Raw genomic sequence first — 41,247 nt, 5'->3', positions numbered from 1 at the left:
CTACAGCTTCGCCAACTGCGCCAATGCCTCACCGCTATTCCCTTCAATCGTCCCCGCCACTTTCAGCGAAAACTCCCGCCCCTCCACCCGAAACGGCCAATCCGGCGCCGCTCTACGGAAGTTGAAGCGCAGGCAGTTGTGTTGCAGTAAATCCTGCGGCGTCACGGGGGTGCCATGCCGTGCCAGGTACTCCGGTGAAGCAACGATAACCTGCCCGGTAGAGCCGATAAGGCGAGCAGTCAGGGGGCTGTCGGCGAGGGGGCCGAAGCGGATGGCAACGTCGGCTTGGCCGCCGAGGATGTCCACGACTTCATCGCCGAGCATCAGGTCGACGACGATGGCGGGATAGCGGGCGCTGAAGGCGGCGATCAGGGGGACGATGGTCATGCGGCCGTGGGCCAGTGCGGCGCTGACGCGCAGGCGTCCGCGGGGCGCGCCCTGGTCGGTGATGGCATCTTCGACTTCGGCCATGTCTGCGAGGATGCGCCGGGCGCCGCGCAGGTAGGCTTCGCCTTCGGCGGTGAAGGTGATGGCGCGGGTGGTGCGCAGCAGCAGGCGGGTGCCTATGCGCTGTTCGGTGCGGGTGATGATGCGGCTGATGGCCGATGGGGTCAGCCCCAACGCCCTGGCCGCACCCGACAGGCTGCCGTGCTCGGCGACCATAGTGAAGACTTCCATCTCTCCCGACCGCCCGCCGATGTCCATTTGTGCCTCCTGCGCAAAGCTGTAGTTCCCAACCAAGGGCTACTGCTGCAAAAGGCAGGATTGTAGCATTTGGCTCACAGATGAGGAGTCACCCATGCGTATCAATCCCCCCCTTGTAGCATTGTCCGTCGGTGCCTTTGGCATCGGGGTCACAGAGTTTGCCCCTATGGGCATGTTGCCCGGTATCGCCGCTGATCTTGGCGTTTCCATCCCCGCTGCGGGGCTGTTGGTAAGCGCCTACGCCATGGGCGTGTTGATTGGCGCGCCGATCATGACCCTGGCGACGGCCAGGGTGCCCCGCCGTTATCTGCTGATTGGGCTGATGGCGATTTTTACCCTGGGTAATTTGCTGTCGGCGTTGGCCAGCAACTACCAGACATTGATGATCGCCAGGCTGGTGACGTCGCTCAATCACGGAGCGTTCTTTGGGATTGGCTCGATCGTGGCCGCAAGCCTGGTGGCGCCCGAGAAACGCGCGGGGGCTGTGGCGGCGATGTTCATGGGGCTGACCCTGGCAACCATTGGCGGCGTACCCCTGGCGACCTGGTTTGGCGAGAACTTTGGTTGGCGCACCGCGTTCTGGGGCATCAGTGGGCTTGGCGCAGTGGTGATGGCGGCGCTGTGGTGGGCATTGCCCAACGCTCCGGCGCCCAAGGGCGGCGGGCTGATGGCGGAAATTCGTGTGCTGGGCCGCGGGCCGGTGTTGGCCGCGTTGGCGCTGACTGTGGTGGGCTCCAGTGCGATGTTCACGGTGTTCACCTACATCGCGCCGATTCTGCGCGATGTCACTCACGCCTCCACCAACTTCGTCACCGGGATGCTGGTGCTGTTCGGCGTCGGGCTCACCCTGGGCAATGTGTGGGGTGGCAAGGCTGCGGACCGCTCGGTGGACCGTACTTTGATCATCTCGCTGGTGGTGTTGATTGCCGTGCTGTTGGCCTTCTCGGTCCTCATGCAATGGCCGCTGCCCGCTGCGTTGTCGATCCTGCTGTGGGGCGCTGCCAGTTTTGCCCTGGTGCCACCGTTGCAGATGCGGGTGATGGAGGCCGCCAAAGATGCGCCGAACCTGGCTTCGGCGATGAACATCGGTGCGTTCAATTTTGGTAATGCGATTGGTGCGGCGTTGGGGGGTGCGGTGATCAACGCCGGGCTGGGCTACCCGGCTATCTCCCTGGCAGGTGCGATCATGGCGGGCTTGGGCTTGCTGATGGTATTGGGGCTGAGCTGGCGTTCGCGGCGGGCCGATTCACGCTCTGGCCGTGAGGCGGTGCAAGCCTGAGTAGCGTTGCAGGTTGTTCGTCTAGACTTCATGCACCTTCCGCCCCAAGGAGCCTTGCGATGAACAACAAGAATACGATCTGCCTCTGGTACAACGGCGACGCCCATGAGGCGGCGACCTTCTACGCCAAAACCTTCCCTGACAGCGAAGTAAAGGCGGTGCACCGTGCGCCAGGCGACTTCCCGTCCGGCAAGCAGGGTGATGAGTTGACCGTGGAGTTCACCGTACTGGGTATCCCCTGCGTGGGCCTCAATGGCGGCCCCATGTTCAAGCACAGTGAGGCGTTTTCCTTTCAGGTGTCCACGGATAACCAGGAGGAAACCGACCGTTTGTGGCATGCCATCATCGACAACGGTGGGCAGGCGAGTGCTTGTGGTTGGTGCAAGGACAAGTGGGGGCTGTCGTGGCAGATCTCGCCGAGGGTGTTGGTCGATGCGATTACCAGTAAAGATCCTGCCGTCGCCAAGCGTGCGTTTGAAGCGATGATGACCATGACCAAAATCGACATCGCTGCCATCGAAGCCGCCATTGCCGGGAACTGAACTGTGGGAGCGCTCGAGCCTTAGCGAGGCCGCGATGGCGGTGGGTCAGGCAGCACAAATGCCAACAGCACCGCCGCCATCGCAGCGATGCGGCGACCCGACAAGCCAGCTCCCACACTTGGATCGCGCGCCCTCCCCCATGCGGCAAAAAAGTCATACAACGGACGCCCGGTTGCGACACCGTCAATACCGGCCTATGTTCCAAGCCATGCTTTTTTTTGCTGTCCCCCGCCCTGCGCCCATCCCGTAACCAGGAGACGACATGCCCACGCCTTCCCGTCCTGCTGTACTCGAACTGATCGGCAACACCCCGCTGGTCAAGGTCAGCCGCTTCGATACCGGCCCCTGCACGCTGTTTCTCAAGCTGGAATCGCAAAACCCCGGCGGTTCCATCAAGGACCGCATCGGCCTGGCGATGATCGACGCCGCTGAACGCGACGGTCGCTTGCGCCCTGGCGGTACCATCATTGAAGCCACCGCCGGCAATACCGGCCTGGGCCTGGCGCTGGTGGGCCGGGCCAAGGGGTACCGGGTGGTGTTGGTGGTGCCCGACAAGATGTCCACGGAAAAGGTGCTGCACCTCAAGGCCATGGGCGCCGAGGTGCATATCACCCGCTCCGATGTGGGCAAGGGCCATTCCGAGTATTACCAGGACGTGGCGGCACGTTTGGCCAAGGATATTCCAGGCTCGTTCTTCGCTGACCAGTTCAATAACCCGGCCAACCCCTTGGCCCACGAGACCAGCACCGCGCCGGAGATCTGGGCGCAAACCCAGCACGATGTAGACGCGATTGTGGTGGGCGTCGGCTCGGCGGGCACCCTCACCGGTTTGACGCGTTTCTTCAAGCGCGTGCAACCCGAGCTGGCCATGGTGCTGGCCGACCCGGTCGGTTCGGTGATGGCCGAATACAGCCGCAGCGGCACGCTGGAAACCCCCGGTTCCTGGGCGGTGGAAGGCATCGGCGAAGACTTCATTCCCTCGATCGCCGACCTGTCCAGCGTGCGCCACGCCTACTCCATCAGCGACGCCGACAGCTTCGACCACGCCCGCCAGTTGCTCAAGGCCGAAGGTATCCTCGGCGGCTCATCCACCGGCACCCTGCTCGCCGCTGCCTTGCGCTACTGCCGCGAGCAAACCGAGCCCAAGCGCGTGGTCACCTTCGTCTGCGACACCGGTACGCGCTACCTGTCCAAGGTTTACAACGACCAGTGGATGAACGACGCGGGCCTGTTGCAGTACAAGCACTACGGCGACCTGCGCGACCTGATCGCGCGCCGCTTCGAAGACGGCCGCGTGATCAGCGTGAGCCCAGGCGACACCCTGCTCACCGCCTTCCAGCGCATGCGCCTGGCGGATGTGTCGCAACTGCCGGTGCTGGTCGATGGCCAGACCCTGGTTGGCGTGATCGACGAGTCCGACATCCTGCTGGGCCTGCACCACGACGCCGCGGATTTTTCCATGACCGTCGCCAGCGCCATGACCGACACCTTGCACACCCTGGCCCCCAGCGCCAGCCTGGCCGAACTGCAGGCCGAGCTGGATCGCGGCCTGGTCGCGATCATTGCCGACGCCTCAGGCTTCCATGGCCTGATCACCCGCGTCGACCTGCTTAACCACCTACGGAGATCCCTTGCATGAGCCAGCCCGATAACAGCGCGTTTGCCACCCGTGTGATCCACGCCGGGCAGTCACCCGACCCGACCACGGGCGCGCTGATGCCGCCGATCTACGCCAACTCCACCTACCTGCAAGACAGCCCCGGCGTGCACAAGGGCTTTGACTATGGCCGCTCCCATAACCCCACGCGCTTTGCCCTGGAACGCTGCGTGGCCGACCTTGAAGGCGGCAGCCAGGCGTTTGCATTTGCCTCGGGGCTGGCGGCGATCTCCACCGTGCTGGAACTGCTGGATGCGGGCGCGCATATCGTCTCGGGCAATGACCTGTACGGCGGCACGTTCCGCCTGTTCGACAAGGTGCGCCAGCGCAGTGCCGGGCACCGCTTCAGCTATGTCGACCTCAGCGACTTGTCGGCGTTTGAAGCGTCATTGCAGGACGACACGCGCATGGTCTGGGTCGAAACCCCAAGCAACCCGCTGCTGAGCCTGACCGACCTGCGCGCCGTCGCCCGCATCTGCCGTGCCCGCGGGATTATCTGCGTGGCCGACAACACCTTTGCCAGCCCCTGGATCCAGCGTCCGCTGGAGTTGGGCTTCGACATCGTGGTGCACTCCACCACCAAATACCTCAATGGGCATTCTGATGTGATCGGTGGTATCGCTGTTGTTGGCGACAACGCTGAATTGGCCGAACGCCTGGGCTTTCTGCAAAACTCCATCGGCGCCATCGCCGGGCCGTTCGATGCCTTCCTGACCCTGCGTGGGGTAAAAACCCTGGCGCTGCGCATGGAGCGCCATTGCAGCAATGCCCTGGACCTGGCCACCTGGCTGGAACAACAGCCACAAGTGTCACGGGTTCACTACCCAGGCTTGCAATCCCACCCACAGCACGACCTGGCGAAACAGCAGATGCGCGGGTTCGGCGGGATGATTTCAGTGGACTTGAACAGCGACCTGGCCGGCGCGACGCGCTTTCTGGAAAACGTGAAGATCTTCGCCCTGGCCGAGAGCCTGGGGGGCGTGGAAAGCCTGATCGAGCATCCGGCGATCATGACCCATGCCAGCATCCCGGCGGCGACTCGGGCGCAATTGGGGATTGGCGATGGGCTGGTGCGCTTGTCGGTAGGGGTTGAGGATGTGGAGGATTTGCGCGCCGATCTGGCGCAAGCCTTGGCCCACATATAACGCCGACATACCTGTAGGAGCGAGCTTGCTCGCGAAGAACGCAAAGACAACACGGACATCCAGACAGCCCGCGTTATCGTTGACGTTTTTCGCGAGCAAGCTCGCTCCTACAGAGGTCAGCCTCAACCTCGGGTGATATTGGCCCGCGCCGCATGCAGCTTCTTGTAGCTGTCAATCAAGCGCAAATGCCGGTCCAGGCCTTCCAGCTTCATGCTGGTCGGCGTCAGCCCATAAAAGCGCACACTGCCGTCGACCGAACCGATCACCGCGTCCATGCGCTCATTGCCGAACATGCGCCGGAAGTTGGCCTCGTAGTCAGCCAGTGCCAGGTCGTCATCCAACTCCATCTCCAGCACCGCGTTCATCGCCTGGTAGAACAACCCACGCTCAACCGTGTTGTCGTTGTACTGCAGGAACATCTCCACGCACTCCTTGGCCTCTTCATACTGCTGCAAGGCCAGGAAGATCAGCAGCTTGAGTTCCAGGATGGTCAGTTGGCCCCACGCCGTGTTGTCGTCGAACTCAATGCCAATCAACGTAGTGATATCGGTGTAGTCGTCCAGCTCGCTTTCTATCAGGCGCTCTACCAACGCCTGCAGTTCCTCCTCGCTGAGGCGGTGCAGGTTGAGGATGTCTTCGCGGAAAAACAGCGCCTTGTTGGTGTTGTCCCAGATCAGGTCATCCACCGGGTAGATTTCCGAGTAGTCCGGCACCAGGATGCGGCAGGCGGTAGCGCCCAAGTGCTCATACACCGCCATGTACGACTCTTTGCCCATGCCTTCGAGGATGCCGAACAGCGTGGCGGCCTCCTGGGCGTTGGAATCTTCGCCCTGGCCGGAGAAGTCCCACTCGACGAATTCATAATCCGACTGGGCACTGAAGAAGCGCCACGACACTACGCCGCTGGAATCGATAAAGTGCTCGACGAAGTTGTTCGGCTCGGTGACTGCCTGGCCTTCGAAGGTCGGCTGCGGCAGGTCGTTCAAGCCTTCGAAACTACGGCCTTGCAGCAGCTCGGTGAGGCTGCGTTCCAGCGCCACTTCCAGGCTGGGGTGCGCGCCGAACGAAGCGAACACGCCGCCGGTGCGCGGGTTCATCAAGGTCACGCACATCACCGGGAACTCACCGCCCAGGGACGCGTCCTTGACCAGCACCGGAAAGCCCTGGGCTTCCAGGCCTTCGATGCCCGCCAGGATCCCGGGGTACTTGGCCAGCACTTCGGCGGGAACGTCCGGCAACGCAAATTCGCCTTCGATGATTTCGCGCTTCACCGCCCGCTCGAAAATCTCCGACAGGCACTGCACCTGGGCCTCGGCCAGGGTGTTGCCGGCGCTCATGCCGTTGCTCAGGTAGAGATTTTCGATCAGGTTGGACGGAAAATACACCACCTCGCCATCGGACTGACGCACGAACGGCAGCGAGACAATGCCGCGGGCTTCGTTGCCGGAGTTGGTGTCGAACAGGTGCGAGCCGCGCAGCTCGCCCTCGCGGTTGTAGACTTTCAGGCAATAGGCATCGAGGATTTCACTCGGCAGCTCATCGTTGGGGCCCGGCTGGAACCAACGCTCGTCCGGGTAATGCACGAACGGCGCGTTGGCCAGGTCCTCGCCCCAGAACTGGTCGTTGTAGAAGAAGTTGCAGTTCAGGCGCTCGATGAACTCACCCAGCGCCGACGCCAGCGCGCCTTCTTTCGTCGCGCCTTTGCCGTTGGTAAAGCACATCGGTGAATGGGCGTCGCGGATATGCAGCGACCACACGTTGGGCACGATATTGCGCCACGAGGCGATCTCGATCTTCATGCCCAGGCCCGCGAGAATCGCCGACATGTTGGCGATGGTCTGCTCCAGCGGCAGGTCCTTGCCGGCAATGTAGGTGCCCGCTGCGGACGTGGAGTTGGGCATCAACAGCGCCTGGGCATCGGCGTCGAGGTTGTCGACTTCCTCAATCACGAATTCCGGCCCGGCCTGCACCACTTTCTTCACGGTGCAGCGGTCGATGGAGCGCAGGATGCCTTGGCGGTCCTTGTCGGAAATGTCTGCGGGCAATTCGACCTGGATCTTGAAAATCTGGTTATAGCGGTTTTCCGGGTCGACGATGTTGTTCTGCGACAGGCGAATATTCTCGGTGGGAATATTGCGCGTCTGGCAGTACAACTTCACAAAGTACGCCGCACACAACGCCGACGAAGCCAGGAAGTAGTCGAATGGCCCCGGTGCCGACCCATCGCCCTTGTAGCGGATGGGCTGGTCGGCAATGACCGTGAAGTCATCGAACTTGGCTTCAAGCCGAAGGTTGTCGAGAAAGTTGACCTTAATTTCCATGCGGGCACACCAGAATAACGAGCTAAACAAATTGGCCGCCATTATGAAGCGTTTCGCCGGGAAGTCTCAGGGTTTTGCGTATGGGCTGCCGATCGGTGCTAACGTCCAACCTGTGGGAGCGGGCTTGCTCGCGAATGCATGCTGTCAGTTGATAAATGAGTCACTGATAGACCGCATTCGCGAGCAAGCCCGCTCCCACATTTTCACCGCATTGCGCCAGTTAGATAATGTTCACCTCTGCCAGGACAGGCCATGGAACCGATAGCGACGAACGCCGCATTGTTGATCATCGATATGCAAAAAGGCATGGCCGATCCCACACTAGGCCGCCGCAACAACCCGAACGCCGAGCTGCGCATACAGCAATTGCTCAATGCCTGGCGCCAGGCGCAACGCCCGATCATTCATGTGCGGCATATCTCCCGCTCTGCCGCTTCGGTGTTCCGGCCAGGCCAGCCCGGCTGTGAGTTCCAGGATGCGCTGCACCCCCTGGCCCACGAGCATGTGGTGGAAAAAAACGTACCGGATGCATTCAGCGCCACGGGCCTGGAGCGCTGGCTGCACCTGCGCTCGATCCAGCAGTTGGTGATCGTCGGGGTCATCACCAACAACTCAGTGGAATCCACCGCACGCTCGGGCGGCAACCTGGGGTTCGACGTGATCGTGGCGGCGGATGCGTGTTTTACCTTCGATCAAACCGACTTGTCGGGGCGCCTGTGGGTCGCAGAAGATGTGCATGCGTTGTCGCTCAGTAACTTGGCGATGGACTATGCAAGGGTGTTCCAGACGAGCGAAATCCTGGCCAGTCATCAATAAAAAAGGCAGACCTGCATCAGGCAAACGCACGGTGACGGCCGCTTGCAGGCCTGAACGGTTAAAACACCCCGGCATCCTGCAGCATTTGCGGCAACGCCTGCGGCCATACCGTATCGCTCGTCGCGCGCAGCGCCTGTGCCGACCACCAGCGATGATCCGCCATCACCTGGGTCTCCTGTACCGTCCACTCGGCCCTGGATAACGCATCGCTGGGCGCATGCACAACGAAGTACCGCTCAACCGCCAGCACCGTTTCGCCGCAGGGCAGCATCAAGGTCACGTTGCGCTCTGCTACACATTCCCCGACGCTGCTCACCGTGATCCCAGTCTCTTCGCGCAACTCACGAATCGCAGCGCTGTGAAAGGTCTCCCCTGCCTCCACGCCACCGCCGGGCGTGGCCCAGTAATCCTGGCCGGCCAGGGCGCCGTCGTTATGCACGAAGCGAAACAGCAACACTTGCTGTGCAGGGTTTATGACCAGTAATCGTGCGGCTTTGCGTTCACGCATCTGATTGATTCCTTTCTATAAGGGCCGAAACCATCCAGCTCAGAAACGCCCGTAGGCGTGTAGTGAATGCCTCGCCCTCGGCGCTCGGGTTGCGCGCTTCAAACAGGAAGTAGGCGATTTGCACGCGCATGTTCGGGTAAAGCTGACAAAACAGCCCGACGTAGTCTTCCAGGGTTTGCGGCCAGAGTTGCGCGTCTTCCGTCCGCAGGGTGTGGGTGGCGCGGATCAAGGCCCGCGACGCTTCCCGCTGTAGGCGATGGCGTGCGTGCTCAGTGCCGGCCTGTTCGATGCGCACCAGGTACGCCGCGAGCACCTGTTCAAAATCGCCATTGACGGCCAAGGTGATGGCACGGGACGGGCGAAACGCTTCGAAGTGCAGTGACAGGTCTTCGCCCCAGATACAGCGGCAATGATGTTTGAGCCAGAAGCCCCAACTGTTTCGGTTCTCGGGCGCCAACACCTGGGCGCGGTGGCCGATATCGAAGTCGATCTTGGTGACGTGCGGATGCCGGTGCTCCAAGGCGAGTCGGGTCGACTCCAACTGCTCAAGCACTAGCGTATCCGGTGGTTCGATCAATATGAGCGAAAGGTCAAGGTCAGAAATCCCGACCTCGCCCTCGCCCCTTGCAACGCTGCCATACAGATAAATACCCTCCAGACCGAACTGCGCCTGGGACAGAGTTGCGCAGACATCCGTCAGCACGGGCTGGAACTCGGGCTGTATAGGCGCATCGGCGACGGTGAGGATATAGCCGTCGGCATCGATGCCCGCGGGTTGTAGGGTGGGCATAAAGCATTTCCTAATGTCGAGCGCGGGAGGATGCGTCATGTCGCAACCGTCGTAAACACATCAACTGAATCCTGTTGGAAAAACATCTCGACACGCCCTTCCAGTGAACTTTCTTACAAGTGACAGGCTCCTTTCCTATGCGAAGTCAGCGCGCCCTGAGTCCAGGGTGCCCAACGATAAGGAGCCGCCACCGACATGACTACCCTCCCCACTTACCCCGTCGTCAGGCCTGGGCCGTTGCACGGGACTTTGCTTGCCGGCACCGTGCCGTTGTTTCTCGGGGCCTTGCTCAGTGATATCGCCTACGGCCAGACCTACCAGATTCAATGGGCCAATTTTGCCTCCTGGCTGATCGCCGGGGCGCTGGTGTTCTGTGGTTTTGCCCTGCTGTTTGCACTGGTCAACCTGGTGCGCGCCGAACACAAGGGCGGACGCCCGGTGGCGTACTTCCTGCTGGTGCTGGGCACTTGGGTGCTGGGGCTGGTGAACGCCTTTCAACATGCCAAGGATGCCTACGCCATGATGCCTGCTGGCCTGGTGCTGTCGGCGATCGTCACCGTGCTGGCGCTTGTCGCGACCTGGATCGGCTTGACCAACCTGCGCTCAGGAGCTGCCCGATGAAACCACTCAACACACTGACCCTGCTCAGCGCCGCCCTGTTGCTGAGTGCCTGTGGCGGCGAAGGTGACAAGACCCAGGCGCGCGGCCCTGACCCCAAGCTGCCCGAACAACAAAGCAGCCTGTTGCCGAGCATGAAGATTGCCGAGCCCACGCCGTGGGGCGATCAAAAGCCCAAGGTACCCGAAGGCTACAGCGTCACCGCCATCGCCACCGACCTTGCGATCCCGCGCCAGACCCTGGTGCTGCCCAACGGCGATATCCTGGTGGCCGAAGGCCGTGGCGGCAGTGCGGCCAAGCTCAAGCCCAAGGACGTGATCGCCAGTGTGATCAAGGCCCAGGGCAACACCAAGGTCAAGGGCGGCAACCGCATTACGCTGCTGCGTGACGCCGACGGTGACGGCACCTATGAACTCAAGACGGTATTCGCCGACAACCTCAACGCCCCCTACGGGCTGGCATTCGCCGACGGCAAACTGTATGTGGCCAACCAGGACGCACTGGTACGCTTTGACTACGCCGACGGCCAGACCAAGGCCAGCGCCCCGCCCGTCAAAGTCACCGACCTGCCGGCGCAGATCAACCATCACTGGACCAAGTCATTGGCTGTGAGTGAGGACGGGCGTCATCTGTATGTGGGCATCGGTTCCAACAGCAACGTCACCGAACGCGGCATGGAAGTGGAGATCGACCGCGCTATGGTCTGGCAGATCGATGCCGCCACCGGTGCACACAAACCCTACGCCACGGGCCTGCGCAACCCGACGGCGCTGACCATCCAACCGGGCTCCGGGCAACTGTGGACAGTGGTCAACGAGCGCGATGAACTCGGCCCCGACCTGGTGCCGGACTACCTGACGTCCGTGCGCGAAGGGGCCTTCTACGGCTGGCCCTACAGCTACTGGGGCCAGAACGTCGACCCCCGCGCACAACCGCAGAACCCGGCCAAGGTGGCTGCGGCGATCAAGCCCGATTACAGCCTGGGCTCCCATGTGGCCGCGTTGGGCGTGGATTTTTCCATCCCTGCCATGGGTGAAAAATTCGCTGACGGCGCGTTTGTCGGCGAGCACGGCAGTTGGAACCGTGACAACCCAGTGGGCTACAAAGTGATCTTCGTACCGTTCAGCAACGGCAAGCCGGCGGGCGAACCCATCGACTTTGCCACCGGCTTTCGCGACGACGACGGCAAGACCCGTGGGCGTCCGGTGGGGGTGACGGTAGACCCCAAGGGCGCGCTGATCATTGCCGACGACTTGGCCAATACTATTTGGCGCGTCACGCGTAACCAATAACCGCAGATGACAGGGGCAGCGACGCCCCTGTCAGCCGTCACTCTGCAATTGTGCGTCAAGCCAGGCCAACAACGCCGCGACCTCCTCCCGACTGCCCGCCCCTTGCTGCCTGTAGACCGAAATAGCCTCGGGCAAAAACACGCTTTCTGCGCAGGGCCGCACCAGCGCCCCACTCTCAATCAGCCGGCTTGCGGTACGACGCCACCCCATGGCGATACCGTATCCTTCCACGGCGGCCTGCAACATCAGCGGGTAGCTGTCGAAGGTGGCACTGCGTGCATCCCTGGCCAACGTGTGGCCGAACATCTGCAGCCACTCATCCCATTCCATCAAGTGCGGAGGCTCGGCGCTGTGGTGCAGAAATGTGCAGGGCTGTAATTCAGTCAGCGCTAACGGTTTTTCCGGGCAGAGGTAGCCGGGGCTGCACACCGGGAACACCTCGTCGGAGGCGGTGAACATCAGCGTATGGCTGCCACTGGCGCGCCGGGTACTTTGCAGGGCCACATCGAAATGCCCGTCGAATTGCGTAATCGGCCGCGTACAGGTCACCACCTGGATCTCGATCTGCGGGTATTGCTGGTGGAAGGTCGCCAGGCGCGGCATCAACCAATAGAACGCCTCGCATAGCTGGCACAGCAGTACCACGCGATTGCGCTGCGGCGATGTTCTCAGGCTGACCGCGCCTTCACTGATGCTGTGCAAGGCCTGGCTGACCACCCGCTCCAGCTCACGCCCTTCTTGCGTCAGGAACACCCCACGGTTGCGCCGACAAAACAGCTTGACCCCCAGGTTGTCTTCCAGCCCGCGGATCTGCCGACTGACCGCTGCCTGAGTGATGTGCAATTCATCGGCCGCCTTGGAGAAACTCTCCAGGCGCGCCGCCGCTTCAAACGGCAAGAGGCTGGCCAGAGGCGGTAAGGTTTTGCCAAGTGCATTCATAATCTGTGGTTATGCATCCAAGGCCGAAAACTCGTTTGTAGCATAGCCGCAGCGCTGGGCACCATGAATCCCTCACTTCATGGATCAGCCTGATGACCACCGCCCGCGCCTCACTCTTTACCGGTGTGATATTTGCCGTTGTCGCCACCCTGGGCTGGGCGCTGAACTTCATTGCGCCCTACGTCACGGGCGTCTACAGCCTCTACGACTTGATGGCCGTACGGTTTCTGATGGCCGGTGGGCTGGGTCTCGTCTGGATGATGGTGTGCAGGGCGCAATTGAGTGTACTCAGCACCGGCCAGTGCGTGCTCGCGGCAGCACTTGGCGCACTGGGTTGCCTGGGTTATGGCGTGTGCATTGCTGGCGGTGTGATGTTCGGCGGGCCGGTGCTGACGCCAGCGTTTGTCGGGATGGTTCCGGTGCTACTGGCGTTGATAGGCAACGCCAGTCACAAGATCCTGCAATGGCGCCAGTTGGTGATGCCGCTGTCCTGCCTCACGGTGGGGCTGTTGCTGGCCACGGTCAGCAGCCTCCACCTGCCCGCCTCCGGCACCGGGTCCTGGCTGGCGGGGTTGTGCTTCTCCCTGGGCGCAGTGGCTTTGTGGCTGGGGTTCAGCGTCATCAATCAAAAGCAACTGGGGCGCCTGCCAGCCAGCGCAACCGGCCTGTGGACTGCCCTGATGCTGGTAGGCGCAGGGGGCGCGGCTGTGTGTCTGCTGCCGTGGCTATACGCGCTGGGCTTGTTCCGGTTGCCGACCCTTGGCGCGGCTTGGAGCCAGGCATGGCCGCTGTATACCTGGAGCCTGGGCATCGCCGTAATGTCCACGGTGGTCGGCGCCTGGGCCTGGAACGCAGCAACGCGGCGCCTGCCCATGGTACTGAGCGGCCAATTGATTGCTCTGGAATCAATCTTCGCCAGCCTGCTCGGCCTAGGCTTTCACCAGCGCTGGCCGACACCACTGGAAGCCGTGGGCTTGGCTGCCGTGCTCGTAGGCGTGGTCATGGCGGTTCGTATCGTTACAGATCAGTGATTTCCTTGTGGCGCGGCACCAGCGTCTTCATCACGCTCCAGGCCACCAGGTAAGCCAGGGCGCAGATGGCAAACATGATCATGTAGCCGGTATGGATGTCGTTGATGGACTTGTAATAGTCGAACACCCAGCCACCGATCTTGGTCATGAGCACGCCACCCAGGCCACCGGCCATGCCGCCAATGCCGACCACCGAGGCCACGGTTTTCTGCGGGAACATATCGGACACGGTGGTGAAAATGTTGCATGACCACGCCTGGTGTGCCGAAGCGCCCACACCGATCAGCAACACCGGCACCCAGAAGCTGAGGTAACCCAACGGCTGCGCCAGCAACACCACCAGCGGGAACAGCGCAATCACCAGCATGGCTTTCATACGCCCGTCATAGGGGGCATCGCCGCGCGCCATGAAGTAGCTGGGGAACCAGCCGCCGCCAATACTGCCGACCATGGTCATGCTGTACAGCACCGCCAGCGGCATCACGATATCGGCGCCTTTCATGCCGTATTGGGCAGACAGGTAGGTGGGCAGCCAGAACAGGAAAAACCACCACACCCCGTCGGTCATGAACTTGCCGAAGGCAAACGCCCAGGTCTGGCGGTAGGTCAACAGCTTGAACCAGGAGACTTTCTTCGCAGCGGTGTCCGCTGGCACTGGGCCGAACGGTTGTACGGTCTGGTCGCTGCGGATGTAGGCCAGCTCTTCAGGTGACAGGCGTTTTTGCTGTTCCGGTTTTTCGTACACGGTAGCCCAGATGGCTACCCATACAAATCCCAGCATGCCGATGACTATAAAAGCGGCTTCCCACCCCCACAAGCCGGCAATCAAGGGGACGCAGATCGGCGCCAGGATCGCGCCGACATTGGCCCCGGAGTTGAAGATGCCGGTGGCCAGGGAGCGTTCTTTCTTGGGGAAATATTCGGCAGTGGCCTTGATCGCAATCGGGAAGTTACCCGCTTCGCCAATCGCCAACACCGCCCGTGAGAGCATGAAACCGGCAATCGACACCGGGATCACCGCCAGGCCAATGGCACCACTGACGGCTGCGATGCCCTCGCCCATCGGCACCGAAAACGCATGCATGATCGCGCCAGTGGACCAGATACCAATTGCTACCACATAGGCGGCCTTGGTGCCGATCCTGTCGACGAAGCGCCCGGCAAACAGCATGGAAATGGCGTAGACAAACTGGAACACCGCCGCGATGTTGGCGTAATCGCTGTTGCTCCAGCCAAACTGCGTTGACAGTTGCGGTGCCAACAGGCTGAGCACCTGGCGGTCGAGGTAATTGACCGTGGTCGCGAAAAACAACATCGCGCAGATCGTCCAGCGATAGCTGCCGACCGCCTGGCCGACACGAAGGGCACTGATGGGCTCGTTCAGATTCATGGCATCACTTTTTATTTTTGTTAGGTAGGACACATGTAACGTCATATGTCATCGTACAACTGCAAGTTTTATATCGGGACACCCACGGGGTGTCAATCGCAAAGATTGCCGTTTATCTACGTTATATCTGAAATATGAAAATATCAGGGCTGTGCGGTTATAGGATGACAAACCCTGAGAACCGCGCTGGGCGCTTGGCCGGGTACATCGTCGAGCAGGCCAAAGCGTTGCATGCCGAGTTTCTCAAGTACGCGGATCGACGCGGCGTGATCGGGCCGCACCAGGCCGAAGACTTCCGGTAAAGATAGGGTGTCGAACGCCAGCGCCAGGGCGTCACGACCCAGCTCAGTGGCATACCCCTGCCCCCACGCCTCGACGGCCAGGCGATAACCAAGGTTGATGCGCCGCTGCGTCAGGTAGTCAAGTGGCGCAATGCCGCCAAAGCCGATGATGTGTTCGGGGGTCTCTTTGCGGGCAATCGCCCACCAGCCGTAGCCCTGGGAGGCCCATTGTTGCAGCCAGTGATCCAATAGCCGTTGTGCCGCACCCAGGTTGGGCAGCGGCCCGGCAGGATTGAACAAGTTGGTCTGTGGATCGCCGAAGATCGCGAACAATCGCTGAACGTCTGCAGGCCGTGGTTGGCGGTAGGTGAGGCGTGAATAGCTGCTTGGCATATGAATGACTTCCCTGTTTGCCTGACTGACAATGACAACCCCTGTGGGAGCGCACGAGCTTTAGCGAGGCCGCGATGGCGGTGGGTCAGGCAACACAAAATGCCAACAGTACCGCCGCCTTCGCAGCCTCGCCGCAGCTCGACAACTCCCACATTTGATCTGTTTTGCCGCTAGTTATGCATAGGCCTCGAAAACCGAACGTTTCATCCCATGTGAGAAAAAATACACAAAGCGGTGAATTATTTCGTGTCCACTTGTATCTGAACTGACAGAGCGGTGCCATCGTTGCGATGGCACCTCCCCTGTTCAGCTTTTGAGTGGCCCGCATGAAACTACGTAAAAAACGCGTCAAACCCATCGGATTGAAAGACATCACCATTGTCGACGACAGCAAGATGCGCAAGGCGATCACCGCCGCCGCACTTGGCAATGCCATGGAATGGTTCGACTTTGGCGTCTATGGCTTTGTCGCCTATGTGCTGGGCAAGGTGTTCTTTCCCGGCGCCTCCCCCAGCGTCCAGATGATCGCAGCGCTGGCCACCTTCTCCGTACCTTTCCTGATTCGCCCGCTGGGCGGCCTGTTCTTCGGCGCACTGGGCGATAAGTACGGGCGGCAAAAAGTCCTGGCCGCCACCATCGTGATCATGTCCTTGAGCACCTTTGCCATCGGCTTGATCCCCGGCTATGCCTCCATTGGCATCTGGGCCCCGATCCTGTTGCTGCTGTGCAAAATGGCCCAGGGTTTCTCGGTGGGCGGCGAGTACACCGGCGCGTCGATTTTCGTGGCTGAATACGCCCCGGACCGCAAGCGCGGCTTCCTTGGCAGCTGGCTGGACTTCGGCTCCATCGCCGGCTTCGTGCTCGGCGCGGGTGTGGTGGTGTTGATCTCCACCGTGCTCGGTGAAGCAGAATTCGAGGCCTGGGGCTGGCGCCTGCCGTTCTTCCTCGCCCTGCCCCTGGGCATCATCGGCCTGTACCTGCGCCACGCACTGGAAGAGACTCCAGCCTTTCAACAGCATGTCGACAAACTCGAGCAGGGTGACCGCGAAGGCTTGAGCCACGGCCCTAAAGTCTCGTTCAAGGAAATCGCCACCAAGCACTGGCGCAGCCTGCTGACCTGCATCGGTATCGTCGCGGCCACCAACGTGACCTACTACATGCTGCTCACCTACATGCCGAGCTACCTGTCCCACAACCTGCACTATGCCGAAAACAGCGGCGTGCTGATCATCATCGCGATCATGGTCGGCATGTTGTTCGTGCAGCCGTTCATTGGCTTTGTCAGCGACAAGATCGGCCGCAGGCCGTTCATCATCGCCGGCAGCATCGGCCTGCTGTTCCTGTCGATCCCGGCCTTCATGCTGATCACCAGCGGCAAGACCGGCCTGATTTTCAGTGGCCTGTTGATCCTGGCGGTGGTGCTGAACTTCTTTATCGGCGTGATGGCTTCGACCTTGCCGGCGATGTTCCCGACCCACCTGCGCTACAGCGCCCTGGCCAGCGCCTTCAACGTGTCGGTACTGATCGCCGGTGTCACGCCCACCGCTGTGGCCTGGCTGGTGGAGAGCACCAACAACCTGTACATGCCCGCCTATTACCTGATGGTGTTCGCGGTAGTCGGCCTGATCACGGGCCTGACCATGAAGGAAACCGCCAACAAGCCTCTGCGTGGCGCGGCTCCGGCGGCTTCCGACATGGAAGAAGCCAAGGAGCTGCTGCAGGAGCATCACGACAATATCGAGCAGAGAATCGAAGACATCGACGCCGAGATTGCCGCGCTGCAGAGCAAGCGGGAAAACCTGGTGCAGCAACACCCGCGCATCAATTAATAACCTGACTGTGCGTGGTCGCGGCCTGTGCCCGCTCCTGGAAGGCGTGACCCGGTCGAGGTGTCCACGCTGTCGTTGATGGCGAGCGGCGCTACTTGAAAAAATGACTCGGCGTTTTGCCAAACTGTTTCTTGAACATGCTGGTAAAAGCGCTGGGGCTTTCATAGCCCAACTCAAACGCCACATCGATGATCTTCTCCCCCACCGCAATGCGTTCCAGCGCCAGCAGCAGCCGCGCCTGCTGGCGCCATTGGCCGAAGGTCATGCCGGTTTCCTTGCGGAACAGGCGCTGGATGGTGGTTTGATCCAACCCCAACCGCGCACTCCAGTCGGCGACGGTGGAGCCATCACTCGGTTCATCCTGTAACGCCAGGCAAATCGGGCGCAGGCGCGGGTCGGCAGGCTGGGGCAGCGACAGCGGCAAGGCCGGCAGGATGGCCAGTTCGTCAAGAATCAGGTGCATGATCCGCGCGTCGCGTGAATCCTCGGCATACGGCGGCTTCAAGCTCACCGAGGCCTTGATCAGCTCACTCAGCAACGGCGAAACCGTCACTGTCTTGGGCTCGCAGGGCACGTTGGGAAAGCTGCCCGGGCGCACAAATACGCTGCGCATCTGCAGCGTACCCACGCAGCGCAGTGAGTGAACTTGACCGCAAGGCATCCAGAAGCCACGATTGGGCGGCACCGTCCATTGCCTCAAGGCCGAGTACACCACCATCACACCGCCGATGGCGTACAGCAGTTGGTGCTTGTTGTGGCTGTGTTCGGGGATCACCCAGTTTTCGGGGTAATCGGTGGCCGAGCTGATGACGGCCCAGTCGCCCTCATCGATTTCTCGCAGAAATTTATCCAGTGATTTGATCATTTCGCCCTTTTTGCGATGGTTTCTGCCCGAATTGCGCGAGACAGGCATTGGCGCTGAATCTAGCATAAACGCCGAGTTCAGATGGAGTGGCGGTTCACATCACCGCCGCCCGCCTCCACGCCTGTCAGCTGCCTTGTACGGAATGCCCGCATGTCCACACTCACAGCGTCACCCGCCGCACCTTCGACCAGCCCGCAAGTAAGCCCCTTAGTCATGCGCGTCCTGGGCGCCTGTGCCCTGGCGCATCTGATCAATGACTTGATCCAGGCTGTGCTGCCGTCGATCTACCCGATGCTCAAGGCCAACTACGGCCTGAGCTTCACCCAGGTCGGCCTGATCACCCTGACCTTCCAGTTGACCGCGTCTCTGCTGCAACCGTGGATCGGCTACCACACCGACCGCTACCCCAAACCCTGGCTATTGCCGGCGGGCATGGTGTGCACCTTGATCGGCATCTTGATGCTGGCCTTTGTCGGCAACTTCCCGGCGATATTGCTCGCGGCGGCGCTGGTGGGTGTGGGCTCGTCGACCTTCCACCCGGAAACGTCCCGCGTGGCCCGCCTGGCCTCCGGTGGGCGCTACGGCCTGGCGCAATCCACCTTCCAGGTCGGCGGCAACACCGGCAGCGCCTTCGGCCCGTTGCTGGCGGCGGCGATCATCATTCCCTACGGTCAAAGTCACATCGCCTGGTTCGGGCTGTTTGCGGTGTTCGCCATCCTGGTGCTCTACGGCTTGAGCCGCTGGTACCGCCACCACCTGAACCTGTTCAAGCTCAAGCAAGGCAGCCAGGCGACCCATGGCTTGTCCAAAGGCCGCGTGACCTTCGCCCTGGTGGTATTGGCCGTGCTGGTGTTCTCCAAATACTGGTACATGACCAGCCTGACCAGCTACTTCACCTTCTACCTGATCGAAAAATTCCAGCTGTCAGTAGCCAGCTCGCAGATGTACCTGTTCCTGTTCCTCGGCGCGGTTGCCGTGGGCACCTTCGCCGGCGGCCCGATCGGCGACAAGATCGGCCGCAAGAAAGTCATCTGGTTCTCCATCCTCGGCGCCGCACCGTTCACCCTGGCCCTGCCCTACGTCGACCTGTTCTGGACCGCCGTACTCAGCGTGGTCATCGGCTTTATCATCGCCTCGGCGTTCTCGGCCATCGTGGTGTTTGCCCAGGAATTGGTACCGGGCAATGTCGGCATGATCGCCGGGATATTCTTCGGCCTGATGTTCGGCTTCAGCGGGATCGGCGCAGCACTGCTCGGGATGCTCGCTGATCACCACGGCATCGAGTACGTGTACAAACTGTGCTCGTTCCTGCCGCTGGTGGGCATCCTGACGGTACTGCTGCCGTCGACCAAAGGCGTTTGATCGTAAGCCGTCATCACCTTCTGTAGGAGCGAGCTTGCTCGCGAAAAACTAACAAGCGCCGCGTTTATCCAGGAAGCACGCGTTATCGTTGACGTTTTTCGCAAGCAAGAACTAGGCGTCCCCCTCGCTCCTACAGGTCATGACTGACCTTCACACTGCGCCCGGTCCTCACTGACTCCAGCGCACAATCAGCCAGATGCAACGCATACAAACCATCGCGCATACTGGTGGGCAACTCGCGCCCCTCGTTCAGCGCATCGATGAACTGCGTCAGCTCATTGCGATATGCATCCGCGTAACGCTCAAGGAAAAAGTGCTGCAGCGGCTCCAGCGCTTCGGTGTGATCAGCACTCCAATGGCGCAAGGTGCTGGGCCGGTGATTGTCGGTCAGCAACACGCCGCTGGCGCCGGAAACCTCTACGCGCTGGTCGTAGCCATACACCGCGTGGCGGCAGCAGTTGATATGGCATTGTTTGCCCGAAGCGGTGCGTAGCAAGACCATGACGCTGTCGTAGTCGTCGATCTGCTCCAGGGTCGGGTCCACCAGGCGGCTGGCGAAGGCGCTGACTTCCACGGGTTCCTCGCCGAGCAAATGGCGAGCAGTGTCAAAGTCATGGATGGTCATGTCGCGCAGGATCCCTCCGGAGTGTTCCAGGTAGTCACGCGGTGCCAGGCCAGGGTCGCGACTGGTGATGATTACCTGGCGCACGGCACCGATCTGGCCCGCATCCAGCGCCTGGCGCAGGCGCAGCATGTCGGGGTCGAAGCGCCGGTTGAAGCCAAGCATTACCTTGCCGCCCTGGCGCTCCACGGTTTGCGCCGCGCTGCGCGCCTTGGCGATATCCAGGTCGATGGGTTTTTCGCAGAGGACCGCCTTGCCCTGGGCCACCGCAGCCAGCAACAGATCGACATGGGTGTCGGTGGGCGTGCCGATCACCACCGCGTCGATGTCCTTGCGGCTCAGCACGGCGGCGCAGTCATACGCGGCCTCGCATCCCAACTGAGTGCTCAAGGCATCGACACCTGCGCGCCAGGGGTCGGCCACCAGCACCAGCGTGGCATTAGGATGGGCGGCAACGTTGGCGGCGTGGATCTTGGCGATGCGCCCGGCACCTAGAACGGCGATACGTAGCATGGTCGAACTCCTGGATTGTTATTGGATAGGGTGTTTCAGCACTTCAGTCCGGCAGGTTGAACGGCGTGACGATCTGCACCTGTGACGGCGCAATCGGCCCGGCCTTCCATAGCCGGTGGTATTGCAGGATGTGCAGGAATACGTGGCGGGCATCGATCTGCAGGTTGTGATCAATGATCGCCGCGACTTTTTCTTCGCGCAGCAGTTGGCGGTTTTCTTCGTCAAGGTCGTGGCCGATGAATACCTCCAATGAACGGTCTTGCGCGGCAAACGCGTCGACAATTGCACGGTTGCCACCGCCGACGCTGTACACCGCCTTCAGCCCGGGGTGCTGGTGCAAGGCTTGGGTCACTCGTTCAAAGGTGCGCTCATACACGCCGTAGCCGCCGCTGATATCCAGTACCCGCAGGTGCTCGGCGCGGCCACGCAGCCAGGCGCGAAAACCCATCTCGCGCTCTTCTTCGCCGCGGAACAATTCGCTGCCAATCACCACCGCCACGTCCTGAGGATCGGTCGGCAGCCAGCGCGACATCAGGTAGGCAGCGGTCTGGCCGGCTGTGCGATTGTCCATGCCCACATAGCCGATGCGCTCGCTTTGGGGCAGGTCGGTGACCAAGGTCACCACCGGAATGCCGGCCGCAATCAGTTGCTTGACGGCCAGGTTCACCGCCGGCTCATCCGCAGCCTTGAGCACCACACCCTGGCTGCCCGTGTCGAGGCAGCGCAGCAGTTGGTCGTGCATGGCCTGGGGCTCGATCTCCTCGAACAGGTGAAAACGTGGCGCGATGCGAAACGGGGCCAGGCTGGCCAATTGGCCAACGATCGCCGCCTGCACCGCCGCGCTGAAACGCTGGGGCGTGTGCATGATCACGTCCACATGGAAGGTGCGCCCCACGGCCAAGCCATTTTTCTCCTGGGATTCCAACTCCTCCAACGCCTGCTCGATACGCCGCCGGGTCTGGGCGTGCACGCTGCCACGCTGGTGCAGCACGCGGTCCACCGTGGCCTTGCTGACGCCAGCCTGGGTGGCGAGTTGCTTGATGGAAAAGTGTTTTGCACGTTCGAGCATGGGTTTCGCCTGAGGTTTTTTTGAGGTCTTTTTTGGGCGTTACTGAGGTTTTGCAATGCTAGTCTCAGTTGTGTCCGGCGTCGAGCCGGGCCAGCAAAACAACAAAAATTCCAGGAGAACCCTAATGCCCCACACCGATCTTGCGACCTCGTTCAGCGGCCAATACTTTGTCGTGACCGGCAGCACCCAGGGCCTCGGCGCGGCGGTGGCCCATACCTTGGCTCGCCGGGGTGCGGCCGGGCTGATTATTTGCGGGCGTCGCCGTGCCGAGGGCGAAGCGCAGGTGCGGCTGCTGGCACAGCTGGATTGCCAGGCATTTTTTGTCGAGGCCGACCTTGAAAAGGTCGAGGACTGCCGCGCAATCATCGAAGCGGCGCGCGTCCATTTCGGTACCTTGCACGGCTTGGTGAACTGCGCCGGCATGTCCGACCGTGGCACCATTCTCGACACCTCGCCGGAGCTGTTCGAGCGCTTGTTTGCGGTGAATGTGCGGGCGCCGTTTTTCCTGATGCAGGAAGCACTGAAGCTGATGATCAGCAACAGTGTGGAGGGTGCGGTAGTCAATATCCAGAGCGTTACCGGCCATGGTGGACAGTCGTTCTTGAGTGCCTATGCGGCGTCCAAGGGCGCGCTGGCGATCCTGACCAAGAACGTCGCATTCAGTGCCTTGCGCAACCGCATCCGCGTGAATGGCCTGAATATCGGCTGGATGGACACGCCCCACGAGGATCAGATCCAGCGCCAGTACCACGGTGCCCAGGACGGCTGGCTGGCCGACGCCGAGCGCGCCCAACCGTTTGGGCGCCTGCTCAAGCCCGAAGAGGTGGCGCGCAGCGTGGCATTTCTGCTGTCCGCTGAGTCGGGAATGATGAGCGGCGCAGTGATCGATCTGGAACAAGGTGTGGTCGGCTGCACCGACAGCAGCACTCCGCAACCTCACCAGGCCCTGAGCCTGCCAGGAGGTGCGTGATGTCGGCTTTCGTGACCGGCGAGGCGGTGCGCCTGGCCGACTTCAGCCGGATCTGTGCACAGCGCACCCACGCCAGCGACTACCCGCTGTGCCTTGAGGTACAAGGCAATGTACCGATCTATCAAGCCCACACCTTGCGCAACAGCGACCGCCTGGTCGTCATGAACGAACTGCATCACCTGTTCCGTGACGGGCCCGGCGTCATGGTGGTGCGCCAAGCCTATGAAGACCTGGAAGTGGTGGACCGCCACAGCCAGGTCTTCGACGCGATCTTTGCCCATGAAGCCGCCCAAGGCGTGGCCGCCGATCACTTTGCCAAGGCTGGCAGCAATGGCAGGATCTGGAACGCGCTGCAGAAGGCGGCCCTACAGTCCCCCGAGTCCTTTGCCGAGTACTACGCCAACCCGCTGCTGGGGTTGATCGCCGAAGCCTGGTTGGGGCCGGGCTTTCAAGTCACGGCGCAAGTCAATGTGGTGCATCCAGGTGGCCAGGCGCAGCAGCCGCACCGTGACTATCACCTGGGTTTCCAGACCAACGATGTGGTCGAACGTTTTCCGCTGCCGCTGCATGCGCTGTCCCAACATCTGACGTTGCAAGGTGCTATCGCACACTCGGATATGCCGCTGGAAACCGGCCCCACCCAACTGCTGCCCTTTTCCCAGCAGTACGCCTTGGGGTACCTGGCGTGGCGTCGTACGGAGTTTATCGATTACTTCCAGCACCACGCGGTGCAATTGCCGCTGAACAAGGGCGACTTGCTGTTCTTCAACCCGGCGCTGTTCCATGCCGCTGGCACCAACCGCACGGCCGACCGCCAGCGCATGGCCAACCTGCTGCAAATATCCTCGGCATTCGGCAAGCCAATGGAAGCCATCGACCGCGACCGCATGATGCTGGCGGTGTACCCGGTGCTGCTCGCCAACCCCAACCTGGATGCCCAAGCCGTGGTCGCCTGTACCGCAGACGGGTATTCCTTCCCCACCAACCTCGACACCGACCCACCCTTGCAGGGCCTGGCCCCGCAAACCGGGCAACAGCTGATGCTGCAAGCCCTCGACGAACGCTGGCCGTGCTCGGACTTCGCCGCCGCCGTGGCGCAGCTGCGGGCCAAACGCCAAGCGTGAAACGCCCTGCTTTGACAACAACAAAAACAACGGAGCACAACCATGAAGAAGCAACTCCTTGCAGCACTGTTAGTCCTGGCGTTCAGCCCTTGGGCGCTGGCCGATATTCGCATCGGCGTGAGCATCGCCCAGGTGGACGACGTATTCCTCGCACAAATGCGCGACTACATGGCCGCCCACGCCAGGGAACTGCCCGACGTCACCCTGCAATTCGAAGACGCCCAGGGCGATGTGGTGCGCCAACTCAACCAGGTGCAAAACTTCACCGCCCAAGGCATGGACGCGATTATCGTCAACGCGGTGGACACGGCCGCCACCCAGAAGATGACGCTCAATGCCCAGCAGGCCAAGATCCCGCTGGTGTACGTCAACCGCCGCCCCGAGTTCAATGAGGTGCCAGCGGGCGTGGGCTATGTCGGCTCGGACGAGATCAAGGCCGGCGAAATCCAGATGCGCTACCTGGCCGAGAAAATGGGCGGCAAGGGCAACCTGGCGATCATGCTCGGGCTGCTGTCCAACAACGCCACCCATAACCGCACGTTGGGGGTGAAGACCGTGCTCAAGGACTACCCCGACATCAAGATCGTCGAGGAGCAAAGCGCCGAATGGCAACGCGGCAAGGCGATTGACTTGATGAACAACTGGATCGTATCCGGGCGCAAAATCGATGCCGTGGCGGCGAATGCCGATGAAATGGCGATCGGCGCATCCATGGCTATCAGCCAGGCGGGCATGCAACCGGGCAAGGACATCCTGGTGGCCGGCAGCGACGGCGGCGCAGCCGGATTGGACGCGGTCAAAAAAGGCCAGTTGCTGGTCACGGTGTACCAGGACAACAAGGGCCAGGCAGTGGGCTCCATCGACCTGGCGGTGAAGATGGTCAAGCAGCAGCCGTACACGGCGGAGCTGACCATTCCTTATCAGCAGATCACCAAGGACAATTACCAGGCGTTCCTCAATCCCTGACAGGCCGCGCGCTACTCGTGGCAAGGGAGCTTGGGCCCTTGCCACACACACTTAATTGAGTGTTCGACGGAAAAATCCATTCACCACGATGTAAAGCAACGGCCCTACCGACACAAACACTGCGGTCAGTAAAAAATACGGCAACACAGAGGCCAGCGAGCGCCCTCGCCCACGGGCATCCCGGTACATCCACACACACGCCAGCACCGCCATCAGATACAGGTCAATCACCACCTGCGCCGTATCTGGCCTGGACATCAGTTCCCATCCAAATGCCAGCAGTGATTGTTCGGCCGTGAGCATGGTCGCCACGGTATAGACGGTAAATCCCAGCAAGGCAGCCAGGGCGATATAAGGTTTTTGCATGGTCTCTTCCTTGAAGTGCAACGTTAATCAGCGCGGCCACCTTAGCGACAAGAGGCTGCCGCTCGCAATCCTGCTGACGTCTTTCTCGAGATGTCCTGCGCGCCGCCTACGCGAAGTATGCCGCGCTGGTTTTGTGAAATATCTGTACGTAGACTGCCGCCATACCCCCACTTGAAGGCGGCGAAAAAAACGTGATGCAAGTTACTGAAGTCTCCATTGCCCAATTGCGCGCTGCGCTTGAAGCCGGCCAGACCACGGCGGTTGAACTGGTGCAGGCGTACCTGGCGCGGATCGATGCCTACGATGGCCCGCAGACGGCCACTGCGCTGAACGCCGTGGTGGTACGCAATCCCGAAGCGCTCAAAGAAGCCCAGGCGTCCGATGCACGCCGCGCCAAGGGGCAAACCCTGGGGCCGCTGGATGGCATTCCTTACACCGCCAAGGACAGTTACCTGGTCAAGGGGTTGACGGCTGCATCCGGCAGCCCGGCGTTTGCCAAGCTGGTGGCCCAGCGCGATGCCTTCACCATTGAGCGTCTGCGTGCCGGCGGCGCCATCTGCCTGGGCAAGACCAACATGCCGCCGATGGCCAATGGCGGTATGCAGCGTGGCGTGTACGGTCGCGCCGAAAGCCCCTACAACGCCCACTACCTCACCGCGCCGTTTGCGTCGGGTTCCTCCAACGGTGCCGGTACCGCCACCGCCGCCAGCTTTGCCGCGTTCGGGCTGGCTGAAGAAACCTGGTCCAGCGGTCGCGGCCCGGCCTCCAATAATGGCTTGTGTGCCTACACGCCGTCCCGTGGCGTGATTTCGGTGCGCGGCAACTGGCCGCTGACCCCGACCATGGACGTGGTGGTGCCCTATGCGCGCACCATGGCCGACCTGCTGGAAGTGCTCGACGTCGTGGTGGCCGAAGACCCGGACACACGTGGTGATCTGTGGCGCCTGCAACCCTGGGTGCCGATCCCCAGCGTCACCTCTGTGCGCCCGGCGTCCTACGCGGCCCTGGCAGTCAACAGCGAAAGCCTGGCCGGCAAGCGCTTTGGCGTGCCGCGCATGTACATCAACGCCGACCCGGATGCTGGCACCAGCGAAAAACCCGGTATCGGCGGCCCAACCGGGCAAAAGATCCACACCCGCGCTACGGTGATCGAACTGTGGCAAGCCGCACGCCAGGCACTGGAAACCGCCGGTGCCGAAGTGATCGAAGTGGATTTCCCGTTGGTGTCCAACTGCGAAGGCGATCGCCCCGGCGCGCCGACGGTGTTTACCCGTGGCCTGGTTTCCAAGGAGTTCCTCCACGACGAGCTGTGGGAACTGTCTGCATGGGCTTTCGATGACTTCCTGCGCGCCAACGGCGACCCGAACCTGAACCGTCTGACCGATGTGGACGGGCCGAAGATCTTCCCCCACGACCCCGGCACCCTGCCCAACCGTGAAGACGACCTGGCCGCTGGCATGGACGAATACGTACGCATGGCCCAACGCGGCATCACGCCATGGGACCAGATCGGCACCGTACCCGATGGCCTGCGCGGCCTGGAGCGAACCCGACGGCTGGACCTGGAAGACTGGATGGACACCCTTGGGCTCGACGCCGTGCTGTTCCCCACCGTGGCCGACGTAGGCCCGGCCGATGCCGATGTAAACGAAGCGTCTGCCGACATCGCCTGGAGCAACGGCGTGTGGGTCGCCAACGGCAACCTCGCCATCCGCCACCTGGGCGTGCCCACCGTCACCGTGCCAATGGGCGTGATGGCGGACATCGGCATGCCGGTGGGGCTGACCTTCGCCGGGCGTGCCTATGACGATTCGGCGCTGTTGCGCTTTGCCTCGGCGTTCGAAGCCACCGGCAGCAAACGGATGATCCCACCGCGTACGCCGCCGCTGGCAGCCAGCTGAACGCAGTCAACCTGTGGGAGCTGGCTTGCCTGCGATGGCGGCCGTTCAATCGACAGAGATGTCGAATGTGCCGCCCACAGGTAACCACGATGCGAAGCGAGCCGCTTTTGATCTTGCTCTTGATCTGCTTTTGATCTCAGGCGCCCCGTTAAACCACGCTGGCCGAACGCAGGCTTGAATTCGTGGGTAACCCGGCAGGACGCCGGGTTAGCCGCCCCGCGCCATGGATGGCGCGTGGCGGCGGCCCACGGATTCAAGCCTGCGTTCGGGCACACCGAGCCTAAGCGAGGTGCCGAGTGGTGGGGCAAGAGCCCTTTGGTTACTTTGGGGCTTTTCCAAAGTGACCCGCCGTCAGGGCGGAACCCTAAGAGGCCGTTACCGCAGGAATGGATATGTACTAGGTATAACTGTGTTGACTGTGAGGCCGTCTTCGCGAGCAAGCCCGCTCCCACAGTTGGTCGCGGGGCGTCAGGTAGATAGGGCATAGGCTGTCAGGCCGCTATCGCAGGCAAGCCAGCTCCCACAACATTTTGCCCGTATTTCAAATCAAGCCCTGGCTGGGTCTTCGCTCACCACGCCACCACCTTGCGCACCTTCACCAGCGCCTCGCGCAACGCCGCCATGGGCACCGAACCCAGGGCCAGGCGCAGCGCGTGGGGCACCTGGGCCGAGACCGCGAACGGTTCGGCGGTCGAAACCGAGATGCCTGCGCGCTGCAAAGTCATGGCGACTTGATCGGCGCGGGCGTCTTCCGCCAACGGCAGCCATAGAAAATAGGAGGACGGGTGGCTGATCGTCTTCACACCAGTCAGCACCTGTGCCGCCAACGCCTGGCGAGCCTGGGCATCCGCGCGCTTTTGCGCCTCCAGTTGCGCCACCGTACCGTCCTCGAGCCAGCCCACCGCAATCGCACTCATCACCCCCGGCACGTTCCAGGTGGTGGCCATGATCGTGCGTTCCAAGCCGCTTACCCAAGCCATAGGCGCAGCGATAAAGCCCACGCGCAAACCGGTGGCGACACTCTTGGACAGCCCGCCGATGTACACCGTGCGCTCCGGGGCGAGCGTCGCCAAGGGTGGCGGCGCTTCCTGGGCGAGAAACGCATAGGCGCCATCCTCGATGATCATCAGGTTGTGCTGCCGGGCGATTGCCACCAAGCGCTCGCGCTGCGCCAGGCTCATCACCCAGCCCAATGGGTTATGCAGGGTCGGCATGCTGTACACCGCTCGCACCGGGCGCTGACGACACAGGCTGTGCAGGTGGTCGAGGTCCGGGCCGCTGGCGGTGACTGGGATGGCGACCAGTTCCAGGTGCAGGGTTTCGGCCAGTACCTTGAAACCCGAATAGGTCAATGCATCCACCGCGACCACATCCCCAGGCTTGAGCAAGGTCATCATGCTCACCGCCAGGCCATGCTGGGCACCGCTGACCACCAGCACCTGCTCGGCTTGCACCGTCAGCCCTCGGTTCAACAAGTGCCGGGCCACGGCGGCGCGTTCGTGCACACGCCCGGCATGGGGCTGGTAACGCAGCAACGCCTCCAGGTCGCCAGACAGGGCGAGTTGGCGCAACGCCGTGCGCAGCAGCTCGGCCTGACCCGGCAAAGACGGGTAGTTGAAATTCAGGTCCAGCAACCCCGCCGCAACCGTCATCTGCCCACTGCCCTGCCCCGGTGGCAAGGCAATTTCACGCACGAAGGTGCCGCGCCCGGTTTCGCCACTGACCAGGCCCATGGCTTCCAGCTCGCTGTACACCCGGCTGGCGGTGACCAAGGCCAGGCCGTGCTCAGCGGCCAATTGCCGATGGGTAGGCAACCGCGTGCCGGGCTGCAATTGGCCGCTGCGGATGGCCTCGGCGAAGGTATCGACCAACGACTTGTAGCGAGCACGGGGCATAGGGATGTATCCATGACAATTTTTTGATTGTCTTAATCTTCAATCCTAGGATGCCCAGCACGCAACTGCCTTTTCAGGACGCCCTCCATGGAACGCACTTCTCCCCTCGGCACTCTGGACAGCAGCACCCAGGGTTGGATCAACGGTTTTATCGGCGTGGTGATTTTCAGCGGCTCGCTGCCAGCCACGCGCTTGGCAGTCATGGAATTCGACCCGGTGTTCCTGACCATGGTCCGCGCCACCCTCGCTGCGCTACTGGGGTTGTTCCTGCTGGGGTTATTCAAGGAAAAACGCCCCACGCGCCAGCAATGGGCACCGCTGGTAATCGTCGCGCTTGGCGTGGTGATCGGCTTTCCACTGCTGACGGCCCTGGCCCTGCAGCACGTGACCTCGGCCCACTCCATCGTCTTTATCGGCCTGCTGCCACTGGCTACGGCGGTGTTCGGCGTGCTGCGCGGCGGTGAGCGTCCGAGGCCGGTGTTCTGGTTGTTTTCGATCCTGGGCAGCCTGTTGGTGATGGGATATGCCGTTGCCCAAGGCTTGAGCGCCGCACCCGCCGGCGATGTGTTGATGCTGTTGGCGGTGCTGGTGTGCGGCCTGGGGTATGCCGAAGGCGCCAAGCTGTCGCGCAGCCTGGGCGGCTGGCAGGTGATCTGCTGGGCGCTGGTGATGTCGCTGCCGGTGGTGGCGCCCTTGAGCCTGTTGCTGGCACCTTCCACCCTCAGCGGTATCAGCCTGCCGGCGTGGTTGAGCCTGGGCTATGTGGCATTGTTCAGCATGTTGATCGGCTTTGTGTTCTGGTACCGCGGCCTGGCCCAGGGCGGTATTGCTGCGGTCGGCCAGTTGCAGTTGCTGCAACCGTTCTTCGGCCTGGCGCTGGCGGCGGGTTTGCTGCATGAGCAGGTCAGCCTGGGCATGGTACTGGTGACAGTTGCGGTGATTGCCTGCGTGGCCGGGGCGAAGAAGTTTGCTCGCTAACCCCTGGCCTGCTAAATAGAAGCGTCGCCCCCAAAAACAACAAGGACTCCGCATGCACAGCGCTTCTCTCCAGGACACCACGGCGCCGGAAGGCATCTGCTACGGCTGCGGCAGCAGCAACCCCCATGGCCTGCACATCAAGAGCCGCTGGGATGACGATGGTGTGCACGTCATTGCCGAACATCAACCCGAGGCTAAATACAGCGGCTGGCCAGACCTGGTCTACGGTGGCCTGATCGCCATGCTGGTAGACTGCCATTCCAACTGGACCGCCATGGCCTACCACTACCGCGCCGAACAGCGTGAGCCCGGCAGCCTGCCGCGCATCGATTGCGTCACCGGCAACCTGGGGATCAAATTCATCAAGCCCACGCCCATGGGTGTGCCCCTGGTGCTGCGGGCTCGGGTCGAAGGCGAAGTCGGACGTAAAAGCCGCGTGGTCTGCGAGGTGTATGCAGGTAGCGTGCTCACCGCCATCGGCGACTCGGTGTTCGTGCGCGTCGACACCGGGCAACTGGCCGCTGCCGCCCATGGCCGCGAGGTTTGATCCTGGTCTACAGTGACGGCAACCGCTAATCGAGGACTGCACCGATGACTCGTCTCACCGCGAAAGACTTTGCTCCCGAACTGCTGGAACTCTACGACGGCTATGCCCACGGCAAGATCAACCGCCGCGAATTTCTCGACCGCGCCGCGCTGTTCACCCTCGGTGGCCTCACCGCTTCAGCATTGCTCGCGGCCCTGAGCCCCAATTACGCCCTGGCCGAACAGGTGAAATTCACCGACCCGGACATCGTCGCCGACTACATCACCTACCCCTCGCCCAAAGGCAACGGCACCGTACGCGGCTACCTGGTACGCCCAGCCAAGGCCGCAGGCAAGCTGCCCGCCGTGGTGGTGGTGCATGAAAACCGGGGCCTGAACCCCTATATCGAAGACGTCGCCCGACGCCTGGCCAAGGCCGGCTTTATCGCCTTGGCCCCGGACGGCCTGACCTCGCTGGGCGGCTACCCTGGCAATGATGAAAAAGGCGTGGCGCTGCAGCAGACCGTCGACCCGACCAAACTGATGAACGACTTCTTCGCCGCCATCGAATGGCTGATGCACCACGACAGCAGCACGGGCAAAGTCGGCATCACCGGGTTCTGTTATGGCGGTGGCGTGACCAATGCAGCGGCGGTGGCCTACCCGGAACTGGGCGCGGCAGTGTCGTTCTACGGGCGCCAACCCGACGCCAAGGACGTGCCACGCATCAAGGCGCCGATCATGTTGCATTTCGGTGAACTGGATACGCGCATCAATGACGGCTGGCCGGCGTATGAACAGGCATTGAAGGCCGCGGGGACGAGGTATGAGGCGTTTATCTACAAGGGCGCCAACCACGGTTTCCATAATGATTCGACACCGCGCTATGACGAAGCAGCGGCCAACCTTGCCTGGGAACGCACCCTGGGATGGTTCCGCCAATACCTGGTGTAGGAGCGAGCTTGCTCGCGAAAAACGACAACGATAACGCGGGCTTCCTGGATAGACGCGGCGCCTGGGAGTTTTTCGCGAGCAAGCTCGCGCCTACATAAATGGGGGCGTTATCCAACACTCGCCTGCAACCACCCTTTGAACGCCAACATCGCGGACGTCTCAGCCCGCGACTGCAAGCGCGTCAACCAATAGCTGCCGGTGGTGATCCCCACCTCGAACGGCTGGCGGATCACATCGTTCTCCAATTGCCGTGAAAACATCAGGGCTGGCGCCAGTGCTACGCCAGTCCCTTGCAGCGCGGCCTCCATCATCGCCAGCGAGGAGTCGAACACCACGCTGCGAGGCATCCGTATATCGCTGGGCAAACCGGCGGCCTGGAACCACAGGTTCCACTCATCGGCACGGTAGGAACGCAGCAAGGTGTGCTTCAGCACGTCAGCCGGGCTGCGCAGTTGTTCGGCAATCTGCGGCACGCACAACACCGTCAACGGCGCCTCAAGCAAGGGGCAGGCATCGGTGCCGTGCCACGCGCCGGCGCCAAAGCGAATGGCATAATCCAGGCCCTCGGCGGCGACATCCACGCGGTTGTTGTGGGTGGACAAGCGCAAGTCGATCAACGGGTAGCGGCTGTGAAAAACCGCCAGGCGTGGCAACAACCAGCCCACCGCAAAGGTACCGACCGCCCCCACCGTCAGGACTTCACGGTAATGGCCGCCTTCAAACTGATCCAGGGTCAGGGCAATACGGTCGAAGGCGTCACGCAGCACGGGCAGCAGGGATTCGCCTTCGCTGGTGAGCATCAAGCCCCGTGGCAGGCGCTTGAACAGCGTGACGTTGAGTTGCGCTTCGAGACTTTTGACCTGATGACTGACCGCCGCCTGGGTCACGCACAGCTCAATGGCCGCACGGGTAAAGCTCAAATGGCGCGCCGACGCTTCGAAGGCGCGCAACGCATTGAGCGGCAGGTGGGAACGCAACATGGCTTGACCCAAATTTTTCTAATGGCAGGTGCGAGATATCATCGTTTGCCGACGCCCGGAAATCCACCTACATTTGCCACGCCTGCGCAGGCTCCGATCGTCATTGCCCTATTTACATGGAAGCGAACCATGAAACACACCCTGAAAAAATATGCGGTTTCAGCCTTGTTGCTCGGCGCCGGCAGCTGCATGGCCGCCACCGATATGCGCCAGGTCGTGGACAGCCACGTCACCCCTCTGATGAAACAGCAAGGCATCCCGGGCCTGACGGTCGCGGTCGTCCAACACGGCAAGGTGCAATACTTTAACTACGGCGTCGCCGCCAAAGACACTCAGGCACCCGTCACCGAAAACACCCTGTTCGAAATCGGCTCAGTGAGCAAAACCTTCAACGCCACCCTCGGCGGGTATGCCCAGGCCATCGGCAAGCTCAAGCTGTCGGACATGACCAGCCAACATCTGCCCGTCCTGGCTGGCAGCGCGTTCGATCGCATCAGCCTGCTGCAACTGGCCACTTACACCGCCGGCGGCCTGACGCTGCAGTTTCCGGATGCCGCCGACAGTGCAACCACCATGATGGATTACTTCCAGCATTGGAAACCCACTTATGCGCCGGGGGAACAACGCCTTTACTCCAACCCCAGCATTGGCCTGTTCGGTTACGTGACCGCAAAAAAACTGGGCCAGCCGTACGCCGTCGCCATGGAAAAAAACCTGCTGCCCAAACTGGGCTTGAGCAACACCTATATCCGCGTGCCCGCCGACAAGGCCGGCCAATACGCCCAGGGCTATGACAGCCAGCAGAAACCGGTACGCGTCACCCCCGGCGCCCTGGACAGCGAAGCCTACGGCCTCAAGAGCAGCAGCCAGGACCTGGCCCGCTACGTGATCGCGAACATGCAACCGCAAACCCTGGAACAACCGGTGCAACAGGCCATTGCCACCACTCACGCCGGCTACTACACCGTCAACGGCATGACCCAGGGCCTGGGCTGGGAACGCTACCCCTACCCCATCAGCCTGCAAGCGTTGCTGGACGGCAACTCCACACCGATGGCGATGGAGCCGCACAAGGTCACCTGGCTCAAATCCGCCCAGCCGCAGCCTGCCAATGTGCTGTACAACAAAACCGGGTCAACCGTCGGCTTTGGCGCCTATGTGGCGTATGTGCCGAGCAAGGACATGGGTGTAGTGATCCTGGCGAACCGGAACTACCCGAATGCCGAACGGGTAAAGTTGGCTTATGAAATTTTGAGCACGATGAATCAATAAACCACGAAAGAGTCTCCGACTGTCGCGGCCACCCCTGACCGCGACGTTCAGTTGCTGGTGCGATACACAGGATGGGGGTTATCTGAGTACCGTTGCGTAATAATTGTCATCGGGCTCAGGTTGGAAATGAATGTTGCGTAAAAAACCCTCCAATGCGTGAATGCTGACAACGCTGTTTCGCCGCTTTATAGCGTCTACAAAGCGCAATAGCTGCCCATAGGTTTCCTCCATCAACGCCAGGGCAGCGTCAAATACGCCCGCGTCTCCATAACCTCGAATAATCTGTTTTTTTTGATCTGACGTGAGCGCGCCCTTGACCAGGGCCTTGCCTGCCAAGATCATCAGGAAAGACTTTGGCCCTCCCTCCAAATCCATGGCGAATCCTTTTTTTTCAAAGTGCGGAATATGATTGATATCGCAATAGTCGTTGACGTAACGATAATAGATGCCCATCAACAGCAGCATCCGTTCAAGCAAAACATAGGTCTGCACTTCCAACGGTTTCAGACATTGGCAAGCCTTTAACAGGAACACAAAAAAGCAGCCGGTATTAGCCTGTGCGATACAGCCATAGTCTTCCAAGGTGGGCAATGTGTCACCTGCACTTGCTTTGGCGTCGAGGTATTGCCCAACATGCAGATGCTCAAGGCTTTCTATACCAGCCCGCACAACATCCAAGTCATTGAGCTTAGCCAGGACCTGAAGACCTTCCAGGTAACCATACATCCCCGACACCAGAGCAACCTCTGTACCGTATTGCTTCCACACCGTTGGAACACCACGGCGCGTCGCATCACCGTCAAGTAAATCGTCATGAATCAGAGAGGAAAGATTCATCTTTTCGATAGCAGTACAGAGGATGTGGGTCTGCACACAAGGTAAGCCGTACAACGTCGAGAGCGCCCACATCAGTTCTGTTCTTACGGCTTTCCCAGGGGAGCGCTCTTGATAAGCAAAAGGCTCAGACCACTGGTCCCTGGCGTTTAAGTACCAGGTATCATCGAATGACGAGCAGAAAGGGTTCATCCTATAGACCTCGTTGCTGACCGCGTGAGCGCCTCAACACTCACTGCCTTCTACGTTCTCCACGCGTAAAAGACCTTCAACCATCCGCAGGCCACTACTTTACGTGATCAACATCAACATAATGGAAAGGTTACCCGTTTTTCAGATAGGCACAAGGACACAACATTTTACGGCGCGCAATAACACCGTTTATTTATTCATAAGGCGCAGCACATCGATTCCAAAACCCTATTGAAAGCGCACCAGACGCTACAACACTCAGTGCTATAACTTGTCTTGCATACTTATCGACGCACGCTAACGTTACAGGTTACATCGTATGTCAGCACGATCAGGCTCACGGGGAAAAACCTCACCCTCTTCACCACGACTTGATGTCCAACAGCCCATCGACCCCTTTCATTTACCCCGATGGCTTGAGACGGCGACTTATCCTTTGAGCCCCTTTGCGGAACAGGCTCAGCAGCACACACGCCGATGGCTCAAGAATATGGGGCTGGAACAAACATCCCGCGCAACCCATCAATTGGACATCTACATTCCCGGTCTGTATGCCGGTTATATGTGGAGTGACGCGCCACTTGAGTTATTACTCATTCTGTCTGATCTGGTGGGGTGGTTCAGTTGCCAGGACGATCTCGCCGACGAAGACTGCAATGACCCCGAAGCCCTCGAACGCCTGATTCGAGGTGTCTACGCAAGAGCGTTCACACGCGCCAGCACACCCAGAGAACCGTTGGCCAGCGCACTCACAGATATCATGCGCCGCGCGTCACGCTTGATGCCCTCGCTCTGGCACCAGCGAGTTGCCGAGCAATACTTAACCTACCTGGTTCCCTGCACCACCGCGTTGATGCATCGCCTTAATCACACACAGCCGGGGGTGGAGGGTTATGAGTCTCTCTGGCAAAACGCAGGCGGCTTTCAAGTCTGCCTGGAATTCACCTACCTGGTGCAAAACATTCATTTATCGTCCTCGCTTTACTACAGCCAACCTTGGCAGGAACTGCGAAGCCTGGCCATGAATCTCTTCAAGGCAGTCAACGATTTGTTGTCTTTTCAAATCATGGAAAACCCTGATGAAGACATCTACAACCTACTCACCCACCTAAGGCACACCCAAGGCCATTCGGCGCTGCAGGCCGCTGCCCAAGTGTCACACCGCATAGAACAATGGGCGAAAGCGTTTGCAGTGGCGCAAGCCCGGTTGCCCCAGCGCCTGGACGCGTTGGGCTATGACCTGCGTACTCAAGAGCAGGCCATGATGTGTGCTCAAGCCTTGCATAACCAATGGCGCGGCAACATTGCCTGGCATCTGGCCGTGCCGCGCTATCGGGAATTGCGCTTTAAGGGGTAGTAACCCGCTGCGCTTACATCCCCAGCCACTGCGGCAGCGCGAGGGAAATGAACGGCAAGTACGTCACCATGATCAGGAACACCAACAGAATCATCAGCCACGGCATCGCCGCGCGAATGGTTTGCCCCAGGGTCAGCCCCGTCACCGCCGAGGTCACGAACAGGTTCAACCCCACCGGCGGGTGCACCAGGCCGATTTCCATGTTCACCACCATCACGATCCCCAGGTGAATCGGGTCAATCCCGAGTTTCATCGCAATCGGGAAAAAGATCGGCGCCAGGATCAGCACAATGGCCGAAGGCTCCATAAAGCTGCCGGCGATCAGCAGCACCACGTTGACCATGATCAAGAAACCAATCGGCGTCAGCCCTTCCGAGATCACCCACGCGGTGATTTCCTGGGGGATCTGCTCAGTGGTCAGCACGTGGGCAAACAGCATGGCGTTGGCGATGATGAACATCAGCATGATCGACAGCCGGCCCGACTCCAGCAACACCTTGGGGCAGTCGCGCAGCTTCATGTCCTTGTAGACGAACAGCGCGACAAATGCCGAATACACGGCTGCCACTGCCGCCGCTTCGGTCGGGGTGAACATGCCGCTGTAAATACCGCCGAGGATAATCACCAGCAGCAACAGGCCCCAGAACGCCCGGCGTGCGCAACTCAGCCACTCACGGAACGTCGCCCGGGGTTGCGCCGGCAGTTTCTTGATGCGGGCGACGATGTAGATCGCAATCATCAACATCAGGCCGAGCAGCAAGCCCGGAATCACCCCAGCCATGAACAACTTGCCCACTGAGGTTTCGGTCGCCGCCGAATACACCACCATCACGATCGACGGCGGAATCAGAATGCCCAAGGTCCCGGCATTGCAGATGATGCCCGCACCAAATTCCTTCGGGTAACCGGAACGCACCATGCCCGCTACGGCAATCGAACCCACTGCTGCCACCGTGGCCGGTGACGAGCCGGACAGCGCCGCAAACAGCATGCACGCCAGCACCGCGGCAATCGCCAGGCCACCGCGGATATGCCCGACACAGGCATTGGCAAAGTCGATCAGCCGCTGGGCCACGCCGCCGGTGGTCATGAAGGCACCGGACAACAGGAAGAACGGAATCGCCAGGAAGGTGTAGGCATCGCTGGTTTCAAACAGCTTGATCGCCAGGGAACTCACCGAGTCCTGGCTGAACATCAAAATCGACACCGCACCGGACAGCCCCAGGGCAATCGCAATCGGCACGCCCAGGAACATGAACACGAACAACAGCAGAAACAGACAGAGCACGGCCATCAGTGACGCTCCTCATGGCTACCGGCCAACTTGCTGGCCTCACCGGCCTCGTCGGCCAACCCCAACCCGACCTGGCGGTGGGTAAAGATGCGGTAGAAAATTTCCAGGTAGCGGATCAACACCAACGCAAAGCCAACGGGCACGATCACCACGATGTCGCCGACATCGATGCCGAACTGGTCGAGGTCTTCGGCACCGATATGCGCGGCCATCACCGCACTCACCCACTTGTAGCTGGCCACCATGAACAGCCCGGCATAGGCCAGGCAGCACAGGCACGCGAGCATGCCAAGCAGGCGCTGCACCGGGCGCCGGGTCAACCTGACCAGCGCGTCCACGCCCAGGTGGCCAGCGGTGCGCACGCCGTAGGAAATGCCGAAGAAAATCAACCAGCCGAACATGGCCTTGGTCAGCGCCACACTCCAGGTCATCTCTTGGGCCCAGGCCATGGTGCCGTCGCCCAGGGCATTGAAGAAGGGGCTGCTCCAGACCCATTTGTCGGCCAGGGCAAAGAACAGGGTGTAGACGTTGTTGAGCATGACGTAGACGAATGTCACCAGGGTCATGGCGGCCAGCAGGAAAGCGATAAAGCCCTCCTCCAGGTGCTCCCAGACGCGCCTTAGCGTTTGCATGGCAAAACCTCGCGAAAAAGAGATGGGTTGTGCAAGGCTCAGGGTGAAAACCGGTTCGAAATGTGGGAGCGGGCTTGCTCGCGAATACAGTCTGTCAGTTGATAACACTGGTGACTGACCCACCGCTTTCGCGAGCAAGCCCGCTCCCACATTGGATCTCGGTATGCCCCGGGATTACTGGTTGGATGCGTCCGCTGCCTTGATCAGGTCAGCCCCAATCTCGCCTTCGAACTTTTGCCACACCGGGCGCATGGCTTCGCGCCACAGCGCACGTTGCTCGGGGGTCAGTTCGATGATTTCGCTGGTCTTGGCGTCGATGATCTTCTGCTTGGCCGACTGGTTCAGCGCTTCGGCCTGCTTGTTCACCTCCACGGTGACCTCGGCCATGATCTGCTCCAGGGTGCTGCGCACATCCGGCGCCAGGCCGTTCCAGAATGTCGCGTTAGTGATCACCATGTAGTCGATCAGGCCATGGTTGGACTCGGTGAAGTACTTCTGCACTTCGTTGACCTTCTGGCTTTCATAGTTCGACCAGGTGTTCTCGGTGCCATTCACGGTGCCGGTCTGCAGGCCCTGGTAGACCTCGGCAAAACTCATCTTGCGTGGGTTGGCGCGGATCGCCTTGAACTGTTCTTCGAGCACACTGGAAGCTTGCACGCGAAACTTCAGCCCACGGGCGTCCTTGGGTTCATGCAGGGCCTTGTTGGCAGAGAGTTGTTTGAGGCCGTTGTGCCAATAGGCCAGGCCGAGGATGTTTTTATCCTGCATCGAGGTCAGCAATTGCTTGCCCTGGGCCGCCTGGAAACGGTCCACGGCGGCCAGGTCGTTGAACAGGAACGGCAAGTCGTAGATCTGCACTTGCTTGGTGTAGTGCTCGAATTTGGCCAGGGACGGCGCCAGCATCTGCACATCGCCCAGCAGCAATGCTTCCATTTCCTTGCCATCGCCAAACAGCGACGAGTTCGGGTACACCTCGACCTTGACCTTGCCAGGCAGGCGCTCTTCAGCAAGTTTTTTGAACAGCAGCGCGCCCTGGCCTTTAGGGGTGTTTTCGGCAACCACGTGGGCGAACTTGATCACAATCGGGTCTGCCGCCTGGGCCAGGCCAGCGGTAAACAAGGTGGCGGCGCACAGCAGCGCCCGGGAAAGCTTGAGCATGGGAATCACCTTCTTATTGTTGTGTTTAAGGCAAGGTGCCTGATGTAACGCGTGTCGTGAATTTCGAATTTTAGATACCTGCGTTCGGCCTGGCCGAACGCGGGCCTATTAAGCGCTGATGTTCCAATGTGGGAGCGGGCTTGCTCGCGAATGCGGTGGGTCAGTCAACGAATTCGGCGCCTGGCATACCGCATTCGCGAGCAAGCCCGCTCCCACAATTTTTATTCGGTTTCGCCAGTGAGCAGCCGTTGCGCGCGCAGCAACACCGGCGCATCCACCATCTGCCCATCAATCTGATAAGCCCCTGCCCCCTGGGCACCCGCCTCCACCACCCGCCTGGCCCAGGCCAGCTCTTCGGCGCTCGGCGCCAGCGCTGCATGGATCACCGCAACTTGCTTGGGGTGAATGCACAACGCCCCGGCAAAACCCATCTCATAGGCGTGCCGGATCGAACGGTGCAGGCCCTCGGGGTCGTCGATGGCCGGGTGTACGCCGTCCAGCGGCGCCGCCAGGCCAGCGGCGCGCGAATGCACGATCAGCGCCAGGCGCGCCTGGTCGAGGGCCAATTCGGCGGCGCGGGAGTGACTGCTCAGGTTCAGGTCCAGCGCCAGGTCCAAGCCACCGAACGACAGCCGCTCCACCTGGGGCGCCTGGGCAATCTGCGCCAATGCCAGCAAACCGCGTGCGCTTTCGATAATCGGCCAGATAACCTTGCCGGTTGCGGCCACCACCGCCACCTGGGCCGCGCTTTCGACCTTGGGCAGCAATACCCCGGCCACATTTGCATGGGCCTTGCAGAAGGCGACATCGGCAAAATGCTCGGCATGCTGGGGTGCGTTGATGCGCACCCACACCCGAGCTTCAGCATGGGCGCGCAGGAATGCATCCAGATTATCCCGGGCCTGACGCTTGAGCGGTTCTTCCACCGCGTCTTCAAAATCCACAATCACTGCGTCGGCGCCGCTGGCCAGGGCCTTGGCAAACCGCTCCGGGCGGCTGCCCGGCACAAACAGCGCAGAACGTACTAAAGGCTTTGGCATCACGTGATTCCTGATTAGATAACGCCGCGCTCGCGCAGACTGTTAATGGCCTCAATGGAGTAACCCAGCTGGTCGAGGATGCCTTGGCTGTGTTGCCCCAGCGCTGGCACGCCGTCCATGCGCGGGGTAAACGCAGCGTTACGGGCCGGTGGCAGCAGCGACGGCAACGGCCCCGCCGGGCTGTCGACGTCACGCCAGCTGTCGCGGGCCTTGAGCTGCGGGTGGTCCCACACGCCTTGCATGTCGTTGACCCGGGCACTGGCAATTTGCGCGTGCTCCAGGCGCTGGATCACCGCCTCGACGTCCAGTTGGGCAAAGCGCTCCACGATGATCTGGCGCAGCACCTCGCGGTTGGCCGAGCGCTTGAAGTTGGCGCTGAAGCGCTCGTCCGTGGCCAACGCCGGGGTGAGCAGCATTTTGTCGCAGAACGCCGCCCATTCGCGCTCGTTCTGCAAGCCGAGCATCACGGTGCCGCCGCCCCCGGTGGGAAACGGCCCGTAGGGGTAAATCGTCGAATGCGCGGCACCCGCACGCGGTGGCGGCGCCGCGCCGTCGAAGGCGTAGTACATCGGGTAGCCCATCCACTCCACCAGGCTTTCGAGCATGCTCACATCGATGCGACTGCCCTGGCCGGTTTTGCCGCGCAGCAGCAGCGCCGACAGAATGCCGCTGTAGGCGTACATCCCGGCGGAGATATCCGCGATGGAGCAACCGGCCTTGGCCATCTGCTCTTCACTTGGGCCACCGGTCACCGAGAGGAAGCCGCCTTCGCTCTGGATCAGCAGGTCGTAGGCTTTCTTTTTCTCGTAGGGCCCGCCTTCGCCGTAGCCGGAAATATCGCA

At 61.2% G+C, this 41,247-nt stretch carries 37 protein-coding genes and 1 pseudogene (1 of these 38 cut by a window edge); 19 read left to right on the top strand and 19 right to left on the bottom strand.

The features are described from left to right. Window positions 1–705, bottom strand: a pseudogene (locus BUE92_RS05080) (LysR substrate-binding domain-containing protein); the annotation flags it as partial. A 94-nt stretch (window positions 706–799) separates the two neighbouring features. On the opposite strand from BUE92_RS05080, the gene BUE92_RS05075 reads away from it, so the two are divergent. The 4 genes from BUE92_RS05075 to BUE92_RS05060 all read left to right on the top strand — a co-directional run bounded on the left by BUE92_RS05075 (window position 800) and on the right by BUE92_RS05060 (window position 5,328). Then, window positions 800–1,984 carry an MFS transporter gene (locus BUE92_RS05075; protein ID WP_073522293.1) on the top strand — a complete coding sequence of 395 codons (1,185 nt, stop codon included), beginning with the start codon at window positions 800–802 and terminating at the stop codon, window positions 1,982–1,984. 59 nt (window positions 1,985–2,043) lie between these two features. After that, window positions 2,044–2,526 (top strand): VOC family protein, encoded by a 483-nt coding sequence (locus tag BUE92_RS05070; protein WP_073522292.1) that lies wholly within the window; start codon window positions 2,044–2,046, stop codon window positions 2,524–2,526. A 262-nt stretch (window positions 2,527–2,788) separates the two neighbouring features. Then, window positions 2,789–4,165, top strand: coding sequence for a pyridoxal-phosphate dependent enzyme (locus BUE92_RS05065; protein WP_073522291.1), 1,377 nt, complete (start codon window positions 2,789–2,791; stop codon window positions 4,163–4,165). After that, complete coding sequence (locus tag BUE92_RS05060; protein WP_073522290.1) at window positions 4,162–5,328, top strand: cystathionine gamma-synthase; 1,167 nt, start codon at window positions 4,162–4,164, stop codon at window positions 5,326–5,328. Before BUE92_RS05065 ends, BUE92_RS05060 begins: the two co-directional genes overlap by 4 nt. 122 nt (window positions 5,329–5,450) lie before the next feature. Here the strand turns inward: BUE92_RS05060 and BUE92_RS05050 are convergent, their stop codons facing one another. Then, on the bottom strand, window positions 5,451–7,649 hold the full coding sequence (locus BUE92_RS05050) for an OsmC domain/YcaO domain-containing protein (RefSeq protein ID WP_073522286.1): 2,199 nt from the start codon (window positions 7,647–7,649) through the stop codon (window positions 5,451–5,453). Between the two features lie 252 nt (window positions 7,650–7,901). On the opposite strand from BUE92_RS05050, the gene BUE92_RS05040 reads away from it, so the two are divergent. Then, window positions 7,902–8,465: a cysteine hydrolase family protein gene (locus tag BUE92_RS05040; RefSeq protein WP_073522282.1), complete on the top strand. Its 564-nt coding sequence runs from the start codon at window positions 7,902–7,904 to the stop codon at window positions 8,463–8,465. 58 nt (window positions 8,466–8,523) lie between these two features. Here BUE92_RS05040 and BUE92_RS05035 read toward each other — a convergent pair whose 3' ends face one another. Then, window positions 8,524–8,973, bottom strand: a complete 450-nt coding sequence (locus BUE92_RS05035) for an NUDIX hydrolase (RefSeq protein ID WP_073522281.1) — start codon at window positions 8,971–8,973, stop codon at window positions 8,524–8,526. Further along, window positions 8,966–9,763 (bottom strand): nucleotidyltransferase domain-containing protein, encoded by a 798-nt coding sequence (locus BUE92_RS05030; RefSeq protein ID WP_073522280.1) that lies wholly within the window; start codon window positions 9,761–9,763, stop codon window positions 8,966–8,968. Before BUE92_RS05030 ends, BUE92_RS05035 begins: the two co-directional genes overlap by 8 nt. A 195-nt stretch (window positions 9,764–9,958) precedes the next feature. Here BUE92_RS05030 and BUE92_RS05025 point away from each other — a divergent pair, with 195 nt between their 5' ends. Further along, window positions 9,959–10,384 carry a DUF2231 domain-containing protein gene (locus BUE92_RS05025; protein WP_073522279.1) on the top strand — a complete coding sequence of 142 codons (426 nt, stop codon included), beginning with the start codon at window positions 9,959–9,961 and terminating at the stop codon, window positions 10,382–10,384. Then, window positions 10,381–11,673, top strand: coding sequence for a PQQ-dependent sugar dehydrogenase (locus tag BUE92_RS05020; protein WP_073522278.1), 1,293 nt, complete (start codon window positions 10,381–10,383; stop codon window positions 11,671–11,673). The genes BUE92_RS05025 and BUE92_RS05020 overlap by 4 nt, the downstream gene beginning before the upstream one ends. A 30-nt stretch (window positions 11,674–11,703) precedes the next feature. Here the strand turns inward: BUE92_RS05020 and BUE92_RS05015 are convergent, their stop codons facing one another. Continuing rightward, the gene (locus BUE92_RS05015) at window positions 11,704–12,612 is read right to left on the bottom strand and encodes a LysR substrate-binding domain-containing protein (protein WP_073522277.1); all 909 of its coding nucleotides are present in this window, start codon (window positions 12,610–12,612) and stop codon (window positions 11,704–11,706) included. Between the two features lie 92 nt (window positions 12,613–12,704). Here BUE92_RS05015 and BUE92_RS05010 point away from each other — a divergent pair, with 92 nt between their 5' ends. After that, on the top strand, window positions 12,705–13,643 hold the full coding sequence (locus tag BUE92_RS05010; RefSeq protein ID WP_073522276.1) for a DMT family transporter: 939 nt from the start codon (window positions 12,705–12,707) through the stop codon (window positions 13,641–13,643). On the opposite strand, the gene BUE92_RS05005 is transcribed toward BUE92_RS05010, so the two are convergent. Together BUE92_RS05005 and BUE92_RS05000 are read right to left on the bottom strand one after the other, a co-directional pair. Further along, complete coding sequence (locus BUE92_RS05005; RefSeq protein ID WP_073522275.1) at window positions 13,630–15,033, bottom strand: MFS transporter; 1,404 nt, start codon at window positions 15,031–15,033, stop codon at window positions 13,630–13,632. The two genes, BUE92_RS05010 and BUE92_RS05005, sit on opposite strands and share 14 nt — an antisense overlap. A 143-nt stretch (window positions 15,034–15,176) precedes the next feature. After that, window positions 15,177–15,707, bottom strand: coding sequence for a GNAT family N-acetyltransferase (locus BUE92_RS05000; RefSeq protein ID WP_073522273.1), 531 nt, complete (start codon window positions 15,705–15,707; stop codon window positions 15,177–15,179). Between the two features lie 326 nt (window positions 15,708–16,033). Between BUE92_RS05000 and proP the strand changes: the two genes are divergently transcribed. Then, window positions 16,034–17,536, top strand: coding sequence for a glycine betaine/L-proline transporter ProP (gene proP, locus BUE92_RS04995; protein ID WP_073522271.1), 1,503 nt, complete (start codon window positions 16,034–16,036; stop codon window positions 17,534–17,536). Window positions 17,537–17,627: 91 nt separating this feature from the next. Here proP and BUE92_RS04990 read toward each other — a convergent pair whose 3' ends face one another. Further along, entirely contained in the window at window positions 17,628–18,449 is an 822-nt protein-coding gene (locus tag BUE92_RS04990; protein WP_073522269.1) for an AraC family transcriptional regulator, read from the bottom strand. Between the two features lie 102 nt (window positions 18,450–18,551). On the opposite strand from BUE92_RS04990, the gene BUE92_RS04985 reads away from it, so the two are divergent. Then, window positions 18,552–19,763 carry an MFS transporter gene (locus BUE92_RS04985; protein ID WP_073522268.1) on the top strand — a complete coding sequence of 404 codons (1,212 nt, stop codon included), beginning with the start codon at window positions 18,552–18,554 and terminating at the stop codon, window positions 19,761–19,763. A 130-nt stretch (window positions 19,764–19,893) separates the two neighbouring features. Here the strand turns inward: BUE92_RS04985 and iolG are convergent, their stop codons facing one another. Then, window positions 19,894–20,898 (bottom strand): inositol 2-dehydrogenase, encoded by a 1,005-nt coding sequence (gene iolG, locus BUE92_RS04980; protein ID WP_073522266.1) that lies wholly within the window; start codon window positions 20,896–20,898, stop codon window positions 19,894–19,896. 43 nt (window positions 20,899–20,941) lie between these two features. After that, on the bottom strand, window positions 20,942–21,967 hold the full coding sequence (locus BUE92_RS04975) for a LacI family DNA-binding transcriptional regulator (protein ID WP_073522264.1): 1,026 nt from the start codon (window positions 21,965–21,967) through the stop codon (window positions 20,942–20,944). Window positions 21,968–22,091: 124 nt separating this feature from the next. Between BUE92_RS04975 and BUE92_RS04970 the strand changes: the two genes are divergently transcribed. Genes BUE92_RS04970 through BUE92_RS04960 form a run of 3 tightly spaced genes read left to right on the top strand, consistent with a single transcriptional unit; the run spans window position 22,092 to window position 25,027 of the window. Further along, entirely contained in the window at window positions 22,092–22,937 is an 846-nt protein-coding gene (locus tag BUE92_RS04970) for an SDR family oxidoreductase (RefSeq protein ID WP_073522262.1), read from the top strand. Next, a complete protein-coding gene (locus BUE92_RS04965; protein WP_073522260.1) occupies window positions 22,937–24,061 on the top strand; it encodes a phytanoyl-CoA dioxygenase family protein in 1,125 nt (374 codons plus the stop codon). Before BUE92_RS04970 ends, BUE92_RS04965 begins: the two co-directional genes overlap by 1 nt. 42 nt (window positions 24,062–24,103) lie before the next feature. Further along, on the top strand, window positions 24,104–25,027 hold the full coding sequence (locus tag BUE92_RS04960; RefSeq protein WP_073522259.1) for a sugar ABC transporter substrate-binding protein: 924 nt from the start codon (window positions 24,104–24,106) through the stop codon (window positions 25,025–25,027). Between the two features lie 51 nt (window positions 25,028–25,078). Here BUE92_RS04960 and BUE92_RS04955 read toward each other — a convergent pair whose 3' ends face one another. After that, on the bottom strand, window positions 25,079–25,393 hold the full coding sequence (locus BUE92_RS04955; RefSeq protein ID WP_073522258.1) for a DUF2834 domain-containing protein: 315 nt from the start codon (window positions 25,391–25,393) through the stop codon (window positions 25,079–25,081). A gap of 191 nt (window positions 25,394–25,584) precedes the next feature. Here BUE92_RS04955 and BUE92_RS04950 point away from each other — a divergent pair, with 191 nt between their 5' ends. Further along, complete coding sequence (locus BUE92_RS04950; RefSeq protein WP_073522257.1) at window positions 25,585–27,294, top strand: amidase; 1,710 nt, start codon at window positions 25,585–25,587, stop codon at window positions 27,292–27,294. A gap of 569 nt (window positions 27,295–27,863) precedes the next feature. On the opposite strand, the gene BUE92_RS04935 is transcribed toward BUE92_RS04950, so the two are convergent. After that, on the bottom strand, window positions 27,864–29,189 hold the full coding sequence (locus BUE92_RS04935; RefSeq protein WP_073522255.1) for an aminotransferase-like domain-containing protein: 1,326 nt from the start codon (window positions 29,187–29,189) through the stop codon (window positions 27,864–27,866). 87 nt (window positions 29,190–29,276) lie between these two features. Between BUE92_RS04935 and BUE92_RS04930 the strand changes: the two genes are divergently transcribed. Genes BUE92_RS04930 through yghX form a run of 3 tightly spaced genes read left to right on the top strand, consistent with a single transcriptional unit; the run spans window position 29,277 to window position 31,646 of the window. After that, window positions 29,277–30,167: a DMT family transporter gene (locus BUE92_RS04930; RefSeq protein WP_073522254.1), complete on the top strand. Its 891-nt coding sequence runs from the start codon at window positions 29,277–29,279 to the stop codon at window positions 30,165–30,167. Window positions 30,168–30,219: 52 nt separating this feature from the next. Beyond that, complete coding sequence (locus BUE92_RS04925; RefSeq protein ID WP_073522251.1) at window positions 30,220–30,714, top strand: PaaI family thioesterase; 495 nt, start codon at window positions 30,220–30,222, stop codon at window positions 30,712–30,714. Between the two features lie 44 nt (window positions 30,715–30,758). Further along, window positions 30,759–31,646, top strand: coding sequence for a YghX family hydrolase (yghX, locus tag BUE92_RS04920; protein WP_073522249.1), 888 nt, complete (start codon window positions 30,759–30,761; stop codon window positions 31,644–31,646). Window positions 31,647–31,753: 107 nt separating this feature from the next. Here yghX and BUE92_RS04915 read toward each other — a convergent pair whose 3' ends face one another. Continuing rightward, a complete protein-coding gene (locus BUE92_RS04915; RefSeq protein WP_073522247.1) occupies window positions 31,754–32,626 on the bottom strand; it encodes a LysR family transcriptional regulator in 873 nt (290 codons plus the stop codon). Window positions 32,627–32,755: 129 nt separating this feature from the next. Here BUE92_RS04915 and ampC point away from each other — a divergent pair, with 129 nt between their 5' ends. Then, window positions 32,756–33,898 (top strand): class C beta-lactamase, encoded by a 1,143-nt coding sequence (gene ampC / locus BUE92_RS04910; RefSeq protein ID WP_073522246.1) that lies wholly within the window; start codon window positions 32,756–32,758, stop codon window positions 33,896–33,898. A 78-nt stretch (window positions 33,899–33,976) separates the two neighbouring features. Here the strand turns inward: ampC and BUE92_RS04905 are convergent, their stop codons facing one another. Next, window positions 33,977–34,924 (bottom strand): polyprenyl synthetase family protein, encoded by a 948-nt coding sequence (locus tag BUE92_RS04905; protein WP_073522244.1) that lies wholly within the window; start codon window positions 34,922–34,924, stop codon window positions 33,977–33,979. A gap of 490 nt (window positions 34,925–35,414) precedes the next feature. On the opposite strand from BUE92_RS04905, the gene BUE92_RS04900 reads away from it, so the two are divergent. After that, window positions 35,415–36,281: a terpene synthase family protein gene (locus tag BUE92_RS04900; RefSeq protein ID WP_256673936.1), complete on the top strand. Its 867-nt coding sequence runs from the start codon at window positions 35,415–35,417 to the stop codon at window positions 36,279–36,281. Window positions 36,282–36,294: 13 nt separating this feature from the next. Here BUE92_RS04900 and dctM read toward each other — a convergent pair whose 3' ends face one another. From dctM to BUE92_RS04875, 5 genes are all read right to left on the bottom strand, one after another. Beyond that, window positions 36,295–37,575 (bottom strand): C4-dicarboxylate TRAP transporter large permease protein DctM, encoded by a 1,281-nt coding sequence (gene dctM / locus BUE92_RS04895; protein ID WP_057012696.1) that lies wholly within the window; start codon window positions 37,573–37,575, stop codon window positions 36,295–36,297. Beyond that, complete coding sequence (locus BUE92_RS04890; protein ID WP_073522241.1) at window positions 37,575–38,207, bottom strand: TRAP transporter small permease; 633 nt, start codon at window positions 38,205–38,207, stop codon at window positions 37,575–37,577. Before BUE92_RS04890 ends, dctM begins: the two co-directional genes overlap by 1 nt. Before the next feature lie 174 nt (window positions 38,208–38,381). After that, window positions 38,382–39,365, bottom strand: a complete 984-nt coding sequence (locus BUE92_RS04885; RefSeq protein WP_073522239.1) for a TRAP transporter substrate-binding protein — start codon at window positions 39,363–39,365, stop codon at window positions 38,382–38,384. Between the two features lie 221 nt (window positions 39,366–39,586). After that, window positions 39,587–40,405: an HpcH/HpaI aldolase/citrate lyase family protein gene (locus BUE92_RS04880; protein WP_073522236.1), complete on the bottom strand. Its 819-nt coding sequence runs from the start codon at window positions 40,403–40,405 to the stop codon at window positions 39,587–39,589. 14 nt (window positions 40,406–40,419) lie between these two features. Beyond that, window positions 40,420–41,247, bottom strand: partial view of a CaiB/BaiF CoA transferase family protein gene (locus BUE92_RS04875; RefSeq protein WP_073522235.1) — the 3' portion only. It continues 366 nt past the right edge of the window; only the last 828 of its 1,194 coding nucleotides appear in the window; its start codon lies off the right edge, out of view; the stop codon is at window positions 40,420–40,422.

Origin of the sequence: Pseudomonas fluorescens, assembly GCF_001902145.1 — a bacterium.
GTDB lineage: Bacteria > Pseudomonadota > Gammaproteobacteria > Pseudomonadales > Pseudomonadaceae > Aquipseudomonas > Aquipseudomonas fluorescens_BV.
The sequence above is the reverse complement of the archived record's forward strand: the minus strand, read 5'-3'. Positions and strand labels throughout refer to the sequence as shown.

Bases quoted from the DNA above. Each gene is read 5' to 3' on its own strand.
- BUE92_RS04955 (WP_073522258.1), bottom strand. From the start codon at position 25,393: ATGCAAAAACCTTATATCGCCCTGGCTGCCTTGCTGGGATTTACCGTC.
- dctM (WP_057012696.1), bottom strand. From the start codon at position 37,575: ATGGCCGTGCTCTGTCTGTTTCTGCTGTTGTTCGTGTTCATGTTCCTG.
- BUE92_RS05065 (WP_073522291.1), top strand. From the start codon at position 2,789: ATGCCCACGCCTTCCCGTCCTGCTGTACTCGAACTGATCGGCAACACC.
- BUE92_RS04935 (WP_073522255.1), bottom strand. From the start codon at position 29,189: ATGCCCCGTGCTCGCTACAAGTCGTTGGTCGATACCTTCGCCGAGGCC.
- BUE92_RS05060 (WP_073522290.1), top strand. From the start codon at position 4,162: ATGAGCCAGCCCGATAACAGCGCGTTTGCCACCCGTGTGATCCACGCC.
- BUE92_RS04985 (WP_073522268.1), top strand. From the start codon at position 18,552: ATGTCCACACTCACAGCGTCACCCGCCGCACCTTCGACCAGCCCGCAA.
- BUE92_RS04960 (WP_073522259.1), top strand. From the start codon at position 24,104: ATGAAGAAGCAACTCCTTGCAGCACTGTTAGTCCTGGCGTTCAGCCCT.
- BUE92_RS05005 (WP_073522275.1), bottom strand. From the start codon at position 15,033: ATGAATCTGAACGAGCCCATCAGTGCCCTTCGTGTCGGCCAGGCGGTC.
- BUE92_RS05020 (WP_073522278.1), top strand. From the start codon at position 10,381: ATGAAACCACTCAACACACTGACCCTGCTCAGCGCCGCCCTGTTGCTG.
- BUE92_RS04975 (WP_073522264.1), bottom strand. From the start codon at position 21,967: ATGCTCGAACGTGCAAAACACTTTTCCATCAAGCAACTCGCCACCCAG.
- BUE92_RS05035 (WP_073522281.1), bottom strand. From the start codon at position 8,973: ATGCGTGAACGCAAAGCCGCACGATTACTGGTCATAAACCCTGCACAG.
- BUE92_RS04915 (WP_073522247.1), bottom strand. From the start codon at position 32,626: ATGTTGCGTTCCCACCTGCCGCTCAATGCGTTGCGCGCCTTCGAAGCG.
- proP (WP_073522271.1), top strand. From the start codon at position 16,034: ATGAAACTACGTAAAAAACGCGTCAAACCCATCGGATTGAAAGACATC.
- BUE92_RS05015 (WP_073522277.1), bottom strand. From the start codon at position 12,612: ATGAATGCACTTGGCAAAACCTTACCGCCTCTGGCCAGCCTCTTGCCG.
- BUE92_RS04900 (WP_256673936.1), top strand. From the start codon at position 35,415: ATGGGGCTGGAACAAACATCCCGCGCAACCCATCAATTGGACATCTAC.
- BUE92_RS04965 (WP_073522260.1), top strand. From the start codon at position 22,937: ATGTCGGCTTTCGTGACCGGCGAGGCGGTGCGCCTGGCCGACTTCAGC.
- BUE92_RS04930 (WP_073522254.1), top strand. From the start codon at position 29,277: ATGGAACGCACTTCTCCCCTCGGCACTCTGGACAGCAGCACCCAGGGT.
- BUE92_RS05040 (WP_073522282.1), top strand. From the start codon at position 7,902: ATGGAACCGATAGCGACGAACGCCGCATTGTTGATCATCGATATGCAA.
- BUE92_RS04970 (WP_073522262.1), top strand. From the start codon at position 22,092: ATGCCCCACACCGATCTTGCGACCTCGTTCAGCGGCCAATACTTTGTC.
- ampC (WP_073522246.1), top strand. From the start codon at position 32,756: ATGAAACACACCCTGAAAAAATATGCGGTTTCAGCCTTGTTGCTCGGC.
- BUE92_RS05050 (WP_073522286.1), bottom strand. From the start codon at position 7,649: ATGGAAATTAAGGTCAACTTTCTCGACAACCTTCGGCTTGAAGCCAAG.
- BUE92_RS04925 (WP_073522251.1), top strand. From the start codon at position 30,220: ATGCACAGCGCTTCTCTCCAGGACACCACGGCGCCGGAAGGCATCTGC.
- iolG (WP_073522266.1), bottom strand. From the start codon at position 20,898: ATGCTACGTATCGCCGTTCTAGGTGCCGGGCGCATCGCCAAGATCCAC.
- BUE92_RS05075 (WP_073522293.1), top strand. From the start codon at position 800: ATGCGTATCAATCCCCCCCTTGTAGCATTGTCCGTCGGTGCCTTTGGC.
- BUE92_RS05010 (WP_073522276.1), top strand. From the start codon at position 12,705: ATGACCACCGCCCGCGCCTCACTCTTTACCGGTGTGATATTTGCCGTT.
- BUE92_RS04990 (WP_073522269.1), bottom strand. From the start codon at position 18,449: ATGCCTGTCTCGCGCAATTCGGGCAGAAACCATCGCAAAAAGGGCGAA.
- BUE92_RS05070 (WP_073522292.1), top strand. From the start codon at position 2,044: ATGAACAACAAGAATACGATCTGCCTCTGGTACAACGGCGACGCCCAT.
- BUE92_RS04880 (WP_073522236.1), bottom strand. From the start codon at position 40,405: ATGCCAAAGCCTTTAGTACGTTCTGCGCTGTTTGTGCCGGGCAGCCGC.
- BUE92_RS05025 (WP_073522279.1), top strand. From the start codon at position 9,959: ATGACTACCCTCCCCACTTACCCCGTCGTCAGGCCTGGGCCGTTGCAC.
- BUE92_RS05000 (WP_073522273.1), bottom strand. From the start codon at position 15,707: ATGCCAAGCAGCTATTCACGCCTCACCTACCGCCAACCACGGCCTGCA.
- BUE92_RS04885 (WP_073522239.1), bottom strand. From the start codon at position 39,365: ATGCTCAAGCTTTCCCGGGCGCTGCTGTGCGCCGCCACCTTGTTTACC.
- BUE92_RS04905 (WP_073522244.1), bottom strand. From the start codon at position 34,924: ATGAACCCTTTCTGCTCGTCATTCGATGATACCTGGTACTTAAACGCC.
- yghX (WP_073522249.1), top strand. From the start codon at position 30,759: ATGACTCGTCTCACCGCGAAAGACTTTGCTCCCGAACTGCTGGAACTC.
- BUE92_RS05030 (WP_073522280.1), bottom strand. From the start codon at position 9,763: ATGCCCACCCTACAACCCGCGGGCATCGATGCCGACGGCTATATCCTC.
- BUE92_RS04890 (WP_073522241.1), bottom strand. From the start codon at position 38,207: ATGCAAACGCTAAGGCGCGTCTGGGAGCACCTGGAGGAGGGCTTTATC.